We start from the raw sequence: 55730 nt of genomic DNA on the forward strand, positions 1-55730 counted from the left end.
CCACGACCTGCAAGGGCGAGGTTGTGAAATACACGCTGGCCGAACTGAAGACCTGCCGGCTGGTGATCGAGGGCACCCGCGCCGTCACCGACGAGAGGGTTTCGACGCTGCGCGAGATGCTGATGGCGACCAGGGACAGGATCCTCATCAATCTCGACAACAAGCTCGACGTCGGCGACCTGCCACGCATGGTCGCGGTGGCGCGCGATCTCGGCATGGCCGATCAGGTCATCGTCAAGGAGAACCTGTGGAACCAGACCAGGATTGCCACGGTCAAGGCCGCCATGGCCGCGATCGGCGGCGGTGTCCAGTTCATGCCGATCATCGCCGATGACGCGGTGCATGATGCCGGTTTCGCCGAAACGGTCGGCCACGCCTTCTCGCCGCGCGCGATCGAATTGATCAACTGGCGAGCCGGCGCCGAGACGCTGACTGAGACCGGTGGACCGCTGTTCAGCACGCGCATGCGCGCGGCCGCGGTGCGCGGCAACTGGCACATCTGGGCCGACACCTATGCCGTCGTCAACAAGCCGGGTGGTTTCCTGGCCGGCGGCCGTGGCGATGAACTGGCAGTGCAGGCCAGCCTGCCGCGCGAAGCCTGGGGTTTCTGGGTCGATCGCGGCGCCACCATCATCCAGACCGACGAGCCAAAGGCGGCCATCGACTGGCTTGCGGCGACCGGTTTTCGCGTGCCCTATGCCGGGACGGGCGAACGCATCGAACCCGCGGCGACCGCCAGCATCAATTGATTTCTTGTTTTCCTCGCTTCCGGGCTCGGAGTGGCGTTGACGGCGCTCGGCGCGTTCCTGCTCATCCGCGACGCGGACCATTTCGCCGGATAGGGATGAGCAATGCAAAAAGGCCGCCCGGAGGCGGCCTTCTCGATTGTCCAAACCGCGGAGCGCCCAGCGCTTCGAGAACTTGGCCCCAAGCGCTCTTTAGCGCTTGGAAAACTGGAAGGAGCGGCGGGCCTTCGCCTTGCCGTACTTCTTGCGCTCGACGACGCGGCTGTCGCGGGTCAGGAAGCCGCCCTTCTTGAGCACGGCGCGCAGCGCCGGTTCGTAGTAGGTCAGCGCCTTGGAGATGCCGTGACGCACCGCACCGGCCTGGCCCGAGAGGCCGCCGCCGACGACGGTCGCGACGATGTCGTACTGGCCCGAACGGTTGGAGGCGATGATCGGCTGGTTGAGGATCATCTGCAGGACCGGACGCGCGAAATAGGTCGCGAATTCCTTGTCGTTGACGACGATCTTGCCGGAACCCGGCTTCACCCAGACGCGCGCAATGGCGTTCTTGCGCTTGCCGGTGGCATAGGCGCGGCCCGACTTGTCGAGCTTCTGGACGTGGACGGGTGCCGCGGCCTGCGTATTCGTGTTGCCGGTGGCGGCGCCCAGTTCTGCGAGCGAGGAAAGCTCAGCCATCTTATGCGACCTTCTTGTTCTTGGAATTCAGCTTGGCCACGTCGAGGACTTCTGGCTGCTGGGCGACATGCGGATGCTCGGCGCCTGCATAGACGCGCAGGTTCTTCATCTGGCGACGGCCGAGCGGGCCACGCGGGACCATGCGCTCAACGGCCTTCTCGACGACACGCTCCGGGAAGCGACCCTCGAGCAGCTGGCGCGCGGTGCGCTCCTTGATGCCGCCGGGGTGGCCGGTGTGCCAGTAATAGACCTTGTCGGTGAACTTCTTGCCGGTGAACACCACCTTGTCGGCATTGATGACGATGACATTGTCGCCGTCGTCGACATGCGGGGTGAAGGTCGGCTTGTGCTTGCCACGAAGATGATTGGCGATGACAGTGGCGAGACGGCCGACGACGAGACCCTCGGCGTCGATCAGGATCCACTTCTTCACCACATCCGCAGGCTTCTGCGAAAAGGTTGTCATGTTTTCTGCTCTCGGTTTTGACCTTCAAAGCGAAGGCGTTTCTTGTTGCTTGGATTGGCGATAAGCGCTAGCCCGCCGCCAATAACAAAACGGCGGCCTTTGCGGGCCGCTGCTTCGTGAGGGCTTATAGGCGAGAGGGAATTGCGCGTCAAGCCGATTAAAAAGCCATTCAGCGAAGAAACAGCAGTAAAAACAATGGCATAGTCAAAAGGTATTATTTTACCACATCGCTGTTGCGCTTCGGCGGGATCGAATAGGTGCCGGTCGCGTGCGCGATCGTGTGTCCATCCGGGCCGGCGACGATGTCGATGTCGAACACCATCAGGCTCTTTCCCAGCTTCAGGATACGGCAATGGCCATCGATCGGCCCGGCCTCGGCCTTGCGCACGAAGTTGATGTCGAGGTTGACCGTCACGGACAGCGCATCCGGCCCGGCATGGGAGAGCACGCAGACATAGCCGCCAATGTCGGCCAGCGTGAACAGCGAGGGACCGGAGACGGTGCCGCCCGGACGCAAATGCCGTTCGCCGGCATTGAGCCGCACGGTGCAGCCGCCTGGGAAAACGTCGATGGCCTCGTAATATTTGAACTGCTCGTTGAGCTGCGGATAGACGGTTTCCATCAGCACATTGACTTGTGCCGCGGTCAGCACCGGCTTGAGATTGGTCTGGGCAGGCATGTCGGTCTCTCGCTTTACTCCTAGCCTGTATGGGCGCAGCCGGGCATTCCTGGCAACACCTTCAGCCTTCTGGCGCAAGCGATGGGTGTTGGACGAAACCCGATCCGATATTAGATAGTCGGTGAGCCCGACCGGAATCGCGGAGACCCTAGCCATGGCCGAAATCCTTGCCATCAAGCCTGCCGTTGTCGAGGGGCCGGTCACAACCAGGCTGGACAAGGCCGTGCTGCGGCTCACGCTCGCAAATCCCCCCGCCAACGCGCTTTCGCTGGCGGTAATGGCGGCACTGACGGCGGAACTCGACCGCGCCAAGGCCGACAAGGCGGTTCGGGTCATTGTCCTTTCGGCGGCCGGCAAAGTGTTCTGCGCCGGCCATGATCTCAAGGAAATGACGGCGCACCGCGCCGATGCTGATCGCGGCAAGGCTTTCTTCGAAGAGACGTTTGCCGCTTGCGCCCAGCTGATGCAGGCGATCGTGCGCCATCCCGTGCCGGTCATCGCCGAAGTCGACGGCCTGGCGACCGCGGCCGGCCTGCAGCTTGTCGCCAGCTGCGATCTGGCGATCGCCTCGCATGAGGCGACCTTCTGCACGCCGGGCGTCAATATCGGCCTGTTCTGCTCGACGCCGATGGTGGCGCTGTCGCGCAACGTCTCGCGCAAGCAGGCGATGGAGATGCTTCTGACCGGCGAGACGATCGACGCGGCAACCGCCAAGGAGTTCGGCCTGGTCAACCGTGTCGTGCCGCGCGAATACCTGAATCAGATCGTCACCAAATACGCGCAAACCATTGCTTCCAAATCATCTTTGGTGGTCAAGACCGGCAAGGAGGCCTTTTACGCGCAGGCCGAAATGGGGTTGGCGGACGCCTATGCCTATACAGGCCGCATCATGGTCGAGAACATGTTGGCGCGCGACGCCGAGGAAGGCATCGGCGCCTTCATCGGCAAGCGCAAACCGGAATGGACGGACGAGTAGCCGTGGAACCGCGCATCTCCATCGTCACGATTGCAACGGATGATCTCGACCGTGCGGTGCGCTTCTACGAAGCCATGGGTCTGAAACGGCACGCCGCGATCACCGACGGCGTCGCTTTCTTCCAGATGGGCGGCGTCATTCTCGGGCTCTTCCCGCGCGCAAGTGCCGAGGAGGATTCAGGCGTCACATTCGCCGAGGCGCCGTCCGCCGTCTACCTCGCCTACAACACCCGCTCCGACGCCGAGGTCGACGAGGTGCTCGCCATGGCGGAAAAGGCCGGCGGCCGCATCGTCAAGCCGGCCGGCCGCGCGTTCTGGGGCGGCTGGTACGGCTATTTCGCCGATGCGGACGGGCATGTCTGGGAAGTGGCACACAATCCGGCCTTTCCGATCGCCGAAGACGGCACGATTTCGCTGCCTGCTTGATGGCCTACCGCAAACAACTGACGGGGCTCAAGGCACCATACCTCAAGCGCGTCCTGCTCGATCCGGAGCGAGTGTCCGACTGGGAGGAATATCCCTGGAACCTGCCGCTGTTTCGCGGCCGCGAATTCGTACTCGAGTTTACCACGCCGATCACCATCATCGTCGGCGAGAACGGCACCGGCAAATCGACGCTGCTGGAAGCGATTGGTGCTTTGGCCGGCTATGACGAGGCCGGCGGCGGCAAGGGCTACCGTCCGGTCGACCATTCCAGCGCCATCGACAAGAGCGGCGCCGCATTGGCAGACACACTCCGGGGCCACTGGCTGCCAAAAGTCACCGCCGGCTGGTTCTTTCGCGCCGAATCCTTCTACTCGGTGGCCCGCTATCTCGATCAGGCGGCGCTGGAGTCTGGTGGGGCGCCGCCGGATTTCCTGTCCTGGTCGCATGGCGAGGGTTTTATCCGTTTCTTCGAGGAACGCTGCCGCAGGCAAGGCATCTACATTCTCGACGAGCCGGAAAGCGCGCTTTCGCCGTCGCGCCAGATCGAGCTGCTGAAGATGCTGCGGCGCATGGACAAGTCCGGCACCGCGCAGGTGATCATGGCGACACATTCGCCGCTGCTGATGGCCTGTCCCGGGGCGCGGCTGTTCCGCATCAGCCGGTTCGGGCTCGACCCGACCGATTTCACCGACACCGATCATTTTCGCATGATGCGCGACTTCTGTAGCAACCCTGACATATTTATGGAGGAAGCGCTGCGGGAGGACGACGCGTGACGGTGCGGATGACTGACGGTGATCTCAATTGGCGGATGGAAGAAGCGTGCCGCGAAGCCTGGCCGGCGGCCACGGAGACGGTCGTCGACGGTTGGCTGCTGAGACGATCCGGCGGCAGGATCCGGCGTGCGAATTCCGCCAATCCCTTGCGTGGCAAGCGCGGCGCGCCTGACGCGGTGATCGATGCCGCCGAGGCCTTTTATGCCGGTCACGGCCAGACGGCGCTGTTTCGCGTGCCCGACATTGCCAATGAACTCGAAGCCGCGCTCGTCGGCCGCGGCTACCAGCTGGAAGGCGGGACGATCCATCTCTATGCCGGTATCGGCGATTTGGCCGAGCTTCATGACGAGCATGTCGCGGTTTCGCCGATGCCAGGCGAGGACTGGTTCGCGGCCCGCTTTCGCATGGGCGCATATGACGACACCGACCGCCGCGTCTTTCGCCAGATGACGGGCCTGCTCGCCGGCGACAGGGCGTTCGTGTCGTGCGAGCGCGACAATGAAATTGCCGCCTTGGCCTATGGCGTCATCCGCGATGGGCTGCTTGTGGTGGAGTCGGTCGAAACCGACGCCAGGTTCAGGCAGCAAGGCTTGGGCCGCGGGACGGTTGGCGGCCTGATCGGCTGGGCACGGCGGGCAGGTGCGTCGGCGGCGTGCCTGCAGGTGGTGTCCGACAACGTGCCCGGCCGGGCGCTCTATGCCTCGCTTGGGTTCAACCGTGAGCTCTACCGATATCATTACCGCAGGAAGCCGCATGAACCACGATAGCTACGACAACGCCTACATCGGCGGCATCCTCAATTCGGTGAAGACCATCGCCATGGTCGGCGCCTCGGCCAATGACGTCAGGCCGAGCTATTTCGTCCTGAAATACCTGCTGGCCAAGGGCTTTTCGGTGTTTCCGGTCAATCCCGGCCAGGCCGGCAAGGAAATCCTCGGCCGGATGACCTATGCCAGGCTGGCCGATATTCCGGAACCGATCGACATGGTCGACATTTTTCGCGCCGCGACCGCGGTGCCGGGCATTGTCGACGAGGTGTTGCGGCTCGATCCCTTGCCGAAAGTCATCTGGATGCAGCTCGGTGTGCGCCATGACGAGGCCGCCGCTCGCGCCGAAGCCGCCGGCATCAAGGTGGTGATGAACCGCTGCCCCAAGATCGAATACGGCAAGCTCTCCGGCGAGATCGGCTGGACCGGTGTCAATTCCGGGGTGCTGTCGTCCAAAAAACCGCTGATGCGCCAGGGGTTTCAGAGTTTCGGCGTGCGCCAGAAATAGGCCGCGAGCGAGAAGCGCAAAACTATTCCGGCAGATGCCGTATTTTCCTGCGGCCTGGCTGAAAGTCCCGCGCCGAGGGGTATTTTCTTCTTTGCATTCCACGCCAGGCTTCGCCAAGAATGCGCGGCGAATTCAGACAAGTTCTTGAGGGAGGTTTTAAGTGACCCATACGCCCGGTTTCAACACGCTCGCCGTCCATGCCGGCGCCAAGCCCGATCCGGCCACCGGCGCGCGCGCCACGCCGATCTACCAGACGACCTCCTTCGTCTTCGACGATGCCGATCATGCCGCGTCGCTGTTCGGCCTGAAAGCCTTCGGCAACATCTACACCCGCATCATGAACCCGACGCAGGCCGTGCTCGAGGAGCGCGTCGCCGCACTTGAAGGCGGAACGGCTGCTCTCGCGGTCGCGTCCGGCCACGCCGCGCAGGTCATCGTGTTCCACAATCTGATGCAGCCGGGCGACAATTTCGTTGCCGCGACAAGGCTTTATGGCGGCTCGATCAACCAGTTCGGCCATGCTTTCAAGAATTATGGCTGGGAGGTGCGCTGGGCCGATACCAATGACATCTCGACCTTCGAGAGCCAGATCGACGACAGGACCAAGGCGATCTTCATCGAGAGCCTGGCCAATCCGGGCGGCACCTTCGTCGACATCGAGAAGATCGGTGAGATCGCCCGCAAGCATGGCCTGCCGCTGATCGTCGACAACACGCTGGCATCGCCCTATCTGATCCGGCCGATCGAGCACGGCGCCGATATCGTCGTGCATTCGCTGACCAAGTTTATCGGCGGCCATGGCAATTCGATCGGCGGCGTCATCGTCGACGGCGGCACCTTCGACTGGTCGAAATCGGGCAAGTATCCGATGCTGTCGGAACCGCGCCCCGAATATGGCGGCCTCGTCCTGCACGAAACCTTCGGCAATTTCGCCTTCGCTATCGCCGCGCGCGTGCTTGGCCTGCGCGATCTCGGCCCGGCGATATCGCCCTTCAACGCCTTCCTCATCCTGACCGGCCTGGAAACCTTGCCGCTGCGCATGCAGCGCCATTGCGACAACGCCGTCACCGTCGCCGGCTGGCTGTCCAACCATCCCAAGGTCGCCTGGGTGAACTATCCTGGCCTACCCAGCGACAAGAACAATGCGCTGCAGAAGAAATACTCGCCGCTCGGCGCGGGCGCCGTGTTCACCTTCGGCCTCAAGGGCGGCTACGAGGCCGGCGTCAAATTCGTCGAGGCGCTGGAACTGTTCTCGCACCTGGCCAATGTCGGCGACACCAAGTCGCTGGTCATCCATCCGGCGTCGACCACGCACCGACAGCTTTCCGACGAGCAGAAGGTCAAGGCCGGCGCCGGCCCGGACACCGTGCGGCTTTCGATCGGCATCGAGGACGTTACCGATATCGTCGCCGACCTTGAACAGGCACTCGCGAAGGTCTGATCGGAAATGGCTGCGTTTCTTTCAGTCGACACCAACAGCGTCGAACCCGAATCCGGCGCGCCCGCGCCGGACCGGCTGATCTCGGGCGATCCTAAATTCCGCACCTGGAATGTCGAGGAGCGGGATGGCGGCCTTTATGCCGGCATCTGGGAATCGACCCCCGGCAAATGGCGCATCGTCTATGACGAATGGGAATTCTGCCACATCCTGTCCGGCGTTTCGGTGATCGCGGAAGACGGTGGGCAAGCGCGCACCGTCAAGGCCGGCGACAGCTTCGTGCTGAGGCCGGGCTTCAAGGGCAGCTGGGAAGTGCTTGAAACGACCCGCAAGGAGTATGTGATCAAGCTGTGATTACTTCGCCGGAAACTGGCCGAGGCAGGCTTCCGACGCTTTGTCGTGCGCCATCAGCAAATCGGCGTCCTGTGCCTCTATATCAGCGTCCGAGATCTCGTCGCGATAATATTGCGCCAGGAGGTCGAGCCCCTGCTGGCTGACGCCATAGGTCGGGATTTCGCGGGCGACGCAGCCGCAAAGCGCGAGCGCGAGATCGGGCGAACCGGTCTTGTGGTTGGTCAGGATGAAATCCTGTGCCGGGCAGGCATCGAGAAAGCCGTTGAAGTTCAGCTTCTGCTGTGGCTGATCACCATGATCGAAATAGGCCGGCGGCCATTGGCTTTTGCCGCTCGCGACATCGCAGCCCGTGGCGACGTCCTGGGCGCTTTTCGACAGGGTGAGCCAGGCATCCTCCTTGTCGCCTACGGGGTAGTCGAAATCTTCGCCCAGAAGTGAGGCGGCATAGGCGTCAAGGTCGGCCTGCGTGAGGCCGACCGTCTGAAATCGGTTGAACTGGCATTGGCAAGCGGCGCCCACTTGCTCCGTTTCACCCTGGGATGGCTGTTCGCTCAACTTGTTTTTCTGGCAGGCCGAGACAAAGGCGGCGCCATCCAGCGACGATGCCGGAAAAGTCTTGGCGTCGACATAGCGCTTTCCGTCCCAGCCAATTGTCATCGTGTCGGACTGGATGTCGAAGAAGCCGTTCCGTTTGAACGGGCTGAGCGCGATCTTGTCCTGCGGCACCAGCCTTGCGCCGGGAACGTCGCCGAGAACCTCATGATAGCTGTCGCCTTCCAGGACGAACAGGAAATTGCCGCAAGTGACGCCGTCGCAACCCGGCGCATAGCGGTAGGCGAAGATTTCGGGCAAGCCGTCGAGATTGAGATCGACCTCGATGGCGAAGGAGGCCAGCGGCAGGCCCCTGGATCCGGTCTGTCGCTCCAGAAGCCCCATCGCCATCTTCTGGGCGATGGCCATGCTGTTCTCCCAAGGGATGTTCTCCGGCTGTTGCTGGGTGCGTGCCGTGGTTCCCAGGCAGGCGCATAGCAACGCCAACGCGAACGCCAGTCTCCAAAACAGTCTCATCGCGCAGCCCCAGGCCCGCGATCGTTCAGAAGCCGACGGCGAGCGTTTCCAGCCCATGGAAGTGGTAAGTGTCGCGGAAGCTGGGCTGTTCGGCAAGATGCAGCCGTGGGTGCCGCTCGAACAAGGTTTTCAGCGACACCTGCAATTCGAACCGGGCCAGCGGCGCGCCGATGCAGAAATGGATGCCAGCGCCGAACGACACGTTTTTCTGGTCGCTCCGGTCCGGCCGGAAGGCCTGCGGTTCGGCAAAAGCGCTCGGATCATGATTGGCCATGCCGAGCAAAAGCCCGATGGTCTGGCCCGGCCGCACGACGATGCCGGGCGCGATCTCGATCTCCTGATAGGCGTAGCGCGTGAACATATGCAGCGGCGCGTCGAAACGCAGGCATTCCTCGACCGTCGCGGCCGTTGCTTCCGCCGAGATGAAGAAGCGGCTGGGGTCGCCGCCTTGCGCCAGGATCGAGCGCACCGCGTTGCCGGTCTGGTGCACGGTCGCTTCGTGGCCGGCATTGAGTAGCAGGATGGCCGAGGACACCATCTCATCCTCGGACAGTTTTTGACCGTCCTCCTGCGCCGAGATCAGCAGCGACAGCAGGTCGTCTCCAGGGTTTCTGCGTCGCTCGGTAATGTAGCCGCGCAGGAAATCGGCGAATTCGCTCGCGGCGCGATTGGCCGTCTCCTCGGTCTCGCGGGTGCGGCCATGGATGTACATGGCGACCATTTGATGGGACCAGTCGAGCAGTTGCGGCCCCATCTCGACCGGCACGCCGAGCATTTCGGCGATGATGGTGATCGGCAGGGGAGAGGCGAAGGCAGGCAGCAGGTCGACCGGTCCGGTAGGATCAAAGCGGTCGATGAGTTCGTTGGCGAGCGCCTCGACCCGTGGCAGCAGCCGCTCGACCTGGCGCGAGACGAAGGCGCGGTTGACCAGCGTTCTCAGCCGCGTGTGCACCGGCGGTTCCAGTTCGAGCATGGAGTTGGCTTCAATGCCGTCGAAGGCCCTGAGATGGCTTCGGTCCTGGCCGACGCCGCGGCTGTCGGGAATGCCGGTGGGGTTCTGGCGGCCGAAGCGGCGATCGCGCAGCAACCGGTTGACATCGTCGAAGCCGCCAAAGCACCAGAAGCCGAATTCCTCCCAGAAGAAGGCATTCGAGACGCCATGCAGGAAGGCGTAAGCCCCATACGGGTTCAGGAAGAAAGCCGGCTCGTGCGGATCGAGCCGCAGCCGGCGAGTGGCTGGATCAAAAGCCAGGCAGGGGAGCGTCGAATTGGTCATGCCAGACCCATAGCGCGGCTTGCCAGCCTCATTCCAGACCGTATGTTGGCGCCCGCACTCCAATGAATTGAGCCAGCCAATGCGGCCGCGGAAGGTCTGAGCGAATGAACGTGATCGTTGTCGGCGCGGGGATTGCCGGTCTCTCCACGGCATGGTCGCTGGTCAGGGCCGGTCACAGCGTGTCGATCGTCGAGCAGGGGCCGATCCCCAATCCGCTAGCCGCGTCAGGCGACCACCACCGCATCATCCGCCGCGCCTACCGCGCGGGAACCGGCTACGGAAGCCTGATCACCGAAGCCTATCAGGCCTGGGACGAGATGTGGGACGATCTCGGCGAAAGCCATCTTGATGCGCGCGGATTTGTCTGCATTTCGCGCTAGCCCGGCGATGAAGCTGAGGAATACCGCGAGGGCCTGGAAGAGGGCAATTTCCCCTTCGAACTGTTCGAACCAGACGCCGCCGTCGAACGCTGGCCGTTTTTGCAGGCCGGCACGTTCCGCTATGCCTACTATTCGCCGGAAGGCGGCGCGCTCCATTGCCGCAAGATCGCTTCCGGCCTTGCCGCCTGGCTCCGCGCCAACGCCGCCAATATCTACGAACACAGCAAGGTGACTGCGATCGACTCCGAAACTGGCCGCATCGTGCTCGAAAGCGGCGAGACCATGCAGGCCGACCGCATCGTCGTTGCCGCTGGCGCCTGGGTGCTGAAGCTGTTTCCGGAACTGAACGGCGAACTGAAGACCTATCGAACAGCCCTTGCCTATGTCGAACCGCCGGCGGACCTGAAGGCGGCCTGGGAGGCGGCGCCGGTCGTCCTCGACGTCGGCGGCGCTGTCGATGGCTACGTGATCCCGCCCTCCGGCGGCGCCGGCATGAAATTCGGGTCAGGCCTGCACCGGGTGCCGACCAGCGATGCCGACTGGAACCGTCAGCCAGTGCCGGGCGAGGGCGAGGCCATCCGCAACCTGTTTTCGCCACCGATCGCCCGCATCGAGGAATATGAGGTGGCCGAAGTGGTCACCTGCGCCTACACCTTCACCGCCGACGAGAAGTTCATGGCGCATGAGAAGGGCAGGTGCCTGATCGTCTCGGCCTGCTCGGGCCATGGCTACAAGTTCGGGGCGGCAGTCGGCCGCCGCGTTGCCGCCGCAGTCGGCGATGGCGATATCGCAGGCCTGAAGCGTTGGCTGCGGGCGGAGGCGGCCTGACCTAGTCCTGGCAGTGCCTGGGAATATGCACACGCCGCCAGCCTGATGACCCTTCACGGACCAGCACGCGCCGCGCGACCGTCTGGTAGGACGCCGGAACATCGATGATGCGCCTTTGCTCCGGCTGCACCAGCACCTCCTCGGCGATGCTGTCGTACTGCGCCGGGGTGACGACCCGCCTTGTGCGCTCCGGCTCGATCACCACCGTTTCGGCGACGCGTTCATAGCGCTCCTTGTGCCAGATCTTGCACAGAACCTTGCGGCCGTGGATGACGCGCCATTCCCAGGCATAGCCGCCGCCATCGACCCTCACCGTGCGGTAGACAGTGCGGGTGACGGCGGGCACGATTTCATAGCTCACCTGTGCGGGAACGGTCATCACCACGCGTTCGCGTGTGCCATAGATGGGCGGGGTATAGTCGACCTGCTGCCCGGGCGGGCTGACCAGCACGTCTTCGTAGACCGTGTCGTAGACATCAGGCGTGCGGACCGGCTCGTAGCATTCGACGGCGCGGCCGCCGGCCGCTGTCGCGGAAATCGTGCCGAGCACGGTCAGCCCGGCAATGGTGAAGCATGCGGCTTTCCTGAACATTGACACTCCCCCTATTGAACGGCCGATGACGGTTCAACGTTGGATTGTACGGGAAGAGACGTCCGGGAAAAGCGGATTTGCCGCATTTCGTTAAGCAATGCGGTTAAGAAATTGCTACGGATGGGGCGACGTCGGCGAACGGCGATGGCGCGGGTCGATGAATCCCGTGAATAACCTTGATTCGACTTACCCAGATGGCTAGGACGGGTCGGCCTTGCACAAGGATGAGCCGACATCCTATCTACGGAACGACGATCCAGAACCGATTCTGCCCGATCTGCCAGCATTCCCGGCGCCGGAATCCCACCGCGAGATAAGAGATAACTGATGAAGAACCCCGTCGAAACCTACATGAACCTCGTTCCGATGGTGGTCGAACAGACCAATCGCGGCGAGCGGGCCTACGACATCTTCTCGCGCCTCCTCAAGGAGCGCATCATTTTCATCACCGGTCCGGTCGAGGACGGCATGGCCACGCTGGTCTGCGCGCAGCTCCTGTTCCTGGAGGCCGAGAATCCGAAGAAGGAAATCAACCTCTACATCAATTCGCCGGGCGGCGTGGTCACTTCGGGCATGGCGATCTACGACACCATGCAGTTCATCAAGCCGGCCGTATCGACGCTCTGCATCGGCCAGGCGGCCTCGATGGGCTCGCTGCTTCTGACCGCCGGCCACAAGGACATGCGTTTCGCCACGCCGAACGCCCGCATCATGGTTCACCAGCCGTCCGGCGGCTTCCAGGGCCAGGCCTCCGACATCGAGCGCCACGCCATGGACATCGTCAAGCTGAAGCGCCGTCTCAACGAGGTCTATGTCAAGCACACCGGCAAGAGCTACGAGGAGATCGAACGCACGCTCGACCGCGACCATTTCATGACCGCCGACGAAGCCAGGGATTTCGGCCTCATCGACAAGGTCATTTCGTCGCGCGAGCCGGCCGAAAGCGCCGTGGCATAAGGGCTTGGTGGCAGTTGGATGACACCATCACGCGCTTTTGGCGCGTCTTGCGGCATTTCGGCCACAATTGGCTGTTCCCTCGACGGTCAGGATTGCCTACGTTAAGGCTATGTTGATTTTCGACGGCTTAGCTTTGTGTGGGGTTGCCGCGAATCATTGCCACGTTTTCTGATTTGTGTTTCGTACGGAATACGTTGCGGGAGCCGGGACACTGGCGGCGGCGGATTCCCGCGATAAATAGAGTAAGCGCCCTTTCAGCCAGACCATCGGCGGGCGGCGATGAAAGGACAGGAAAATGAGCAAGGTCGGCAACAACAGCGGTGACTCGAAGAACACGCTTTATTGCTCGTTTTGCGGCAAAAGCCAGCATGAGGTGCGCAAGCTGATCGCCGGTCCGACGGTCTTCATCTGCGACGAATGCGTCGAGCTCTGCATGGACATCATCCGCGAGGAGAACAAGACCTCGATGGTGAAGTCGCGCGAGGGCGTGCCGACACCGCAGGAGATCCTCAAGGTTCTCGATGACTACGTCATCGGTCAGCCCTACGCCAAGCGCGTGCTGTCGGTGGCCGTCCACAACCATTACAAGCGCCTCGCGCATGCCGGTAAGAACAACGATGTCGAGCTGGCCAAGTCCAACATCCTTTTGATCGGCCCGACCGGTTGCGGCAAGACGCTGCTCGCGCAGACGCTGGCCCGCATCATCGACGTGCCCTTCACAATGGCGGACGCTACGACGCTGACCGAGGCCGGTTATGTCGGCGAGGATGTCGAGAACATCATCCTGAAGCTCCTGCAGTCGGCCGACTACAATGTCGAACGTGCCCAGCGCGGCATCGTCTATATCGACGAGATCGACAAGATTTCGCGCAAGTCCGACAATCCCTCGATCACCCGCGACGTGTCGGGCGAGGGCGTGCAGCAGGCGCTGCTGAAAATCATGGAGGGCACGGTCGCCTCCGTGCCGCCGCAGGGCGGCAGGAAGCATCCGCAGCAGGAATTCCTGCAGGTCGACACCGCCAACATCCTGTTCATCTGCGGCGGCGCCTTTGCCGGCCTGGACAAGATCATCTCGGATCGCGGCAGAAAAACCTCGATCGGTTTCGGCGCCACGGTCGCCTCGCCGGAGGACCGCCGCACCGGCGACATCTTCCGCCAGGTCGAGCCCGAGGATCTGCTGAAGTTCGGCCTCATTCCGGAGTTTGTCGGCCGTCTGCCCGTCCTGGCGACGCTGGAGGACCTCGACGAGCCGGCGCTGATCCAGATCCTGACCGAGCCGAAGAACGCGCTGGTCAAGCAGTACCAGCGGCTGTTCGAGATGGAGAATGTCGACCTGACCTTCCACGAGAACGCCCTGTCGGCGATCGCCAAGCGCGCCATCGAGCGCAAGACTGGCGCGCGCGGCCTGCGCTCGATCATGGAGGCGATCTTGCTCGACACCATGTTCGAACTGCCCGCGCTCGAAGGCGTGCGCGAAGTGGTGATTTCGGAGGAAGTGGTGACCGGCAGCGCCCGGCCGCTCTACATCTATTCCGAACAGAAGGAAAAGAAGGGCAGCGTCAGCGCCTGACATGGCACTTCACCGCATATTTTTGTGGAACGGCGCCGTTGCGGCGCCGTTTTGCTGTGTAGGGCACGCGACCTTTGCAATGGAGTGGATTGCAGGCGATGTTAACTCTTGATCTTTGCCCCGCTTGCATCCACCTAACACGAGAAGGCCGAGGTGCCCGATTTCTGTGCTGTAAAACTCCCGTCACAAACGGTGGTAGGCGGAACGATCCCCGGTCGTTAATATAAGATTCGCGGTTGGCCCGATGGCGACCGCGACATGAAAGGTTGGACAATGGCCAAAATATCCAAGGCTCCCAGCGACGGCGTCTTCGCAGTTCTCCCGCTGCGCGACATCGTGGTGTTCCCGCACATGATCGTTCCGCTCTTTGTCGGGCGCGAAAAGTCGATCAAGGCGCTGGAAGAGGTGATGGGTCAGGAAAAGCAGATCCTGCTTGCCACCCAGATGAATGCTGCCGATGACGATCCCGAGCCCGATGCCATCTTCGATATCGGCACGCTCGCCAATGTGCTGCAATTGCTGAAGCTGCCCGACGGCACCGTCAAGGTTCTGGTCGAGGGCGCTTCGCGTGCCAAGATCGTTTCGTTCACCGACCGTCCCGATTTCCACGAGGCCCGCGCCACCGCGTTGGTCGAGCCGGAAGAGGAAGAGGTCGAGGTCGAGGCGCTGGCCCGCTCGGTCGTCACCGACTTCGAGAACTACGTCAAGCTGAACAAGAAGATCTCGCCTGAAGTGGTGGGTGCCGCCAGCCAGATCGACGACTATTCCAAGCTCGCCGACACGGTTGCCTCGCATCTCGCCATCAAGATCCCTGAAAAGCAGGAAATGCTGGCCACGCTCTCGGTCAAGGAGCGGTTGGAAAAGGCGATGGGCTTCATGGAAGCCGAGATCTCCGTCCTGCAGGTGGAGAAGCGCATCCGCTCGCGCGTCAAGCGCCAGATGGAGAAGACGCAGCGCGAATACTATCTCAACGAGCAGATGAAGGCGATCCAGAAGGAGCTCGGCGAGGGCGAGGACGGCCGCGACGAGGCCGCCGAGATCGAGGCGCGCATCAAGAAGACCAAGCTTTCCAAGGAGGCCCGCGAAAAGGCGGAAGCCGAATTGAAGAAGCTGAGGACGATGTCGCCGATGTCGGCGGAATCGACCGTCGTGCGCAACTATCTCGATTGGCTGCTGTCGATCCCGTGGGGCAAGAACTCCAAGGTCAAGCAGGACTTGGCCTACGCCCAGAACGTGCTCGACACCGATCACTTCGGCCTCGACAAGGTCAAGGACCGCATCGTCGAGTACCTTGCCGTGCAGAGCCGCCAGAAGAAGCTGAAGGGGCCGATCCTGTGCCTCGTCGGCCCTCCCGGCGTCGGCAAGACCTCGCTCGGCAAGTCGATCGCCAAGGCGACCGGTCGTGAGTTCATCCGCATGGCGCTCGGCGGCGTGCGTGACGAAGCCGAGATCCGTGGCCACCGGCGCACCTATATCGGCTCGATGCCCGGCAAGGTCATCCAGTCGATGAAGAAGGCGAAGAAGTCCAATCCGCTCTTCCTGCTCGACGAGATCGACAAGATGGGCCAGGACTTCCGTGGCGATCCGTCGTCGGCGCTGCTCGAGGTGCTCGATCCCGAGCAGAACTCGACGTTCATGGACCATTACCTCGAGGTCGAATACGACCTGTCGAGCGTGATGTTCGTGACGACGGCCAATACGCTGAACATCCCTGCGCCCTTGATGGACCGCATGGAGATCATCCGTATTGCCGGCTACACCGAGGACGAGAAGATCGAAATCGCCAAGCGGCACCTGATGCCGAAGGTGATCCGCGATCACGCGCTGCAGCCGAAGGAATTCTCCGTCGGCGAGGATGCGATCCGCGCCATCATCCAGACCTACACCCGTGAAGCGGGTGTCAGAAGCCTGGAGCGCGAGCTGATGAAGCTCGGGCGCAAGGCCGTGACCGAGATCCTGAAGACGAAGAAGAAGACGGTGAGCATCACGGCGGCGAACCTCGCCGATTACCTCGGTGTCCAGCGCTATCGCTTCGGCCAGGTCGAGGCTGACGATCAGGTCGGTGTCGTCACCGGTCTTGCCTGGACGGAAGTCGGCGGCGAGCTGCTGACGGTCGAAGGAGTCATGATGCCCGGCAAGGGCCGCATGACGGTCACCGGCAATCTGCGCGACGTGATGAAGGAATCGATCTCGGCGGCGGCCTCCTATGTCCGCTCAAGAGCCCTCGATTTCGGCATCGAGCCGCCGCTGTTCGACAAGCGCGACATCCACGTGCACTTGCCGGAAGGCGCCACGCCGAAGGATGGTCCGTCCGCTGGTGCGGCCATGGCCACAGCCATTGTGTCGGTGCTGACGGGCATTCCGGTCCGGGCCGACGTGGCAATGACTGGCGAGATAACGCTTCGCGGCCGCATCTTGCCGATCGGCGGCCTCAAGGAGAAGCTGCTCGCCGCGCTGCGCGGCGGCATCAAGAAGGTGCTGATCCCGGAAGACAACGCCAAGGATCTGGCGGAGATCCCGGACAATGTGAAGAACGGCATGGAGATCATTCCGGTCTCACGTGTCGGTGAGGTGTTGCGCCACGCGCTGGTGCGTATGCCGGACCCGATCGAATGGGTCGAACCGGCCAATCCGCCGGCCACGACCGACAGTGCGGATGACGCTGGAAAGTCGCTTGCACATTAGATTCTTTCTAAGGTTGCAGTGCACAAACGGAAAGCCGGGCCTCGCGCCCGGCTTTTTCATGTGAAAAACCCCGGATTTCCGGGCTTTTTTCCATTTTTTCCAGGCTTTTCGACTTGGTTGCGGCAACGCTTCTTTCTAAAGTCCGTTTCCTGCCGGATGAGTCGTTAGTTCCGGTGTTCTCATGGAAGGGAATTTTTATGAACAAGAACGAACTGGTGTCCGCTGTCGCCGACGCCGCGAGCATTTCGAAGGGTGACGCGCAGTCGGCGGTCGATGCGGTATTTTCCGTCATCACCGGCGAACTGAAGAAGGGCGGCGATGTCCGGCTTGTCGGCTTTGGCAATTTCACCGTGTCAAAGCGTGCGGCCTCGACCGGCCGCAACCCGCAGACCGGCGCCGAAGTGAAGATCCCGGCACGCACCGTGCCGAAGTTCTCGGCCGGCAAAGGCCTGAAGGACGCAGTCAACTAAGCGTTTTTTCTTTTCAGAGACCAGAAAAGCCGGGCTTGCCCGGCTTTTCTTTTGCCCGGCCTGGATGCACGTTCTTGGGGGTCAGGCTGTCCCGGAAAATGAGGGCGCGAAGCAGCCAGACTCGCGAGCTTGGAGAAACCGGGATGGAGGGGTGCCTGACTCGAGCCCGCGTTTTGCGCTCGACCGAGAACCCTGGCCATACTATCCTGGACCTTGGCGGCGCTGCTCCACGTGGGGAAGAGGTTTCCCTAATGCCCAGGGGTATTCGGAAATGGACCTGGTGATCGGCAAGCTTGGCGGATTGGTCTTTATCGTCCTTGGCTTCCTGCTGGCGGCCTCGGGTTACCGGGCCGCATCGACGGGATACATGGCTGCCGGGATCGTTCTGCTCGCCATCGGTCTTGCATTGGTGGTGCGCAAGGTGCTCCGGCGAAATCAAGACAATCAACAGTGATGGCCGCCAAGGGGTAGGGAGTTTACACTCCCTGCGTTCGCGCGGTCGGCCGACAGCACCCGAACAGATCGGTCTGCAGCAGTGCAGGCGGTGCATAAACCTTTTAGTTCCGGCCGTCGGAATTCGCTTTGAAGCGAGTATATGCTTTCGCGATCCGGCCTTTCACCTGGTCGGGAGCCGGCAAGTGGCCGGTAAAAACGTAGACTGGATCGTTTTCTTCTCAAAAGCGGTCCTCGTTTTTATGCATGCCGTTGTCTCTGGTCCACTTTTGGGCGACATGCTCTAGCCATTCGGCGCGTCGGCGCGCATCAGGCCTTCCTGCTTGAGATCAGCCCAAAGCGCTGCCGGCAGCTTCGCGTCGAGCAGCGCGCGGTTGCTCTCGACTTCGCTCGGCCGCTGGCCGCCGGGGATCACCGAGACGACCGAGGGATGCAGCAGCGGAAACTGCAGCGCCGCCTCGATCAGCCTGACACCATGGCGCTTGCAGACAGCCTCGATGCGCGCGACCCGCTCGAGAATGTCGTTCGGCGCCTCGGAATAGTTGTAGTAGGCGCCGGGTTTCGGTCCTGTCGCCAGGATGCCGGAATTGTAGGGGCCGCCGAGCACGATTCCGATGCCGCGCGTCTGGCAGAGCGGCAGGAAGGATGTCAGCGCCTCCTGTTCCAGCAGCGTGTAGCGCCCGGCAAGCAGGAACAGGTCGAAATCGCCGCGCTCGGCCAATGTCTGTGCAACCTGCCATTCGTTGATGCCGCCGCCGAACGCCTTGATCGCACCCTGGTCGCGCAGCGACAGCAGTCCGTAATAGCCCGAGCGCATGAATTCTTCGATGCGCCGGTCGGACGCCTCCTTGCTGCCATGGGTGAAGATGTCGACATCGTGCACGAACAGTATGTCGATCCGGTCGACGCCAAGCCGCTCGAGGGAGGCCTCGAACGAACGCATGACGCCGTCATAGCTGTAATCGTAGACCTCCTGGCGTGATGGCGTGTCGAAGAACTTGCCGATGCCGGTGCGCTGCTCCGGCGGGCAGGCGCGCATGAGGCGGCCGACCTTGCTCGACAGCACATAGTCGTCGCGTTTCTTGCCGCGCAGGAAGGGGTTGAGGCGTGTTTCCGACAGGCCAAGCCCGTAGAGCGGCGCGGTGTCGTAGTAGCGGCAGCCGGTCGCCCAGGCGGCGTCGAGCGTGGCCTTGGCATCCTCGTCCGAAACGGCGCGGTAGAGATTGCCGAGCGGTGCCGTGCCGAAGCCGAGCTCCGTAAAGGTGAGGCCGCCATTGCCGATGCGGTCGAAATGCCGTGTCTTCATGTCCTGCAGTTTTCCCGGGATTGATCTGTCTGAGCTGATTTGTCTGACTTGACACTATCATGCCTGTGATCAGGCAAAAGCGCCGCGCGGCGTTGGACACGCATTTTCGCGGTTGCTAGCATGAATGAAATCAAGCTGTTCGCAAAAAAATCCGAGGATGATTTCGAGGGTGGGTTTGTCGTGAGCGACCGGAACGAAAATCCGTTCAAGACCGCGCTCGACGAACTCGGCGGCGTGCTGGCGCGCGTGGATGACAGCCAGATCGACGCCGCCTGCAAGCTGTTGGCCGAAGCCCCGCAGATCGTCGTCTATGGCTGCGGCCGCGAGGCCCTGCAGGTCAAGGGTTTCGCCATGCGGCTCTATCATCTCGGCCTGCCGGTCTCGGTGGTCGGCGACATGACCACGCCGCCCTTGCGGCCTGGTGACGTCTTCCTGGCCAGTTCCGGACCGGGAGAAACCTCGACCGTGCTGACCTTGATGCGTGTCGCGCGCGAAGCCGGCGCGACCAATCTGCTGCTGACCGCCCAGTCCGGCGGCAGTGCGGCAAAACTGGCCGATACCTCGCTGCTCATCCCGGCCCAGACCATGGCCAATGACCAGGGACCGCAAAAGACTTCGGTCCTGCCGATGGGCTCGGTGTTCGAAGGGGCGCTGTTCCTGCTGTTCGAGGTGATGGTGCTGAAGCTCAAATCCCTGATTGGTGCTTCGCCCGAAGCCATGCGCGCCCGCCACACCAACATGGAATAGATCATGCGCTATGAACTGATGCTGCCGCACCAGATCCGCCAGGCCATCGCCGAGAATTGGCCGGTCGCCCTGCCGCTCGGCGTGCTCGAATACCATGGCGAGCACATGGCCGTCGGCATGGACACGCTGGCCGTTATGAAGACGCTGGAACTGTTCGAGAAGGAGAGGCATGTCGTCATCCTGCCGCCCTTCTACTACGGCGCCGCGAGCTACGCCGTGGCGCCGCCGGAGGGCACTGGCTCGGTGCAGGTCGGCGGCAATCAGCTGGCGCCGTTCGGCGAGGAACTGTTCCACAGCCTGCTGCGCATCGGTTTCCGCAACATCCACGCCATCATCCACCACCAGACCGAGAATTTCGCTGCCGGCATGCCGACCGATCTGGCCTTCAAGGCCGCCGGCCGCCAGGCGATCTTCCGTTTCCTGGAGAAGCAGCGCGGCGAGGGCTGGTGGGGCTCGAAGGACATGGCCGACTATTATGCCGGACATGCCGCCGGCGAAAATTTCTTCAACTGGGTGCAGGTGCATCCGCTGATGCCGGCCGCCATGAGCGGCAAGTACCCGTTCGACCATGCCGGCATCGGCGAGACATCGCTGATGCTGGCACTATGCCCGGAGGCTGTCGATGCCGCTCGCTTCGCCGACAATACCGGCTGGTATACGGCGAGCGCCAAGGATGCATCGGCGGAGCTCGGGAACATGGGCGTCGCCATGATCATGGATCACCTGCGCGCTATCCTGAAGGCCTAAAGATTGTTTTTCAGCCGCTCCGCCCGGTAGTCGGCAATCGACTTGTCCGGGTCGCTCTTGGTGGCAACGGCCCAGATGAACGTGCCGGCTCCCGCTATGGCCAAGGTGACATAGAGGGCGATGCCAAGCGCGAGGTGGTTGGCGTAGAAGCCCACCAGGGCCATGAGCAGGCCGCCGCACAGCATGGCCAGCACGAAGCCGGCGATGACGGCTCGACCTTGCCAGGCGATCGGCATGACGCCCTTGCCATAGCGGTCGTAGCCGACGTAGCCGACACGGATGTTGCGTGCGAACCAGTATTGGTTCGTCACTTCACGGCTCCGGCGGTCATGCCCATGATGAGATAGCGTTCCAGCGCGATGCCGATGACCGCCAGCGGCGCGATCGCGGCGGTGGCAAGGGCTGCCATCGACCACCAGTTGATGCCTTGCGAGCCGGTCTGGCTGGCCACCATGACGGGGATGGTCTTGGCATCGGTCGAGGTCAGGAGGGCAGCGAAGAAATACTCGTTCCAGCACAGCACCATTGCCAGGATGAAGGCGGCGACCATGCCCGGCAATGCGATCGGCATGACGATGCGGAAGAACGCCCCCCAGATCGACAGGCCGTCGACGAGGGCTGCTTCTTCCAGCTCGACCGGGATGGAGTTGAACTGGTCGCGCATGATCCAGATGACGATGGGCAGCACCATCAGCGTGTAGAGCAGGACCAGTCCGATCCGCGTGTCGAGCAGGCCGACCTCGCGGTAGAGCACCAGGAAGGGCAGAGCGAGCACTACGGGCGGCAGGATGAGCTGCGACAGGAAGAAGAAGGAGATGTCCTCGTTCTTGAACCAGGCGAATTTGTAGCGGTAGCGCGTGAGGCCGTAGGCGGCGAGGCTGCCGATGACGATGGCGAGGCTCGACGCGCCGACCGAGGTGATGACCGAGTTCATGAAGCGCTTGAAGAACTCATCGCGCACCGTCGAGGTCTGGAAGATCGAATCCGGCGAGAGCCCGAGCGAGCGCCAGCCCTTCCAGTCCGGCTGGAAGTCGACGAAGGGGATCAGATGGCCCTGGGTGACATCGACCGCCGATTTGAACGAGGTCGTTATCGTCCAGTAGATCGGGAACAGGCAGATCAGGGCCCAGAACACCAGTGCGCCATAGATGAAGACGCGGCTGGTGATGAAGCTCGCCGGAGAGCGGATTTCGGAGACGGTGTATTCGGTGGTCTGAACGCTCATGATCCGGCCACTCAATTGACGTTGCGCACGAAGCGGTTGGCAAGCTTCAACAGCCAGGTCACGAACACGACGATGATGACCAGATAGGCCATCGCCAGCATGGTGCCGTAGCCGACATTGGAGCGGTCGCGGTATTCGCGGTAGATGAAGCTGGAGACGGAATCGGTGGCGCCGCCAGGCCCGCCCGAGGTCACCGTGATGATGATGTCGGCCAGCTTCAGCTTGAAGATGATGCGCAGGATCACCGCCGTCACCGAAACCGGCAGCATCAGCGGGAAGGTGACCTGCCAGAAGGTCTGCCAGGCGGTCGCGCCGTCGACGCGCGCGGCCTCCAGCACCTCGCGCGACATCGCCTGAAGGCCGGCAAGCAGCATGATCATCATGAACGGGATGAAGGTCCAGGCATCCAGTATCATGATCGAGATGCGGGCGATGATCGGATCGGAAAAGAAGGCGGGATTGTCCCAGCCCAAATGGCGCGCCAGCGTTGCCGCCGGCCCGAAGCGATATTCCATCAGCGATTTGCCGATCATCCAGGATACCGCGACCGGCGACAGCATCAGCGGCATCAGGAAGACGACGCGGAAGAATTTGCGCGCCCGGATCTGCGCGTTGAGCAGCAGCGCCAGCCCGAAGGCGATGACATATTCGACCAGCACGGCGAGCACATAGAGCACCATGTTGAACAGCGCGTTGCGATAGTAGGGATCGCTCAGCATCTGCCAGAAATTGTCGAGCCCGTTGAACCTGCGGCCGCTGAAGGAAGAGAGGTTCCAGTCGGTGAGCGCGATGTAGAAGCCGAACAGTGTCGGGAAGATCACCATGGCGATGGTGAACAGCAGCGCCGGCAGCAGGAACAGCGCGCGCTGGCCGTCCTCGCCGCGCGTCAGCACCTGGCCGATGCCGAGTGCCACGCCCCACAGCACATAGGCGTAGACCACGGGACGCCATGTTTCGAAGCCGATCGTGTCGACCTCGCTCTTGTAGAGGATCTGAACCAGGATCGTTGCCAGCAGGCCAAGCGTTGCAGCGGCCATCACCGCCCAGCCCAAGCGTTTGCGGCCTGGCGGTATCAGGTCGGATGGGACGGCGTTTGCCGGCCAATCATTGGTGGGCAAAATCTGGTCAGCCACGCGTCTCATCCGGTTGCAGAAGGCACTTCGCGACCGGCGATGCCGGTCAAGACAGGGTCCGGCGGCTTTCGTCGCCGGACCCCAGGTTCATGCTACGATCAGGCCAGGCCTAGCGAGGCCTTGTAGAGCTTGACCTGCTTTTCGCGGCCGATCTGGTCGGTGAGCTTTTCCCAGGCGGCGGCGATGGCATCGGCGCCTTCCTGTGCCTTCATCTTGCCGGCGAAAGTGTTGGCCAGAATGTCCTCGGCAGCGCTGTAATATTGGAAGATGCCGGGGATGCGTGGCTCGATCGCCGCGTTCGGATGGTTGTAGCTGTCGCCTTCCGACTTCAGATACGAGGTGATGAAGGCCTCGTCGTAGCCGGCCGCCACCCATTCCGGAATGTCGAAATGCGAATTGCGGTAAGGCTGGAAGCCGGACGGATACATCGCCGTCCAGATCGACAGGTCCTTGCCGCCGAGATGGGCCGCGGCGGACCACGCCGCCTTTTTCTTCTTCTCGTCCTTGTCGACGCGGGCCATGACGTAGACGCCCCAGCCGAGATAGGCGCAGTTCGGCGAATAGTTCGGCCCGCTGGCGAGCTTCTCCCATTTGCCGGTCTTGGAATTGTAGACATCGTCCGAACCCGGCAGGATCGAGAAGCCGGTGACGTCGCCGATGACCGAGGAATCGTTGGTCTTGACGTTGGAGCCAATGTCGCCCCACCAGGGGATCATCGAACCGGTGCCGGCCAGGAATTGCTGGAAGCCGGTGGTGTTCGGGTCGGCGTTGATCTGGTCCGCCGGTTCCGACGGCAGCGCGTCGATCACGTCCTGAATGGCGCGCACCCAGGCCGGATTGTTGATGCGCGGCTTCATCGTGTCGGCGTCGAACAGCCAGGCCTTGTCGTCGGGATGCTTGGCGTAGGCGGTGGCGCGGCTGCCGAGGAAGTAGAAGCCGAAACCGCCCCACGGCTTGGGCGCGTCAAGATAGCCATAGACGTCCTGGCCCTTGAACTTCTTGCCCTTGAGGAACTTGGTGACGGCCTGCACCTGCTGCCAGGTCTTCGGCACGCCCCATTCGCCTTGACCGCCGCCGTCCTTCCACTGCTTGGCGAGGTCGGCATCGGCGAACACGTCGGTGCGATAGTTGAAATTGTGCGTGTCGCCGTCGATGGTGACGCGATACTGCTTGCCGTCCCAGGTGCCGACCGGCGGCTTCAGGTAGTTGACCAGGTCGTCGAAATCGATCTGCTTCTTGACCCAGTCGGGCATCTCCGAGGTCAGGCCCTTGCCGCAGACATCGCCTTCGAAGGGCGCCCCCATCTCGATGATGTCGAAGTCGACGGTGCCGGTGGCGATCGATTGCTGCAGGCGGGCATTGTAGTCGGCCTGCGCCAGGTCGATCCAGCTGATCTTGGCGCCGGTATAGGCCTCCCATGGCTTCAGGAAGCCGCGGAACAACACATTGTGCAGGTTCTGGTTGTTAAGGCCCATGAAGGTCAGCTCGACGCCGGCGAATTCGCCTTCCTTGACGTTGGCCTTGGTAGCCTCGAGGCAGAGTTCGCCGACCTTCTGGAAATCGGCGTCGGTCGGCTGACCCTTGCCAACGCCGGGTATCTGCAGGATCTTCGAGCGCAGTTCGCTTGCAGCGGAAGCGGGACGCGTCAAGGCGCCGAGCCCGGCGCCGGATGCCGCCGCGATCGCGGCCATGCTGGCCGCACCCTTCAAGACGTCGCGCCGCGTGGCGCCGGCACGGACCAGCCTATCGTAAAGACCTGTTCTCATCGACTATTCCTCCCAGAATCAGTGTGAATGGCTGTGGCCACCTGTCGGACGCTGAAGCACAAAGTGCTACCGGCTCGGATACGAATTAGGCAGGACCCCACCCTGCGTCGATTGAAATTCCCTGCGGATCGGTGCCGACATTTGGACCAGCGCCCGCCACTATTCTCGCAACCAAACGCCGTGTCAACGAGAACGGTTTTTATCTATAAGAGACCGACTTGCCCTCACCCGGCGCGTTGGTTAGCTTCTGCGCCTACGGCCAGTTGGAGCCGGTGGGGGAGAGATGGCTCAAGTCGCAATCAGCAAGGTGGCCAAGGCGTTTGGAACCGTCAAGGTTCTGCACGAAGTCAGCGTCGACATCGCCGACGGACAGTTCGTGGTGCTGGTCGGCCCCTCGGGTTGCGGCAAGTCCACGCTGCTCAGGATGGTGGCCGGGCTGGAGACCGTTTCCGGCGGTACGATCGCCATCGGCGACCGCGTCGTCAACCATTTGCCGCCGGCAAAACGCGACATCGCCATGGTGTTCCAGAACTACGCGCTCTATCCGCACAAGACGGTCGAGCAGAACATGGCCTTTGCCCTCAAGCTGCGGAAAACCGATCCGGCCGTGGTCGCCGAGCGGGTCAAGCGCGCCGCCGACATCCTCGACCTCAACCCCTATCTGAAGCGCTATCCCCGGCAGCTCTCCGGCGGCCAGCGCCAGCGTGTGGCGATGGGCCGCGCCATTGTGCGCAATCCACAGGTGTTCCTGTTCGATGAGCCGCTCTCGAACCTCGACGCCAAGCTGCGCGTGCAGATGCGCACCGAGATCAAGGAACTGCACCAGCGGCTGAAGACCACCACGATCTACGTCACCCACGACCAGATCGAGGCCATGACCATGGCCGACAAGATCGTCGTCATGCGCGATGGCCGCATCGAGCAGGTCGGCGCGCCGCTGGAGCTGTTCGACCGACCGGCCAATCTCTTCGTCGCCGGTTTCATCGGCTCACCGTCGATGAACCTGCTCAAGGGCGTTGTGCGCAAGGGCGACAAGCCCGGCGTCGACATATCAGGCACATTGTTTCCGATCGCCGACAATGCCGCGCGGGACGGGCAGGCCGTCGTCTATGGCGTGCGCCCGGAGCATCTGGAAATTCATCCCGATGGCGTGCCGGCGAAGATTTCGGTGGTCGAACCGACCGGCTCGGAAACGCTGGTCTTCCTGCGCTTTGGCGACCGCGAGATGGTGGCGCTGTTTCGCGAGCGCCACGACTTCAGGCCCGGCGACACGCTGACGCTGAAGCCCAGGCTCGACCAGATTCATCTTTTCGATGCCGAGACCGGCAAGCGTCTCTGATCTCAAACTGACTTGACGAGGACTATCATGCTCAAAGGCATCAATCCGCTGCTCAATGCCGACGTGCTCCAGGCATTGCGGGCGATGGGCCATGGCGATGACCTGATTATCGCCGACACCAACTTCCCCTCCGATTCGGTGGCGCGCCAGACGGCGCTCGGCCGGCTGCTGCGCATCGATGCGCCGGCCGCCGAGGTGGTCAAGGCAGTGCTGTCGCTTTATCCGCTGGATACGTTTGTCGACGATGCGGCCGCGCGCATGGAAATCGTCGGCAAGCCGGACGAGATCCCGTCCGTGCAGAAGGAAGTACAGAAGGAGGTCGACGCAGCCGAGGGCAAGTCGTGGCCGATGATGGCGGTCGAGCGCTACGCCTTCTATGAGCGCGCCAAACAGGCCTATTGCGTCATCCAGACCGGCGAACGCCGTTTTTACGGCTGCTTCGCCTTCCGCAAGGGCGTCATACCGCCGGATGCGGAGTAGGGATATGGCAGCCGGAAAGCCTGTGGTCATATTGGGCGTCTTCGTCGCCGATACCGCCTATCGTGCCGATCGCCAGCCACGCATGGGCGAGACGATCCTCGGCAATTCGTTCAAGCTGGGCCCGGGCGGCAAGGGGTCGAACCAGGCGGTGGCCGCCGGCAAGCTCGGCGCCGACACCACTTTCCTGACCCGCCTTGGCGTCGATGCCTTCGCCGACATGGCCAAGCGGACCTGGCAGGATGCCGGCGTGAAAAGCGCCGTCATCGACACGCCGGACAGCTATACGGGCGCCGCCTACATCTTCGTCGAGGAGGGCAGCGGCAACAACGCCATCATCGTCAGTCCGGGTGCGGCCATGCTGATCTCGCCAGCCGATATCGAGGCCAATGCCGTCCTGATTCGTGGCGCCGGCGTCTTCGTAACCCAACTCGAACAGCCGATCGACGCGGCGATTCGGGCGCTGGAGATCGCGCGCGGGGCAGGGGTGACGACCATCCTCAACCCTGCCCCCGCGGCAAAGCTGCCCGACCGCATCTACACGCTCTGCGACTATCTGACGCCCAACGAGACCGAGACGGAGGAATTGACCGGACTGAAGGTCTCCTCGGTCGACGAGGCGCGGGTCGCCGCCGGCAAGCTGCTCGAAAAGGGCGTCGGAACCGTCATCGTCACGCTCGGCGACAAGGGCGCGCTGCTGCACTCGAAGGGACGCTCCGAGCATGTCCCCGCCATCAGCGCCGGGTCGGTGGTCGAAACCACTGGCGCGGGCGACGCCTTCAACGGCGGCTTCGCGGCGGCGCTATCGCGAGGCGTGGAGCCGCTGCAGGCGGTGCGCTTCGCTTGCGCCGTCGCCGGCATTTCGGTGACGCGACCCGGTACCGCGCCGTCAATGCCGACGCTGCAAGAGGTCGAGGCACTGCTGGCGAAGGGTTGAGGCGAGCGGGGCCGCCGAGCCATCTTGGGAATTGCGCCAAAACAAAGAGTTAGGGCAGTTCGCCGTTTCCGGGAAACGGCAAACTGCCCTGGATGTCCATCCAGCGATAGCCCGATCAGCTATTGCCTGACGTAGCAGCGCTTTTCGCGACCGGGAGCGGGATCGCCGAACGTGTCATTGTCGCATTGGACGCCGTTGCGGAACACGTCCTGCGTGAATTGGCCGCGTGCCCCGTACCTGACCACCTTGCGGCCATAGAAATCGCAGAAATCGCCTTCATCGGCACAGGCTGCCCATCTCTCGCGGCGGGGTTCGTCGTAATTGTCATCCGACTGGTCCTGGCCGCGCGTCACGATGAAACACGACTTTGGGATGCCCGGCGCCGGGTCGCCAAAGACGCGATTCGAACACGGCACCGCGTCTCGCTCGAAATAGCGCGAGGTCGTGCGGCCCCGGGCGCCGTAGACCACCTCGGCGGGATACGGCAGACGGCAGATTCCGCCCTCGCGCGCGCATGGCTGCAGCCGGTCGGCCGACGCGGTCGCCGGGAAGAATGCGGTGGCGACCGTCGTCGCGCCGCCCAGGTACATGAGCGTGAATAATGTGCGCATAGGAATGTTTGGTGCGATTGACACGATAGTCCTCCATGCCGTTCAGGCAGCCTACTAATGCAGCTCCGCTACCTGCGAAATGAATCCAGCGCTTTGCGGGCAAATCCGCAAGTGGGATTCGCAAGGTCAAACGCGGCTCACGCCCGAGTCGTTCCAGGAGCTGCTTTTCAGCCTATTGGAGTGGTGTCGCGTTTGCCAGATTGCCGCGCGGGCGTGGCTCAATTTTTAAAGCCGGCCGCGAAACAGTCGGCCGCGCACGATTCGCGCGGCGGCGGCGAATGATCATCGACCGCCAGGCTATAACGCCGGCGATAGGGCGCGAAAGACCGCGCCTTGGCACTTCATTTGTGAAAGTGGATTCCAACAATCCATGTCGGCATTTCCCTGTGCCAAGGATTGCGATCCTTGAGGGAAATGGCGCGAGTGACGGGGCTCGAACCCGCGACCTCCGGCGTGACAGGCCGGCACTCTAACCAACTGAGCTACACCCGCGCATTGACGAGCACGTGTCAGCCGTGTTCGTCGTTGGGGCGCTGGATAAGGGGTTCGCCACCGGGTGTCAAGCGCACCAAACCATCATAACAACAAACTGGAGAAGGTTTTTTGACAGCCGGCGTTTTGTTCGCAAATCGGGCCTGCGGACAGGGCGTCACCTATTCATTTGGCCTTGCGAAGCCGGTCCCGACCGCTTAAAGGTCCGCGCCGGAGCGGGCGATTAGCTCAGTTGGTAGAGCGCTTCGTTTACACCGAAGATGTCGGCGGTTCGAGCCCGTCATCGCCCACCATTTTTTCTCAATGAATTCAATGGCGTCTGCCGGGTCCCTTGAGTCCGGCGCGCCGCCTTGCGCCCAGCTATGCGCCCAGAAACGACCGATTTCGGGCACTTAACAGGCATCGGCGGCGGCCTGCTGGAGGTCCGGGTGATGATGGCCATATGACCAGCGTCAAGGAAGTGACGGCCGAGGTTGACACGCTGGAAGCTGATGGGGCCCGGCACGCTTGGCGTCACCGGGATGGCTGCCGGAGCTCTGGCTTCGCTCGTGACGGCCTATGGGGCTGACATCTGGCGCGTTCTGCGAGGCGGGTGACGACCCGGCGGTCGTTGACCTTGCTGGGTGAGCCGAGCACTCCGGCCCTTTGGTCCGCTCTTTCCTCCAGAACCGGGAACTCTTAGGCAGGCGCGGAACAATAGGCAGGTTGGCAGCTTGAGATTACGCCGTCCAACCTATCTGTGTGAAATGAGGATCCCGTGGCAATCAGGACGCCCGCCCCAGCCGTTCCATCCGTAGAGCTCCGCCAGTCGTTGGGCGAGTGGCGTGTTACGATTACCGAGAGGAACAGCCAAACCTATTCCAGGGCGTTTGCTCTCGAGGTGGATGCCGTGTTTTTCGCAGATAGGCAAGTCGCGCGCCTCGGATTGCGGGCAACCAACCCCGGCGCCGGTCGTTGACCCCACGCTGGTTGATCCCAGCACCACTCCAGAACTCGCCCGCTGCCGAAAGGTGGCGGGCCTTTTTTGCGGAACCGAAGTGAGGTGACGAAGTTCTTTAGGTGCTCGGGCCATCCCTCAACCGAGCAGACAAGCAAAAGGCCCGTCACTGCGTCCTCAGTGGCGGGCTTTTCACTTTTTCAGACCTTGATGCCTGGCGCCGGCGCATGCGTTACCAAGCCGAAACCTGGGCGGTGGGGACGTCAAAATGATGCCAAAATCCGGCGCGATCAAAATTGCCATCTGCTCCCTCTGGGGCTGACATTGAATGGAGGTAACAATGGTACGCAAAGTCGCAATAGCTGGTACACTTGTCGCCCTTTTCAGCATTCCTGCGTTTGCAGCCACGGAATATTGGGTGGCCATGGATGCGGCGACAAAAAAATGCGAGGTGGTGACCAAAAAACCCGACGGCACGAAGCTGACGGATGCCGGCATGAAGACGTACAGTAGCAAGGCCGACGCCGACAAGGCGCTGAAGGAACTGGCCGTTTGCAAATAAACTGATCGGCTCTCGCTGCAAGGCCGTCCTGATGGCACAGCGGCGGCCTTGCGGAGCTCTCCAATGATGGCAAAGCTGGGCTACTACGTGGCCTCGCCCACAACCTAAGCTTCGCGAGCGTAGCCAATGACCAGGTAGGTGATGGCTGAGGGCCGGTGTGTGCTGCCCGGACATCACCTACCGGAGCGTATCAGAGCAAGACTGCCCTGGATTTTATCTCAGGGGCCACACCTCGACGACGCCATGCGCGACAGCACAAGGGACCTGCGAGATTTTGTCGATGGCGTCGGTGAGGTCAGCAGCTTCGATCACGGCAAATCCGGCGATCGGCAGATCTGACGACATGAACGCACCATCGCGAGTTTCCACTCCCGACGCATCCGGATTGCGCACCTGTACCGGCGTTCCCGCCCTCCCTATCAGGGCGCCTTCGGAGCGTAACTTCGCGTCCTGTTCATGAGCGGCATCCCTGACGGGTTGGGGCGTGCGGTCATATCCGGCCCGATCGCCATATTGGATCGTAACGAACTTTGGCATTGTGAGCTCTCCTTTCAGGGGTTTTGACGTGAAGCGTGGGCGACCGCGACCACTGGAGAGCGCCCGGCCGGGTTCGGAAGCCCGATGTGCCGCTCTCGCAACTCCGCCATGAACGCCTGCTGCAAGTCAGGCCCGCCTGATACTTTGTTTCGAATGGCGAGTTCCGGCGCCGCGGGAAATAGCCCGGAATCTTCCCGCAAACAGGCCTTTCGCAGATTGCGATTTCGCCGGTGGGAACGTTAGCAGGGCTTCGAAGTTCCTTGACCGCTAGGGCGAGCTTGCGCGGAGGCGGCAAATGAAGGCGACAGTTGGACCGGATACCGTCGACGTTGCCAAGGCGGTCGAAACGATGCTCATGGAGCATGAGGACCCTGCCTTTCTATCGATGGCCAAATTTATCGAAATGCTTCGTCAAAGAACGGGGACTGACCGTTCTGACGCGGATCTGAAAGCCCTGGTCACGAAGAAGGCGGCTGTGCTTGGTATCGTTATGGAGTGAAGAAGGCCAAGCGCGGCTGCGCAGCTTGTGCCCGGATGCTGTTTGCGTATCGGCGCGCCTGCAATGAGCCATTTCACGGCTCTTGTTTGCGGGGCGTGCAACCCAGGGTCACGCTGCGCGCAAAATCGACTAAACTAGGCCGGCGCATTACATCTTGTCTTGCCGCTTTTCGATAGCATAGGATGTCCAGCGGCAGCACATGCCCGCAATCGATGTCGCGGCGCCACCAAACAGGCATGCGGCAAGCACCGGGTCTTGCGAGGCACTTTTCCAGCTGACCACCGCCAGCAATATGACGCTTACCGTCGAGACCACATAGCCGACACCTTTCAGCGCATGCGGCGAAACCTTAGCCATCACACTCTCCCTTCGCTCCAACGTTGAACATCCGTATCGGCGCCGGGTTCCGTTCGTCAGCCATGCGGGAACCTTTTGCCTGTTCGCGCGTGCTATTGCGATAGGGCACTGGATGCACGAGCCATGACAAACTTTCTGAAACTCCCGGCGAAGTCGCGGAACCTGTTTCGCGTTGTCGTCGAAACGCCGCGCGGAGCAGCCGCCAAGCTCGCCTACGACCCCAAGACGGGCGTCTTTCAATATTCAAGACCGCTGCCGGTCGGCAACACATACCCCTATGATTGGGGGTTCGTACCTTCCACAGTCGGGGAGGATGGTGATCCGCTCGACGGGATGGTGATCCACCAGGCCGCCACAGCCCCCGGCGTGGTCATCAAATGCGATCTGCTCGGAGCAGTGCGGGTGAAGCAGAAAGACCCTCATGGGGCGGTGATCCGCAACGATCGTTATATTTTCTGCCCGCGCAAGGAGGATGCGCCGGACAAGCCCGTGGCTGCCGACCATTTGCCCCAGGATTTACGCCAGGAGATCGAGCAGTTCTTTTTGTCCTCTGTCCTGGGCACGGGCAAGACGATCAAGCTGAAAGGCTGGCAGGACGCCGACGAGGCCGCCAGGTCGCTCGGCAAGGGCGCGAGGGCTTTTCGCCGCAATCGCAAGTGATGGCCTTGTCTTCCGCGATCACACCATAGGCTAAAGGGGTCACGCGGTTCACAATACAATTGCAAGCGGTCGATTCCCCCCGGGATGTAGCCACTCCAAAAGCCCGCCGCGGGTCGCTCCCGTGGCGGGTTTTTCATTGGTCAGGGGTTGCAGGCCATAAGAGGGCGAGCTTCCTGACGCCTCTTCCGAGCTGATGTCTCCTGCATCGTCCGAAAGACCTCTTAAGGCGGCAGCATCCGGAAATCCTTGCCCTCGGGCAGCAATTGCCCGCCATCGACGACGATGGTCGTCCCAGTGATATAGCCGGCATCGTCCGAGGCGAGGAACAGGAAGGCGTTGGCGACGTCGCGCGGGCTGCCGAGCCGGCCGAGCGGGATGGAATCCTCCATGTTCTTGATATAGGCGGCGCCGCGATGCTGCTGGATGGCTTCGGTCAGGATGTTGCCGGGTTCGACACCGTTGACGGTGATGCCGTAGCCGGAGAACTCCAGCGCCGCTGCCCGGATGAAGCCGTTGATGCCTGCCTTTGTCGCCGAATAATGGCCGTGGCCGGGGCTTGTGACATGCGGTCCGGTGATGGAGGAGGTATAGAGCATGCGTCCGGAGCGCTGCGCCTTCATCGGCACCAGGGCTGCGCGGGTGGCATTGAAGGTGCCGCGCAGATTGACGGCCATGACGCGATCCCAGTCGTCGGTGCTGGTGTTCTCGATCAACTGCCAGGGATAGATGCCGGCATTCTGCACGATGATGTCGAGGCGGCCGTAATGCTCCAGCGCCAGGGCCACCGCGGCCTCGGCGTCGCGCATTTGCGAAATGTCGGTGCCGATGAAAGGGACGCCGAGCTCGGTGGCGGTCGCTTGCCCGGCCTCCGTCTCGCTGTCGGCCAGCACGAGCCGCGCGCCTTCCTCGGCAAAGCGCACTGCGGTGCCCTTGCCGATGCCGCGCGCGCTGCCGATGATCAGCGCCACCTTGTCTTTCAGTCGTGCGGTCATGCGAGCCGTCCTGTCATGCCAGTCTTTGGCGAATGGTTTGCTTGAATGCGTCGAGCAGCACGGCCGCAAGCACCAGCAGTCCGTGGATGACCTGGGTGAAATTGGCCGGCAGTCCCATCAGATTGATCGCCGTGTTGATGGCCGAGAGCAGCAGCACGCCGGCATAGACGCCGGGCAGGGTGCCGACGCCGCCCTTCAGGCTGACGCCGCCGATGACGACCGCGGCAAAGGCGTTGAACAGCAGGCCGACGCCGAGATTGGCGGTGGCGCCCGAGGTGCGGATCGCCAGCAGCCAGCCGGCAAGGCCGGCAATGGCGCCGGCAAGCACGAAGGCGATGATGAGATTGCGGTTCACCCGGATGCCGGCGCGGAAGGTCGCCGTTTCGTTGCCGCCGATCATCACCAGGTGCCGGCCAAACGGCGTCTTGGCCAGGATCAGCGAGAAGACGACGAAACAGGCGATGGCGATCCAGGCGGTGAGCGGCAGGCCGATCAGCCGCTGGATGCCGAACCAGCGGATCGCCGGCGCGAGATCTTGCGCCGAGCGGCCGCCCGAAATGACCAGCACCAGGCCGCGCACCCAGATGTAGGACGCCAGCGTGATGATGAAGGCGCTCATCTTGACCTTGACGACCAGAAACCCGTTGAAGGCGCCGATCAGGCCGCCGACCATCAGCGCCAGCAGCAGCGACACCGGGACCATCAGCCATTCCGGGTGCAGTTGAACGCCAAGCCCTATGCCCGATGAGCAGAACAGGATGCCAACCGCCATGGCGCTGAGCGCCGCCACCGATTCGACCGACAGATCCATGTGGCCGGCGATGATGACCAGCGCCAGGCCGATCGACATGACGCCGAGCACGCTGGAGGCTTCGATGATGTTGGCGAAGATGCCGAGCTGGAAATAGTTCGGGATGAAGATGGAAAACACCACCAGCACGAAGACCAGCATGAACCAGACGAGGTTGTCGAGGACGAACTCCAGGGCTTGGCGGGTACGGGGGGTCATGGATTGATCCGGCTGGCGCATGACCCCGAAAATTCGATTTTCGGTGACGGTCTTGCGCGGATTGGAATTGCGCGGGAGTGGCTCCGGACCAGTGTGGCCCGGAGCGGCTTGTGCGACGGGCCTATTCGACGGACTTGATGGTATCCGTCGGCGCCTTCTGGTTGCCCCAGAAAGCCGGATTGTCGACATTTTCCTTGGTGATGGCGGCACCCGGGATCTTGATGTTCGGACCCCAGGCTTCCTTGGTCACGACCGACTTCAGGCCGAGCACATCATAGTCGCCGGGCTTGATCTCCTGCTTCTTGGCGATCTTGTCCATGAACATGGCGACGGCCGCGGCCTGCGCGTAGAGCGGCTGCTCGACTTCGACATTGAGCCACCCCTTGCGGATCAGGTCGAGGCCGACCGGAGCGCCGTTCGAGCTCATCAGCATGACGTCGCCCGGCTTCTTGCCGGCGGCCTCGAGCGAGGCGACGGCGGCGACCGAGAGGTGCGCGGCATGGCTGAAGATCAGGTCGATGTCGGGGTTTGCCAGCATCTGGTCGGCGACGATGGTGCCGGCGTTGCTGGCTTCCCACTGCATGGCCGGAAGCGAGATGATCTTGACGTCCGGGAACGCCTTCATCTTCTCCTCGAAACCCTTCTGGATGTCGAGCGTGTAGGGATCGCCGGGGTCACCCAGCACCTGCAGCACCTTGCCCTTGACCGACCCGTTCTTGGCTTTCAGCAGCGTTTCCGCCTGGTCGGCGGCGATATGGCCGATCTCGACCGTGCCCGCCACCGAGGTGAAATCGGAAGGCGTGGAGGTGATCTGGCGGTCGAACTCGACCACCGGTATGCCGGCGGCGCGCGCCGCCTCGATCGACGGCTTCAGCGCGTTGAAGTCGACCGCTGCCAGTATGATCGCCGCCGGCTTGAGCGCGATGACGTCGTTCATCTGCGACTGCTGCGCGTCGGTCTTGTTGTCGGCGTTCAGCGTCTTTATGTCGTAGCCGACCTGCTTCAGGAACAGTTCCAGCGCGGTGACCGAACCGGTCTGGAACTCATCGAGCAGTGTCGGCACCATGTAGTAGACGGTCCCCTTGGACTGGGCGAATGCCGGCGTGAGCGTGGCAAAGGCCAGTGCCAGGATACCGAAGACAGCAAGAAGTATTCGCTTCATGTCGTTCGCTCCTCTAGCGCCGGACCCCTCTTTTGCCCCTCAGCCCGCCGGTCCGGCACCGGCAAGCGTCTCGCCGGTGATCATGTTGATCACCGCATCGGGACTTGTTTTGTTGCGTGCGACATCGCCGGCCACGACGCCTTGCCGGATCACCACGATCCGGTCGGCGACCTGAAAAGCCTGCTGCATGATGTGGGTGATGATGACGACGCCGATGCCCTGGCTCGCCACCTGGCGGATCATGTCGAGACCGCGCCGCGTCTGCTCGACGCCCAGCGCCGCGAACGGCTCGTCGAGCAGTACCAACTTGCCGCCCCAATGCACGAAGCGATTGAGTTCGATGGCTTGCCGCTGGCCGCCCGAGAGATGTTCGACATTGGTGCGCAGCGAGGGAATGCGGGTACCGGCACTGGCCAGCGCCTTGCCGACGACGGCTTCCATGGCGCGCTCGTCGAGCACGGGAATGCCGAACACCTTCCTGGTGATCTCGCGGCCCATGAAGAAATTGGCCACCACGTCGACATTGGTGCAGAGCGACAGGTCCTGGTAGACGGTTTCGATGCCCGCCGCCTTGGCTTCGGCCGGCGACCTCGCCAGGAACTCCTTGCCCTCGAACAGCATGCGGCCCGAGGTCGGCTCCAACCCGCCGGCTATGATCTTGACCAGCGTCGATTTGCCGGCGCCGTTGTCGCCGAGCAACGCCACGACCTCGCCCTTGCCGATGGAGAAGCTGATTCCCTTCAGGGCTTCGATCGCGCCATAGTTCTTGGTGACGTTGTCGAGCACCAGCAGCGGTTCGCTCATGCCGCAATCTCCTTGGCGGTCAGAAGATTGCGGCCGCGTTCGCGCTCGGCGGCGAACATCTGGCCGAAGCGCGGCGACAGCACTCCCGAAACCGCAAGGGCGGCGGCGCCACGCAACACGGAATGTTGCCCGCCGCGCGCGACCATCAGCCGGGGCGCGATGCGGTCCTTGCGCGCCGCGACGGAGTTGTGCAGGCCGCCAGTCGAACCAGCCAGCCGTTCGAGCAGGTCGGTGGACGCCAGCCCGCCGAGGATGACGGTTTCCGGGTCGAACAGATTTTCGATGACAGCGACGGCATTGTGAAAGATCGGCGCGACTTCCGCGACCCAGTCGGCCTCCGTGCCGTTCCAGCGCCGGAGCGCCTCGAGCGAGAGGTATCTTTCAAGACAACCCCGGTTGCCACAGGGGCAGGCCTCGCCGCCGGGAACGACAGGGATATGCCCGACCTCGCCGGCATTGCCCCAGGCGCCGCGCTGCACGCTGCCGTCATGAACCATGACGCCGCCCAGGCCGACGCCGAAATAGAGATAGTAGTACTCGGAAAATTGGGCGCCGAGGCCGTAGAGCCGCTCGCCCATCGCGGCGGCGGCCATGTCGGTTTCGAAGAAGGCAGGCAGTCCGGTCGAAGCCGCCAGCCGCTCGCGCAGCGCCACATCCTGCCAGCCGGTCATGGTCGTCGGGCCAACGAAACTCATGGATTCGACACCGAACGGTCCGGGCAGGGCCAGGCCGACCCCAAGGACCCGACCGCCGGCTCGCAATCCGGTCAATTCAGTCACCATCGCGCCGATCATCTCGAAGGCATGGTCGGGCGTTGCGTTCGGGGCTTCCCGGTAAGTGCTCTCGATCACGTCGCCGCTCAGATTGATCAAAGCGGCATTGATGCCGAGCGGGGTGATGTGGATGCCGACGGCATAGCCGCCCTCGGGATTGATGCGCAGCGTCGCCGGCGGCAGGCCGCGCCCCTTGGGCTCCTCGCGTAGGGACAGGATGTAGCCCTGTTCTTCCAGTTCGCGAACGATGGTCGATACGGTCTGGACGGTAAGCCCAACACGGCTGGCGATCTCGCCGCGGGCGATGGGGCCATGCAGGCGGATGGACTCAAGCACGATGCGCCGGTTGTACGGCCGCCCGAACTCCTGATTGGTCCCCCGCAATGCCATGCCTTGCACCCCCGGTTGGCGCAAGGTTCGCACCAAATATTTATTCAGTCAAATGGAATTCAAAAATAAATCGGCAGCAACAGCACACCGAGGATGGCCGCAAGCCGCACCAGGCTTAGGACCTGTTCACCTGCCGCCCTTGGCCGATTGCCGCCATGGCGAAACCGCTTCAATGGTGGGCGAGGCTCGTAACCGGTGAACCAAGCATGGAGCAAAGATGATCGAATTGCCGTTTGCCCGCGACGAGTACCAGCAGCGGCCTCGCAAGATCCGCGCCGAGATGGCGAACCGCGGTCTCGAACTCCTTGTCGTCAACGACGTCGCCAACCAGCACTACATCACCGGCTATGATGGCTGGTCATTCTACACGCCCCAGGTGGTGCTGGTGCCCCTGGAGGAGGTCGAGCCGGTCTGGATCGGCCGCGCCATGGATGCTGCTGGCGGACTGCTGACGGCCTGGATCAAGCCCGAGAATGTCATTGGCTTCCCGGAGGACCACATCCAGCGTGCCGATCGCCATCCCATGGACTGGATCGCGAACTGGATCGTTACCAAGGGCTGGGGAAGCAGGCATATCGGCGTCGAGCTCGAAGCCTATTATTTCTCGCCGAAGGGGCACGCTCGTCTCGTCGCCGGCCTTCCCAACGCGAAATGGCACGAAGCCGATCTGCTGGTGAACTGGATCCGTGCGGTCAAGTCGGCACCCGAAATCGCCTATCTGCGCCAAGCGTCGACCCTGGCCGAGGCGGCCGTGGCGCGGGCCTTAGAGGTGATCGCGCCAGGCGTGCGTGAATGCGACGCCATCGCCGCCATCCAGGCGGCGCAGATCGCCGGCAGCCCTGACTTTGCCGGCGACATCACGGCACTTCCGCCGACCATCCTCGGCGGCGAGAATGCCTCGGCCCCGCATATCATGTGGAGCGACCGGCGGTTTGGAGACAACGAGACGATTGCGCTGGAACTCGCCGGTGTCTGCCGCCGCTATGCCGCCGGGCTGGCAAGAACCATGCAGCTCGGCAAGACGCCGACGCGGGTCGCGGACACGGCAAAGGCGGTGATCGAGGGCATGGACGCGGTGCTCGATGCGGTGAGGCCGGGAACGACTGCCGAGGCGGTCGAGGCTGCATGGCGCAAGGTCATCCAGCGTCACGGGCTGAAGAAGGAATCGCGCATCGGCTATTCCATCGGCGTCGCCTATCCGCCGGATTGGGGCGAACATACGATCAGCCTAAGGCCGGGCGACAAGACGGTGCTTCAACCCGGCAATGTCGTTCATTCCATACTCGGCATGTGGATGGAAGGCTGGGGGATCGAGATCAGCGAGACCATTCTGGTGACCGAAACCGGCCATGACACGCTGACGAAGTTCCCGCGAGAGATCCATGTCAAATCCTGAAGGGGCCGTTGTGGCAGCCAGTCCTGCAAGTCCCGGTGCCATCGATATCGAGGCCGAAATTCTCGAAAAGATGATCGAAATCCGCCGCCAAAGCGAGCAGATTTGGGTTGATGCCAATCAGGTCAGGACTGGCGCGCCTCAGAGATACTGGGCGACCTTCTTGCCGACGGTGAGGAAGCGCAAGGGATCGATCGCTTCGCCATTGTGGCGCACTTCATAGTGCAGATGTGGGCCCGTCGAGCGGCCGCTGCTGCCAGTCTTGCCGATGATGGCGCCGGCGTCCAGTTTTTCGCCCACGGTCACGTCGATTTCGCTGAGATGCCCGTAGCGGGTCGCAAAGCCATTGCCGTGGTCGACCTCCACCATGCGGCCATAGCCGCCGTTCCAGCCGGCCTTGGTGACGATGCCGGGCGCCGTGACCTTGGCCGCCATCCCGATGGGCGCCCTGAAATCCATACCCGAATGCAGTGCCGCGGTGCCGAGGATAGGATCGGTCCGCACGCCGAATGGGCTGGTCACGGAGTGGCCGGGGGCGGGGTTGGAAAGCGGCAGCTGGCGCGCTTCCTTCTTCAACTGGTCGAGCGTGTCGAGGGCTTCGTCCAGTTCCTTGACCTTGCTGTCGAAGATCATTGAACTGTCGAGCGGGATCAGCGGGCCGCCGACATCGCTTTCGTTCTTGCCGAAATCGCTGTCGACCGGCAGTCCGGCCGCCTGCAGCGCCTGCTGGATGGCGTCGGCACTCTTGTAGGCATTGTCCGCAAGCGTGCTGATACGGGTGAGTTGTTCGTTCTCGATGGATTTCAGCGACTGGTTGATCGAGACGAACAGCTTGTCGGCACGATCGGCGGCTGAATCGCTGGGCAGCGGATCGGTGCGGGTCGACCACAAGGAGAACGGCCTGGTATCGGCGGTACCCAGGTCGGCAGCCAGGCTCGCGACCGCATAGTTCTGTGCGGGCTGGCTGATGCTGCCGGTCACCTCGGCGTGCTTGTCCGGTTTGGCGGCCGCGGCCGGATCCTCGGCGGGCACAGTTCCGGCCTCGTTCTCGGCGCGCTCGAGCAGCGGTCCGAGCCGCCCGTGGCGCTGACTGAGCTGCGTCTGGCGTTCAATCAGTTCGCTGACCTTATTCTCCATCAATTGCTGGTCGAGCAACTGGCGGCTGGTGATGCGGTCGACCTGGGCGCGAAGCGCCGAGATGCGGTCTTCGTAGGCCTGCTGCATGCGAGCCTGGCGCGCGGTGGTGGCGCCGATCAGGTCGTCGCGCAGCACGAGATAGGAGGTGGCCAGGAGGTAGCCGATGGCGATGGCGGCGAGCGCCGAGCCGATGAATGCCGCGAGCCAGGGCCGGATGGTAAAATGCCTGATCTCGTTGCCGCGGGCGATGATGACCGTGTGAGGTTCCTTGCGCCTGCCGAAGACTGCGGACTGACCGGTTGCGTTCACGGGACCAAGCTTTCGTTTACGACACCACGACAGGCTGATTACACATTATTAGGGTTAACAAAGGCTTGCCGGACCGATCGCCCGGCGCCGAATGCACGCGACGCGCGCAGAGGATTGCATGAAAACGGCCGAGGGCGTGGCCATAACGCCGTGAAATCATTGGCGATGAGCGCCAATCTGCTGCCAGCAGAGCGGCTCGTCGGCCGCGGATCAGGGTGTAGGGTTCCTTAACTGTCTTCGATTGCGTTTGATTGACGGTTTTCAATTAAAAGCGGTACCGGGGTTTGGGAGGTACTATGGCGGCAGAAATGCTGGGCGATCTGGTTGGCAAGATCCTCGACAAGATCTCGGGCACCAGTTTGCTGGCGACCGGGCTTTTGCTGCTGACTGCCTTTGTCAGCGCGCTCGTGGCCTATTGGCGCACCGTCGAGGAGAAGAGCTGGAAGGAGTTCTTCGAGTTCGTCGTCCCGCATGAGGTCATCTCCCATCCCTCGGCGAAGGCCGACCTGATGTTCTGGGTCACGAAGAAGGCCCTGATGCCCTTCCTGATGCTGCCCGCCGGAATAGTCTTCGTCTCGGCGGTGGGCTACGCAACCAACTGGCTGTTTTCGACACTCTTTCAGTTCCAGCCGCCGCTGGTCGAGGGACCGGCAGGGCCGGTGACGGTGCTGATTTTCACCCTCACCATGCTGCTCGCCTACGACATTTCCTATTATCTCTATCACGTCGCCCAGCATCGCTATCCCCTGCTTTGGGAACTGCACAAGGTCCATCATTCGGCCGAGGTGATGGTCGGGATCACCAAGGACCGGGTCCACCCGTTCGACGAACTGATAAATCGAGCCTGGGACGGCGTCATCGTCGGCGTCTGCTTCGGCGTCTGGTCGCTGATTTCGCTGAACCTTGTCGAACTGACCGTCTTCGGCGTCAACGTCTACGTCATGCGCAACATCCTGATGATGGATTTCGTCAGGCACACGCATTTCAAGATTTCGTTCGGCCCACTCAACAATGTGATCCTGTGTCCTCATTGGCACCAACTGCATCACAGCACCGATCCGCGCCATTACGACAAGAATTTCGGGCTGCTCTTCTCGTTCTGGGATCGGCTCTTCGGAACATTGTGCGTGCCGAAACCCGACGAGGACTTCAAGTTCGGCTTGGTCGACCGCGACGTGCGCGACTATCAATCCCTCGCTGGCCTTTACGTGATGCCGCTGAAGCGGATGTGGAGGCACATTGCCAGGCGCATCCGGCCTGCAAAGCCGCGGATCTCGCGATCATCGGAAGGGACACGGCCATGAACGCCCCCTTCGTGCTCGCCATCCCGCGGACACGCACCTTCGAAGTCGTGACATCGGGGGCGCGCCTGGCCGAGATCGCACCGGCCTGGACCGCCCTCTGGCAGCGCGCCGGCGGGCTTGTCTTCCAGCACCCGGACTGGATCGCGGCCTGGTGGCGCACCACGCCATATCAGGAGCGGCGCACGCTCAGGATCGGGCTTGCCTGGAATGGCGATCGGCTCGACGGCGTGATCGCGCTTGCCACGTTCAAGCGCTCCGGCATCCGCATGCTCGAATGGGCGGCGAAGGATCACAGCGACTATGGTGACGCGCTGGTTGCGCCAGATAGCGATCCGCTGGTGATCTCCCGCCTATGGCAGCATGTTTTTGATCAGGGTGGCTTCGACCTCGTCTATCTCAACCGCCTGCTGCCTGCTGCCGGTGTCCGGGCCCTGCTGGATCCAGCCTCGCGCCATGCCAAGCCGCTTCGGCCCAACCACCGCAGTGAAATCAGCTATCGTGTCGCCGGTCCCTGGCAAAGTGGGGCGGAATGGTTCGAGACGCTGTCCAAGAAGGCCCGGCAGAACTACCGTCGCGGCCGCAAATTCATGGAGGAAGCCGGTGCGGTGCGTTTCCGCCTGCTGGGTGCGGACGACCCGCGCGAGCCGGTGCTGGCACGGGTCGCGGTGCTGAAGCGCCTCTGGCTCGCCCGGCATGGCCGCGCCTCCGACTTGTTCGATGAGGGCTCGCCCGTTCTCGCCGCGCTGGTTTCTGTGCTGGCCGAGCTCGGGCTGTTGCGCATTTTCGTGCTGGAACTCGACGACACGATCATCGCCGTCTCGATCAATTTCGAGCAGCGCGGCACGATGATGGCTTTCGTTACCACCTATGATCCCGAATATGAGCGCGCCTCGCCGGGCATGGTGTTGATGATGGACTATATCCAGTGGTCGCTCGACCGTGGCCTTGCCAAAGTCGATTTTCTCTGCGGCGGCGAGGATTTCAAGCGGCGCTTTGCCACGCAATCAGTCACGCTGTCGTCGATGATCGGCGCGCGCGGTCTGCACGGGCATCTCGCCGCGCTGGCTGATCGTGTGGCCCATGTCACGAAATCCTGGCGGGCACAGCGGCAGCCGAAGGCGCAAACGCCCGACGAGTAAGGACGGCTCGTATGGGCCTTGGCCACGCTCAAAGTGCGCGAACGGCTTCCAGCACCTCCTCGGCATGGCCCTTGACCCGGACCTTGCGCCAGATCCTGGCGATCCGCCCGTCACGGCCGATCAGGAACGTCGCGCGCTCGACGCCCATATATTTGCGGCCATACATCGATTTCTCGACCCACAGATGATAGGCCTCGATCACCTTGCGCTCCTCGTCGGCGGCGAGGTCGATGGTGAGATTGTATTTCGATTTGAACTCGTCATGCTTCTTGACGGGATCCGGTGACAGGCCGATCACGATGGCACCTGCCTTCTCGAATTCCGGTTTCAGCTGCGAAAAGCTGATCGCTTCCTGAGTGCAGCTTGTTGTGTCGTCCTGCGGATAGAAGTAGAGCACCACGGGTTTGCCGGCCGATGCGGCCAGGCCGAGCGAGCCGCCGCCGTCCCGCGGCAGGTCGAATTGCGGCGCAAGATCGCCCACGTCGAGGTCAGCCATATCGATGCCCTTGTTTGAGGTTACGCGCGACGCCACACCGATATAGTGTCGACCGGGGATTCGTCCACGAGCGAATTTGTACAACGGAAGATTGCGTGGATCAGGAGCAACCGCAGCACGAGAAGATCAGGTTCAGGCGTGACGAGATCACCGACCTGGGGGCCTTGCCGTCCGCGTGCCGCGTTCCACCGCTCGGTCAGGCGTCGATCGGCCGCGGCTTCCGCATCCTTTCGCGCGTGTTCGCCGGCTTTGTCGCGTTCATGGTGCTGGTCGCGGTCGTTGTCTATCTGGTCGGGGCATCCGGGGTGGGCTCCGAGCGGCTTCGGGCGGAGGCGGAAACCGCCATCGAGAAACTCGCTGGTGTCGATGTTGATGTGGCGGTCGGGCCGGCGCGCATCACGCTCGACAGTTCGAGCTTCGTGGCGCTTCAGGTCAGCGACGTCACCCTGAAGACATCGGACGATAAACCGATGGCCGATGCCGGCCGCGTCCGCTTCGGCATGCGCCTGATCCCGCTGCTTTGGGGAGAGGTGCGGCTGACCAGCGCCAGGATCTCGGATGCCCACATCGTTGTGGCGGCGATGCCGTCGGGCGGCGACTGGACAGCGCAATTGCGCAACGAGGACGGCCTCGTCGATCCGGAGAAACTGTCCGACGTGCTGTTTGGCGACATCCATCGCGCACTCGACGCCGTGCGGGAAGATTCGATGCGCCGGATCGATCTCAGCAATGTCGAATTCGTGCTGCCCGACGCGGGAGCGATCAAGCTGATCAAGATCGCCGATGCCACCGTCGTTCAGTCGGGACCGGGCGCGGTGGAGTTTTTCTCAGAAGCGAATGTCGACGGCAGAACGGTCACGGTTGCCGCCTCCGCCACCCGCGACATCGCCGCGCATCGCGTGACAGCGCTCGATGCAAGCGTCGATCTGGCGGCTGCCGACGACACCGCTGCCGGCGCCGGGACGCTGGGCGCGGTCGCGTTGAAGCTGACGGGATCGGAAGGATCTGGCACAGATGCATCGCGGCTGACGGCCGCCCTGTCGTCCACCGGGTCCGTGCTCGATCTTGGCACGCGCGGCTTGCTGCCCGCCGATGTCGATGTCGACGCGACGCTTGTCCATGGCAGCAACAAGATCCAGGTCGACAGGTTGCTGCTGAAAACCGGCCGGTCCTCTTTCAATTTCGGCGGCTCGATAGGGCCAAAGCCGACGACAGGGGCGGCGGGCGAGGAACCCTCCTACCGCTATGACCTGACCAGCGACGGTTCGACCCTGGCCCCGTCGGAATCGCCGGAGCCCGCACTGACCTTCCTCGCCCGCATTGCCGGCGTCTATCAGACCAGGAGCCATAAATTGGTGGCCGAGCAGATCGCGGTTCGATCCGCTGCCTCAGGCGAGGTACTCGGCACCGCGGCCGTGGCGTTCGTCGACGGCAAGGCCCCCGGGGTCAATCTCGCGCTCAACGTCCATGACATGCCGGTCTCGCACGTCAAGCAGTTGTGGCCATGGTTTTCGGCACGCAATGCCCGGCTCTGGGTGCTGGACAATCTGTTCGGCGGCCGCGTCGTCGATGCCAGCCTCCAGTTCCAGGTCGTGCCGGATCGCCTCGGCAACGGCGTGCCGCTTTCGGCCGACGAGGTGTTCGGCCGCTTCCAGATCGAAGGTTCGCGCTTTGACACGGCCGGCCGTATTCCGCCGATACGCGACGCCGTCGGCGTTGTCGCCTTCCACGGCAATGACGTCGACATTTCGCTCTCCTCGGGCACCGTCTACATGCCCAGTGGCCGCACCGTGGCCGCCAGCAACGGTACGCTGGCGGTCAAGGCGGCGAACCGCCCGCCGGTCATCGGCGCCCTCGACATCGATGTGGAGGGCGAGGCGCCGGCTGTGGCCGAACTCGCTTCCTACGAGCCGATCAACGCCATGCGCCATGTCGGCTTCCTGCCGGAGGACCTGTCCGGCAACGTCACCGGCCATGTCCGGGCGGACATTCCGCTGCAGTCCGGTGTCGATACGTCGAAGCTCGACTGGCTGGTGTCGCTCGACTATGCCGGCCTGTCGCTGGCCAAGCCGTTCGAGGGACAGACCGTCACGGATGCCGACGGTTCGATCACCGTCGATCCCGAAAAGGCGGTGATCGCCGCCAAGGCATCGCTCAACGGCATTCCGGCCGAACTCGACCTTATCGAGCCGCTGGCGGATGACGGGCCGGCGCGCAGCCGCAAGGTGGCCCTGGTGCTCGACGACAAGGTCCGTGCCGCGGCCATGCCCGGCCTGACGCCGCTGCTTGGCGGAACGGTGAAGGTCGCCATCGACAAGAGCGGCAGCGGCAACCAGAATGTATCTGCCGACCTGACCAATGCCAGGCTGGACATACCCTGGGCTGGCTGGAGCAAGGGGGCAGGGGTTCCCGCCAGTGTCACCTTCGTCATGACCAAGGCCGGCGACACCACGACACTGTCCGATTTCAACCTCGACGGCAAAACATTCTCCATCGACGGCAGCATCGTGCTGGTCAACGGCGCCCTGTCGTCGGCGAAGTTCAGCAAGGTCACCTTGAACCGGGGCGACGATGTCGCGATTTCGGTGAAGCGGTCGGGCAAGGGCTACGCCGTCGATATCAACGGCAACGCGCTAGATGCCCGTTCGCTCATCAAGCAGTTTACGTCCGATGTGGACACCGCGACCAAGACGACCGGAACAGACAACATTTCCGTCAGCGCCGACGTCGAGCAGCTCACCGGCTTTCATGACGAACAACTGTCCAATTTGAAGCTCGATTACAGCGCGGCCGGCTCGAGGGTGAACGGGCTGAAGGTCAGCGCCACGGCAAGTTCGGGCGCGGCCATCACCATCAGCAACACCACCGGCGACGGCCGGCGCTCGCTCAACGTGAAGTCAGCGGATGCCGGCGCGATATTGAGGTTCCTGAACGTCTACGAGCACATGGAAGGCGGCTCGATCATGCTGGCGCTGACCGGAGCCGGCGACGGGCCGATGAAGGGCAAGGTCGACACCAGCAACTTCTTCGTCGTCAACGAACCGAAGCTTGCCTCCATCGTCTCGACCACGCCGGCTGGCGACAACCGCAGCCTCAACCAGGCGGTCAAGGGCAATCTCGACACGTCGCGGGTCAAGTTCGAGCGCGGCTATGCCGAGATCGAGAAAGGCAGCGGCTATCTGAAGCTGGCCAATGGCGTGCTGCGCGGTCCGCGCATCGGCACGACATTCCAGGGCATCCTCTATGACCAGAACAACAATATGGACATGACCGGCACCTTCATGCCGGTCTACGGCCTCAACCGCATCTTCGGCGAATTGCCCATCGTCGGCGCGCTGCTGGGCAACGGGCGCGACCGCGGCCTGATCGGCGTCACCTACCGGTTGCGAGGCAATGCCAACAAGCCCGTGCTCGACGTCAACCCGCTGTCGGTGATCGCACCGGGCATATTCCGGTCGATCTTCGAGTATCGTTAGAGCAATTCGAGGAAAAGTGTGAAACGGTTTTTCCGGGAAAAGCGCGCAGCGCTTTCCCTTGGGAATTGCGTCAAAACAAAGAGTTAGAGCCTCAGGCCGGCCGCACCAGAACGTGTTTTTTCTTGCCCAGTGAAAGCTTTACGACGTTTTCCGGACTCAGATCCTGAAGCGTGACCATGCGGCGGTCGTCACTGACCGACTGGTCGTTGATGCGAACCGCGCCGCCCTGTATGTGCCGCCGCGCCTCGCCATTGGACGATGCCAGCCCGGCCGTGACCAGCAACGACAGGATGCCGACGCCGGTTTCGAGTGCTGCCTTGTCGGCCCCGACGGTCGGCAATGTGTCGGCGAGCGCCCCTTCCTCGAAGGTCTTGCGCGCGGTTTCCTCGGCCTGGTTCGCCGCTTCGCGGCCATGGACGATCGCTGTCGTCTCCGTCGCCAGGACCTTCTTGGCCTCGTTGATCTCGGAGCCGCCAAGTGCCGCCAGGCGCGCGATTTCGGGCAGCGGCAGGCGGGTGAATATCTTCAGGAAGCGCTCGACATCGGCGTCCTCGGTGTTGCGCCAGTACTGCCAGAAATCATAAGGCGAGAAGAGGTCGCCGTTGAGCCACACCGCACCCTTTGCCGACTTGCCCATCTTGGCGCCCGACGATGTCGTGAGCAGCGGCGTGGTCAGCGCGTAAAGCTGCGGCGTACCCATGCGATGGCCGAGATCGACGCCGTTGATGATATTGCCCCACTGGTCCGAACCGCCCATCTGCAGGCGGCAGTTCTGACGTCGGGCGAGCTCGACGAAATCGTAGCCCTGCAGGATCATGTAGTTGAATTCGAGGAACGACAGCGATTGCTCGCGGTCGAGCCTGAGCTTGACACTGTCGAAGGTCAGCATGCGGTTGACGGAAAAATGGCGGCCGACATCGCGCAGGAACTCGACATAGTTGAGCTTCATCAGCCAGTCGGCATTGTTGACCATGATGGCGTCGTTCGGGCCGTCGCCGAACCGCAGGATGCGGCCGAAGATGCGCTTGATGCCTTCGATGTTGTTGGCGATCGCTTCCGGCGTCAAAAGGCTGCGCTGGTCGTCGCGGAAGGACGGGTCGCCGATCATCGACGTGCCGCCGCCCATCAAGGCGATCGGCCGGTGCCCGGTTTCCTGCAGCCAGTAAAGCATGGTCGCCGAGATCAGATTGCCGATATGCAGGCTGGTGGCGGTGGCGTCGTAGCCGACATAGGCGGTGACCGTTTCCTTGGCGAAAAGCTGGTCGAGGCCGGTCTCATCCGAAATCTGGTGGATGAAGCCGCGCTCGCTCATCGTGCGCAGGAAATCGGATTTGAAGGCAGGCATGGTTTCTTTCCCGAAAGGATCCGCCCGGTTCGGCGCGGGCATATGTGAACGGGCGCGTTTAGCATCCAAGCGCGATCAGCAAAAGTGGAATCCGGTTTTGCGTCTGATCGCGTGCCAACCAGCAGTTCGCGATCAGCAAAAGTGGAATCCGGTTTTGCGCCAGATTGCCTATGTGCCAGGGATCACAGGTTGTCCTGACGATCACCCGTTGTTGAAACGGTGCATCGCGCCTTCCGGCACGAATGCTTGCTTCATCGGTTCGGCTGGCGTAATGAGGCGCCGCGCCAAAGGTTCTTGCAGCCCACGAACTCGAGCGGCACCGCACGGCATCCATCAATGCCACATTCGACGACAGAGCCCCGACGCGACATGCCGGACGCATTGATATCCATCGTCATTCCTTGCAGGAACGAGGCGGCAAACCTGCCGCTGCTGATCGACGAGATCGAGGCGGCGATGGCCGGTCGCGACTTCGAACTGATCATCGTCAATGACGGCTCGACCGACGAGACGGCTGCCGTGCTTACCGAACAGGCGGCCCTTCGTTCTTTTCCGGTGCGGGAACTGCGGCACCAGAAATCCGCCGGCCAGAGCCTTTCGGTGCGCTCGGGCGCCTGGGCGGCGCGCGGTGGCATCGTCGCCACGATCGACGGCGACGGCCAGAACGATCCGCAATACATTCCGGTGCTGGTCGACGCCTTGCGGCTGGCCGGCCCCGATTTCGGCGCCGCCCAGGGGCAGCGCCTCAAGCGTCGCGACAGCAAGGTCAAGCAGCTGGCGTCGCGCTTCGCCAACTGGCTGAGAAACGCCATCCTGCACGACGAGACCCGCGATACCGGCTGCGGCCTGAAGGCTATCCACACCGATATCCTGCGCAAACTGCCCTTCTTCGACGGCACGCATCGCTTCGTCCCGGCCCTGGTCATCCAGGAAGGCTATCGCGTCGTGCATTGCGATGTCGTCGACCGTTCGCGCCGCCACGGCAAGTCAAACTACGGCATTTTCGACCGCGGCCTGCAGGGCGCGCTCGATCTCGGCGGTGTCTGGTGGCTGCGCCGCCGGCGCCGCAGAATGCCAAAAGTAGAGGAAATCAAGCGTGTTTAACGTGCTTCAGGAACTGGCGACCTGGCTTCACCAGGTTTTCATCAAGCAATTCGATGCGTGGATCCTGCTCGGCTTCGTTGCGCAGTTCTTCTTCACCATGCGCTTCGTCGTGCAATGGCTGGCTTCGGAAAAGGCCAAGCGCAGCGTCGTGCCGGTGGCCTTCTGGTTCTTCTCGCTGTTCGGCGGCGGCCTGCTTCTGATCTATGCCATCCAGCGCCAGGATCCGGTGTTCATCGCCGGCCAGGCCATGGGCATGTTCATCTACATCAGAAATCTCTGGCTGATCGCCAATGAGCGCAAGGCGGCGATGACGAAGGTCGATTGAGTGGCCCGTCATTGCGAGAAAATGGTTAGAGAGGCGGATGCATGGCGTTGAACAGGAACTACATTCTTCTTTTCCTGTTCAGCCTGGTGATGACGCTCTCGGGGCTGGCATCGCTGCCGCCGATCGACCGTGACGAGTCGCGCTTCGTCCAGGCGACCAAGCAGATGGCCGAGAGCGGCGACTATGTCGACATCCGCTTCCAGGAGGCCTCGCGCTATCAGAAGCCGGTAGGTATCTACTGGCTGCAATCGGCGGCCGTGACGCTGAGCGGCAAAGGCGCCGAGGCGCCGATCTGGGTCTATCGCACGATCTCGGCGCTCGGCATTGCCATCGCGGTGCTGGCGATCGCCTGGACGGGAACCAATCTTTTCGGCGCCAATGCAGGTATCGCCGCCGGCCTGGTGTTGGCGGCGATCTTCGCCACGGCTTTCGAGGGCCGCGACGCCAAGACCGATGCGATGCTGCTGGCCTGTTGCGTGGCGGCGCAAGGTGCGCTGGCGCAGATCTATCTCGCATCGCGCCGCAACGAACCGGTCGCTGGCCATCTCTGGTGGATTTTCTGGGTCGCGCAAGGGGCGGGGATCCTCATCAAGGGGCCGATCGCGCCGCTGCTGTCGGCGCTGACCATCGCGGCGCTGTTCGCCTTCGAACGTGACGGGCGCTGGCTGTCGAAGCTCAGGATTGGGCGCGGCCTGTTGCTGGTCGTCGTGATCGCGCTGCCCTGGCTTGCCGCGATCACCTGGAAAAGCCACGGCGCTTTCCTGCAGCAAGCCGTCGGCAAGGACATGCTCGGCAAGGTCGCGTCGGGCGAGGAATCGCACGGCCTGCCGCCCGGCTTTTACATGCTGACCTATTCACTGTTCATGTGGCCGTTCGGTCTGATCGCGGTCGGCGCCGGCCTTCAGGCCCTCAACCGTATGCGCGACGATGTCAGGTTGCGCTTCTGCCTTGCCTGGTACATCCCTTTCTGGCTGGTTTTCGAGCTGATCCCGACCAAGCTGCCGCATTATGTGCTGCCGGCCTATCCCGGCATGGCGCTGCTGATCGGCTGGCTGCTGACATTGCAGCCCGAGGACGCCAACGCATCGCTCAAGCGCTGGCAGCAATGGCTGTGGTGGTCGACCGCCTTCGGTCTGTTCGTGGTCAGCCTCGGCCTTGCGGCGGTCTCCATTGGAGCGCCGATCTACCTCACCCACAGCTTCTCCTGGTGGAGCATTCCGGCCGCTGCCGCCGCATTGGGCACTGGCTATTTCGCCTTTTCGCGGCAGTTGCAGGTGCCGTTGCCCCGGATCGGAGCCACCGCCGCCTGTGCCGGCATCACCTATGCCTTGCTGTTCGGCGTCATCGCGCCGTCGCTGAAACCGATCTGGCTGAGCCCGGCGATCAAGCAGGCGGTGCTTGCCAACAAGCCTTGCGACACGACGGTGCTGGCCTCGGCACGGTTTCAGGAGCCGAGCCTGGTCTTCCTGGTCGGCACGAAGACGGTGCTGACCGATGTCGGCGGCGTGGCGCAGCATCTGCTTGCCGATCCGGCCTGCGCCTTGGGGCTGGCGCCGATCGAGGACGAGCAGAAACTGAATGGCATACTGTCGGTGCAAGGCAAATCGGTGAAACGGGTCGCGGAGATCGATGGCCTCAACTATTCGTCGGGAGACAAATTGTCGCTTGGCCTCTATCGTGTGGCCCCATGACGGCTCGTCGATGCCCATGACGGCAACAATGGGGTCGAATTCTCAATGCTCGTAAAATCGCGCCCTTCCGTTTCCGCCACGCTGCTTGCGGTGGGCCGCCGATCCCTGGACAATTTTCGCGACACCATGCGGATCGTGAGAGGACGCTTTGCCGCTCGCCCCGCGCGTTACCCCAACATCGCATGGCCGGTTTGGCTCGCCGTTTGGGTGTTGCTGACGGCAGCGGCATTTGTTCGTCTCGATACACCGGCAGGGATGGTCCATGGTCAATGGTCGGGAGCCGGGCTGGCGGAATTCCTGACCCAGTTCGCTCTCGGTGGCTGGTACCTGATCCCGTCGGCGCTTTTGCTCGTCGGCGCCAATCTGACCGATTGGCGCAGCCTTTCACGGCGATCGCTGATGCTCGTCTACAACTGGACTTGCCTGGCTTTTCTGGTGCTGAGCGCCGTCGGCCTGTCGGGCCTGCTGGTCAATGTGCTGAAATATGCGATCGGCCGGGCCCGCCCGCTCTACTTCCAGGATTTTGGTGTGCTCGCCCTGCATCCGTTTGCCTTTGACGCGCGCTTCGCCGGTTTTCCATCCGGCCATGCCACGACGATGGGGGCAGTGTTCGGCGTTCTCCTGCTTTTGTTTCCGCGGCGTTGGTACATCACCCTTGTGATCACCGCCTGTCTCGCCTCGACCAGGGTTTTCGTCGGCGCGCACTATCCGAGCGATACGGTGGCCGGATTCGGCCTTGGCTGCGCCTTCGCGCTGGCTTGCGGGCTGGTCTTTGCCCGGCTCGGCTTCATCTTCCGTCCGATGCCGTCAGGGTTGCCGGTCCGCAAGGCATCGTTCCGGCTGATTGCTCCGGAAAAATAAGTCGTTGCCGGATCAATTGCTGTCCAGGCCGCCGTACGACCTTACCAGGCGAGCCATGTCGGATGCATTGGCGACTTCGCTTTCAAGTCCCTGCGCCACGCCGGCGCGATCGGCGACGGGGCGGTTCTGGCTGACCTTCCACTTGCCGTGGATCTCGCTGATCTCGATCTCCAGCCCGATAATGCCCTTGATCTGCGACTGGATGAAGGGCGGGGGCGCATCGGTCACTGCCCAGGGCGCCTCGCGGGCACCTTCCTGGGAAGCGGTCAGATCACCGATCTGCCGCGCCAGCCACTCCTGGTCGTCGATCACCTTTGCGGTGCCGCGCACCTGCACGATGGCGTAGTTCCAGGTCGGCACCACCTTGCCTGTCTCGCGCTTGGTCTCGTACCAGGAAGGCGTCACATAGGCGTCGGCGCCCTGGAAGACGATCAGCACCGGCGATGCCGGATTGTCGGCAATGAGACGCCAATGCGGGTTGGCCTTTGCCATGTGAGCCCGCAGTCTGCCGTTCGGCGCCACTGCGGCGTCGAGCAAGAAGGGAATGGCGTTGGCGACCGGGCCGTCAGGCCCGTTCGAGATCAGCATGCCGAGCGGATGCGCCCTGATCAGTCCATGCAGCACGTCGGGCCGCGTTTCCTGGAAATGGGGAGGCTCGTACATCGGCGCTGGTGCCTTTCCTGCTTATCTCAGCCGCTTCGGCCGCGGATCGGACAATTCGCCCGCCAGCCGGCGGTCGAGATAGTCCGCGCATTCCTCGATCAAGAGATCTGCGTGGTTGGCGAAGAAGTGGTTGGCGCCGGGCAGGGTCTTCTGCGTGATGGTGATGCCCTTTTGCGTATGCAGCTTGTCGACCAGCCCTTGCACATCCTTCGGCGGAGCCACCTTGTCGGCATCACCGTGGATAATCAGGCCCGATGACGGGCAGGGCGCCAGGAACGAGAAGTCATAGGTGTTGGGCTGCGGCGCAATCGAGATGAAGCCCTCGATCTCCGGCCGGCGCATCAAAAGCTGCATGCCGATCCACGAGCCAAAGGAATAGCCGGCGACCCAGCAGCTCTTGGAATCCGGGTGCAGCGACTGGACCCAGTCGAGTGCGGCGGCCGCGTCCGACAATTCGCCGGTGCCGTGGTCGAATTCGCCCTGGCTGCGGCCGATGCCGCGGAAATTGAAGCGCAGCGTGGTGAAATCGCGCTTCTGGAACATATAGAAGAGGTCGTAGACGATCTTGTTGTTCATCGTGCCGCCGAACTGCGGATGCGGATGCAACACGATGGCGATCGGCGCGCTCTTTTCCTTGGAGGGCTGGTAGCGTCCCTCCAGGCGGCCGGCCGGACCGGTGAAAATGACCTCAGGCATGAAATACTCCACTTGGGTATACGAATGCGCGGCGCCCGGAACGAGTCTTCCTCTGGCCTTGACGCAGGGCGAGCGTCTTCTTAGAAGCTAGTTTAGAACTATTCAAAACTGGGTGGCCAGACGTCGAGCCCGGCCACCCGCGCCGCAAGCCGCGTAAATAGGACGGCTCGCCTTGGAATTTCAAGGAAATAACGCCATACGACGACCGAATGGCTTCTGACGGGATCAACTGGACGAAAATGGCCGCAAAACGCGCCTATCTCGACTATAATGCCAGTGCGCCGCTGCTCCCAGCGGCACGCGAGGCTATGGTCGCGGCGCTCGACGTGGCGGCCAACCCGTCATCGGTCCATGCCGAGGGCCGCGCCGCGCGGCGCCTGATCGAGACGGCAAGGCGCGAGGTTGCGGCTCTGGTCAATGCCAGGCCCGAACATGTCGTTTTCACCTCCGGCGCGACGGAAGCCGCGTCGACATTGCTGGCCCCCGATTGGCAGATGGGGCGCGGCAGCGTGCGCATGAGCCGGCTCTACGTCTGCGAGGCCGACCATCCCTGCCTGTTGAATGGCGGACGCTTCCCGGCGGTGCAGGTGACGCGCATCGGCGTCGATGCCAACGGCATTGCCGACCTTGCCGCCTTGGCCGCGGCGCTTGGCGATCACGACAAGGCCGATGGCCTGCCGCTGGTCGCAATCCACGCCGCCAACAACGAGACCGGCGTGATCCAGCCAATCGATCGCATCGCCGAAATCGTCAAGGCCGCTGGCGGCATTCTTGTCGTAGACGCCGTTCAGGCCGCCGGCCGCGTTTCGATCGACATGTCAGCGGGTTACGCCGATTATTTGATTCTGTCTTCGCACAAGATCGGCGGTCCCAAGGGCGTCGGCGCGATCGTCGCCGCCGCCGATCTGATGATGCCGAAGCCGCTGATCAATGGCGGCGGCCAGGAGAAGGGCCATCGCGGCGGCACCGAAAATCTCGCCGCCATATCAGGCTTTGGCGCCGCCGCGCGCGAAGCGCTGGCCGGCCTGCCGGCGATCGATGCGGTGCGCCAGCGCCGCGACGAGATCGAGACAATCGTGAAAATGCTCGTGCCGGACGCGGAAATCTTTGGAACCGGCGCGCCAAGGCTTGCCAACACGACATTCTTCGCTATTGCGGGCATCAAGGCCGAAACCGCGCAGATCGCCTTCGATCTCGCCGGTGTCGCGCTGTCGGCCGGCTCCGCTTGTTCGTCGGGCAAGGTCGGGCCGAGCCACGTGCTGAAAGCCATGGGCTATGGCGACAGTCTTGGCGCCTTGCGCGTCTCGATCGGCTCAGCGACGGGCGCGGAGGACATTGAATTGTTCCGCACTGCGCTGGCGGGGATTGCCCAGCGCCGGACGGGCAGGGAACAGGCCGCCTGACGCGGTGAAAAGGAATTCAGGCTTCGCAGCCTGGTAGAGCCGTGCGTTTGCAAGTGGCCGGGTGAATTTCCGGTCGAAACGCACTATATGGAACTTACGCCACTTCCGGCGCCTCCAGGGGCTGCCGTTTGCGGTGCCATAGTTTGAAAACTGTCGGGCCTTGACCCCGGCGTGGATGGAGAACGGATATGCCTGCTGTGCAGGACACGATCGATCGGGTCCGAAAGATCGACGTCGACCAATACAAATATGGATTCCAGACCGAGATCGCTGTCGACAAGGCCCCCAAGGGCCTGAGCGAAGACATCATCCGTTTCATATCGGCCAAGAAGGACGAGCCGTCCTGGATGCTGGAATGGCGCCTGGAAGCTTATCGGCGCTGGCTGACGCTGGAGGAGCCGACCTGGGCGCGCGTCAATTACCCGAAGATCGATTTCCAGGACATCTACTATTATGCGGCGCCCAAGAGCACGCCTGGCCCGTCGTCGCTCAGCGATGTCGATCCGGAACTCTTGAAGGTCTACGAGAAACTGGGCATTCCGCTGCGCGAACAGGAGATCCTGGCCGGCGTGCAGAAGACCGATGCCTCCGATCTCGAGGAGCCCAGCGACAACGTCTACAAATCCGGCCGTGTCGCCGTCGACGCGGTGTTCGATTCCGTATCCGTCGTCACCACCTTCAAGAAGGAGCTGGCGCAGGCCGGCGTCATCTTCTGCTCGATCTCGGAAGCCATCCGCGAGCATCCGGAACTGGTGCAGAAATATCTCGGCTCGGTCGTCCCGACCTCCGACAATTTCTACGCCACGCTGAATTCGGCCGTCTTCACCGACGGCTCCT

The 55730-nt window shown here is 62.7% G+C and carries 55 protein-coding genes, 2 tRNA genes and 1 pseudogene (2 of these 58 only partly in view); 33 read left to right on the forward strand and 25 right to left on the reverse strand.

Going from position 1 to position 55730, the window contains the following annotated elements; genetic code table 11:
• On the forward strand, positions 1-749 hold the 3' portion of the coding sequence (locus ACWGS8_RS28845) for a glycerophosphodiester phosphodiesterase family protein (RefSeq protein ID WP_454584112.1). Its footprint begins 310 nt before the window's first position; only the last 749 of its 1059 coding nucleotides appear in the window; its start codon lies beyond the left edge, outside the window; the stop codon is at positions 747-749.
• Positions 750-938: 189 nt separating this feature from the next.
• Here the strand turns inward: ACWGS8_RS28845 and rpsI are convergent, their stop codons facing one another.
• From rpsI to ACWGS8_RS28860, 3 genes are all read right to left on the reverse strand, one after another.
• Positions 939-1421, reverse strand: coding sequence for a 30S ribosomal protein S9 (gene rpsI, locus ACWGS8_RS28850; protein WP_010915637.1), 483 nt, complete (start codon positions 1419-1421; stop codon positions 939-941).
• Position 1422: 1 nt separating this feature from the next.
• Complete coding sequence (gene rplM, locus ACWGS8_RS28855) at positions 1423-1887, reverse strand: 50S ribosomal protein L13 (RefSeq protein WP_010915638.1); 465 nt, start codon at positions 1885-1887, stop codon at positions 1423-1425.
• Positions 1888-2101: 214 nt separating this feature from the next.
• Positions 2102-2566 carry a PaaI family thioesterase gene (locus ACWGS8_RS28860; RefSeq protein WP_454584175.1) on the reverse strand — a complete coding sequence of 155 codons (465 nt, stop codon included), beginning with the start codon at positions 2564-2566 and terminating at the stop codon, positions 2102-2104.
• A 154-nt stretch (positions 2567-2720) separates the two neighbouring features.
• Here ACWGS8_RS28860 and ACWGS8_RS28865 point away from each other — a divergent pair, with 154 nt between their 5' ends.
• The 7 genes from ACWGS8_RS28865 to ACWGS8_RS28895 all read left to right on the forward strand — a co-directional run bounded on the left by ACWGS8_RS28865 (position 2721) and on the right by ACWGS8_RS28895 (position 7810).
• The gene (locus ACWGS8_RS28865; RefSeq protein ID WP_454584113.1) at positions 2721-3542 is read left to right on the forward strand and encodes an enoyl-CoA hydratase; all 822 of its coding nucleotides are present in this window, start codon (positions 2721-2723) and stop codon (positions 3540-3542) included.
• Between the two features lie 2 nt (positions 3543-3544).
• On the forward strand, positions 3545-3967 hold the full coding sequence (locus ACWGS8_RS28870) for a VOC family protein (protein ID WP_454584114.1): 423 nt from the start codon (positions 3545-3547) through the stop codon (positions 3965-3967).
• Entirely contained in the window at positions 3967-4743 is a 777-nt protein-coding gene (locus ACWGS8_RS28875; RefSeq protein WP_454584115.1) for an AAA family ATPase, read from the forward strand. Before ACWGS8_RS28870 ends, ACWGS8_RS28875 begins: the two co-directional genes overlap by 1 nt.
• Positions 4744-4751: 8 nt before the next feature.
• Positions 4752-5510: a GNAT family N-acetyltransferase gene (locus tag ACWGS8_RS28880; protein ID WP_454584116.1), complete on the forward strand. Its 759-nt coding sequence runs from the start codon at positions 4752-4754 to the stop codon at positions 5508-5510.
• Entirely contained in the window at positions 5497-6018 is a 522-nt protein-coding gene (locus ACWGS8_RS28885; protein WP_454584117.1) for a CoA-binding protein, read from the forward strand. The genes ACWGS8_RS28880 and ACWGS8_RS28885 overlap by 14 nt, the downstream gene beginning before the upstream one ends.
• A 160-nt stretch (positions 6019-6178) precedes the next feature.
• On the forward strand, positions 6179-7459 hold the full coding sequence (locus ACWGS8_RS28890) for an O-acetylhomoserine aminocarboxypropyltransferase (RefSeq protein WP_454584118.1): 1281 nt from the start codon (positions 6179-6181) through the stop codon (positions 7457-7459).
• 6 nt (positions 7460-7465) lie between these two features.
• The gene (locus ACWGS8_RS28895; protein WP_454584119.1) at positions 7466-7810 is read left to right on the forward strand and encodes a cupin domain-containing protein; all 345 of its coding nucleotides are present in this window, start codon (positions 7466-7468) and stop codon (positions 7808-7810) included.
• Here the strand turns inward: ACWGS8_RS28895 and ACWGS8_RS28900 are convergent, their stop codons facing one another.
• Positions 7811-8770, reverse strand: a complete 960-nt coding sequence (locus tag ACWGS8_RS28900) for a hypothetical protein (protein WP_454584120.1) — start codon at positions 8768-8770, stop codon at positions 7811-7813.
• Between the two features lie 133 nt (positions 8771-8903).
• Positions 8904-10154: a cytochrome P450 gene (locus tag ACWGS8_RS28905; protein WP_454584121.1), complete on the reverse strand. Its 1251-nt coding sequence runs from the start codon at positions 10152-10154 to the stop codon at positions 8904-8906.
• Between the two features lie 104 nt (positions 10155-10258).
• Here ACWGS8_RS28905 and ACWGS8_RS28910 point away from each other — a divergent pair.
• Positions 10259-11362 (forward strand): annotated as a pseudogene (locus ACWGS8_RS28910) (NAD(P)/FAD-dependent oxidoreductase).
• 1 nt (position 11363) lies between these two features.
• On the opposite strand, the gene ACWGS8_RS28915 reads toward ACWGS8_RS28910, so the two are convergent.
• The gene (locus tag ACWGS8_RS28915; RefSeq protein WP_454584122.1) at positions 11364-11954 is read right to left on the reverse strand and encodes a hypothetical protein; all 591 of its coding nucleotides are present in this window, start codon (positions 11952-11954) and stop codon (positions 11364-11366) included.
• 327 nt (positions 11955-12281) lie between these two features.
• Here ACWGS8_RS28915 and ACWGS8_RS28920 point away from each other — a divergent pair, with 327 nt between their 5' ends.
• From ACWGS8_RS28920 to ACWGS8_RS28940, 5 genes are all read left to right on the forward strand, one after another.
• A complete protein-coding gene (locus tag ACWGS8_RS28920) occupies positions 12282-12911 on the forward strand; it encodes an ATP-dependent Clp protease proteolytic subunit (RefSeq protein WP_454584123.1) in 630 nt (209 codons plus the stop codon).
• Between the two features lie 295 nt (positions 12912-13206).
• Positions 13207-14481 carry an ATP-dependent Clp protease ATP-binding subunit ClpX gene (gene clpX / locus ACWGS8_RS28925; protein WP_454584124.1) on the forward strand — a complete coding sequence of 425 codons (1275 nt, stop codon included), beginning with the start codon at positions 13207-13209 and terminating at the stop codon, positions 14479-14481.
• 273 nt (positions 14482-14754) lie between these two features.
• A complete protein-coding gene (gene lon / locus ACWGS8_RS28930; RefSeq protein WP_454584125.1) occupies positions 14755-17166 on the forward strand; it encodes an endopeptidase La in 2412 nt (803 codons plus the stop codon).
• Between the two features lie 197 nt (positions 17167-17363).
• Complete coding sequence (locus ACWGS8_RS28935) at positions 17364-17636, forward strand: HU family DNA-binding protein (RefSeq protein ID WP_006201846.1); 273 nt, start codon at positions 17364-17366, stop codon at positions 17634-17636.
• A 271-nt stretch (positions 17637-17907) separates the two neighbouring features.
• A complete protein-coding gene (locus ACWGS8_RS28940; RefSeq protein WP_454584126.1) occupies positions 17908-18090 on the forward strand; it encodes a hypothetical protein in 183 nt (60 codons plus the stop codon).
• Between the two features lie 282 nt (positions 18091-18372).
• Here ACWGS8_RS28940 and ACWGS8_RS28945 read toward each other — a convergent pair whose 3' ends face one another.
• Entirely contained in the window at positions 18373-19395 is a 1023-nt protein-coding gene (locus ACWGS8_RS28945) for an aldo/keto reductase (RefSeq protein WP_454584127.1), read from the reverse strand.
• A gap of 120 nt (positions 19396-19515) precedes the next feature.
• Here ACWGS8_RS28945 and ACWGS8_RS28950 point away from each other — a divergent pair, with 120 nt between their 5' ends.
• Both ACWGS8_RS28950 and ACWGS8_RS28955 read left to right on the forward strand, forming a co-directional pair.
• Complete coding sequence (locus tag ACWGS8_RS28950; RefSeq protein ID WP_454584128.1) at positions 19516-20142, forward strand: SIS domain-containing protein; 627 nt, start codon at positions 19516-19518, stop codon at positions 20140-20142.
• A 3-nt stretch (positions 20143-20145) separates the two neighbouring features.
• The gene (locus tag ACWGS8_RS28955) at positions 20146-20889 is read left to right on the forward strand and encodes a creatininase family protein (RefSeq protein ID WP_454584129.1); all 744 of its coding nucleotides are present in this window, start codon (positions 20146-20148) and stop codon (positions 20887-20889) included.
• Here ACWGS8_RS28955 and ACWGS8_RS28960 read toward each other — a convergent pair.
• From ACWGS8_RS28960 to ACWGS8_RS28975, 4 genes are all read right to left on the reverse strand, one after another.
• A complete protein-coding gene (locus ACWGS8_RS28960) occupies positions 20886-21200 on the reverse strand; it encodes a hypothetical protein (protein WP_454584130.1) in 315 nt (104 codons plus the stop codon). The genes ACWGS8_RS28955 and ACWGS8_RS28960 overlap by 4 nt on opposite strands.
• Positions 21197-22114, reverse strand: a complete 918-nt coding sequence (locus tag ACWGS8_RS28965; protein ID WP_010915657.1) for a carbohydrate ABC transporter permease — start codon at positions 22112-22114, stop codon at positions 21197-21199. The genes ACWGS8_RS28960 and ACWGS8_RS28965 overlap by 4 nt, the downstream gene beginning before the upstream one ends.
• Before the next feature lie 11 nt (positions 22115-22125).
• Entirely contained in the window at positions 22126-23247 is a 1122-nt protein-coding gene (locus tag ACWGS8_RS28970; RefSeq protein WP_454584131.1) for a carbohydrate ABC transporter permease, read from the reverse strand.
• 98 nt (positions 23248-23345) lie between these two features.
• Positions 23346-25013, reverse strand: a complete 1668-nt coding sequence (locus tag ACWGS8_RS28975) for an ABC transporter substrate-binding protein (protein WP_454584132.1) — start codon at positions 25011-25013, stop codon at positions 23346-23348.
• A gap of 283 nt (positions 25014-25296) precedes the next feature.
• On the opposite strand from ACWGS8_RS28975, the gene ACWGS8_RS28980 reads away from it, so the two are divergent.
• From ACWGS8_RS28980 to rbsK, 3 genes are read left to right on the forward strand one after another with little or no spacing between them, the layout of a single operon-like run.
• Positions 25297-26352, forward strand: coding sequence for an ABC transporter ATP-binding protein (locus ACWGS8_RS28980; RefSeq protein ID WP_454584133.1), 1056 nt, complete (start codon positions 25297-25299; stop codon positions 26350-26352).
• Between the two features lie 27 nt (positions 26353-26379).
• Positions 26380-26832: an RbsD/FucU family protein gene (locus ACWGS8_RS28985; protein WP_454584134.1), complete on the forward strand. Its 453-nt coding sequence runs from the start codon at positions 26380-26382 to the stop codon at positions 26830-26832.
• Between the two features lie 4 nt (positions 26833-26836).
• Positions 26837-27766: a ribokinase gene (gene rbsK / locus ACWGS8_RS28990; protein WP_454584135.1), complete on the forward strand. Its 930-nt coding sequence runs from the start codon at positions 26837-26839 to the stop codon at positions 27764-27766.
• 119 nt (positions 27767-27885) lie between these two features.
• Here rbsK and ACWGS8_RS28995 read toward each other — a convergent pair whose 3' ends face one another.
• Positions 27886-28401, reverse strand: a complete 516-nt coding sequence (locus tag ACWGS8_RS28995) for a hypothetical protein (RefSeq protein WP_454584136.1) — start codon at positions 28399-28401, stop codon at positions 27886-27888.
• Between the two features lie 391 nt (positions 28402-28792).
• Positions 28793-28869, reverse strand: a tRNA-Asp gene (locus ACWGS8_RS29000).
• 217 nt (positions 28870-29086) lie between these two features.
• On the opposite strand from ACWGS8_RS29000, the gene ACWGS8_RS29005 reads away from it, so the two are divergent.
• Together ACWGS8_RS29005 and ACWGS8_RS29010 are read left to right on the forward strand one after the other, a co-directional pair.
• Positions 29087-29162: transfer RNA gene (locus ACWGS8_RS29005), tRNA-Val, on the forward strand.
• A gap of 984 nt (positions 29163-30146) precedes the next feature.
• Positions 30147-30368, forward strand: a complete 222-nt coding sequence (locus tag ACWGS8_RS29010) for a hypothetical protein (protein WP_454584137.1) — start codon at positions 30147-30149, stop codon at positions 30366-30368.
• Between the two features lie 213 nt (positions 30369-30581).
• On the opposite strand, the gene ACWGS8_RS29015 is transcribed toward ACWGS8_RS29010, so the two are convergent.
• Positions 30582-30905, reverse strand: coding sequence for a transcription initiation protein (locus ACWGS8_RS29015; RefSeq protein WP_454584138.1), 324 nt, complete (start codon positions 30903-30905; stop codon positions 30582-30584).
• 295 nt (positions 30906-31200) lie between these two features.
• On the opposite strand from ACWGS8_RS29015, the gene ACWGS8_RS29020 reads away from it, so the two are divergent.
• The gene (locus ACWGS8_RS29020) at positions 31201-31404 is read left to right on the forward strand and encodes a hypothetical protein (protein ID WP_454584139.1); all 204 of its coding nucleotides are present in this window, start codon (positions 31201-31203) and stop codon (positions 31402-31404) included.
• A gap of 147 nt (positions 31405-31551) precedes the next feature.
• On the opposite strand, the gene ACWGS8_RS29025 is transcribed toward ACWGS8_RS29020, so the two are convergent.
• On the reverse strand, positions 31552-31761 hold the full coding sequence (locus ACWGS8_RS29025; RefSeq protein WP_454584140.1) for a hypothetical protein: 210 nt from the start codon (positions 31759-31761) through the stop codon (positions 31552-31554).
• Between the two features lie 75 nt (positions 31762-31836).
• On the opposite strand from ACWGS8_RS29025, the gene ACWGS8_RS29030 reads away from it, so the two are divergent.
• Positions 31837-32421, forward strand: coding sequence for an inorganic diphosphatase (locus tag ACWGS8_RS29030; protein WP_454584141.1), 585 nt, complete (start codon positions 31837-31839; stop codon positions 32419-32421).
• A 221-nt stretch (positions 32422-32642) separates the two neighbouring features.
• Here ACWGS8_RS29030 and ACWGS8_RS29035 read toward each other — a convergent pair whose 3' ends face one another.
• The 5 genes from ACWGS8_RS29035 to ACWGS8_RS29055 all read right to left on the reverse strand — a co-directional run bounded on the left by ACWGS8_RS29035 (position 32643) and on the right by ACWGS8_RS29055 (position 37551).
• On the reverse strand, positions 32643-33413 hold the full coding sequence (locus ACWGS8_RS29035; RefSeq protein WP_454584142.1) for an SDR family NAD(P)-dependent oxidoreductase: 771 nt from the start codon (positions 33411-33413) through the stop codon (positions 32643-32645).
• Between the two features lie 13 nt (positions 33414-33426).
• Positions 33427-34422, reverse strand: a complete 996-nt coding sequence (locus ACWGS8_RS29040; RefSeq protein ID WP_454584143.1) for an ABC transporter permease — start codon at positions 34420-34422, stop codon at positions 33427-33429.
• Positions 34423-34543: 121 nt separating this feature from the next.
• Entirely contained in the window at positions 34544-35584 is a 1041-nt protein-coding gene (locus ACWGS8_RS29045) for a sugar ABC transporter substrate-binding protein (RefSeq protein WP_454584144.1), read from the reverse strand.
• 39 nt (positions 35585-35623) lie between these two features.
• Positions 35624-36388 carry an ATP-binding cassette domain-containing protein gene (locus ACWGS8_RS29050; RefSeq protein WP_454584145.1) on the reverse strand — a complete coding sequence of 255 codons (765 nt, stop codon included), beginning with the start codon at positions 36386-36388 and terminating at the stop codon, positions 35624-35626.
• Positions 36385-37551 (reverse strand): ROK family transcriptional regulator, encoded by a 1167-nt coding sequence (locus ACWGS8_RS29055; RefSeq protein ID WP_454584146.1) that lies wholly within the window; start codon positions 37549-37551, stop codon positions 36385-36387. Before ACWGS8_RS29055 ends, ACWGS8_RS29050 begins: the two co-directional genes overlap by 4 nt.
• A 217-nt stretch (positions 37552-37768) precedes the next feature.
• On the opposite strand from ACWGS8_RS29055, the gene ACWGS8_RS29060 reads away from it, so the two are divergent.
• A complete protein-coding gene (locus tag ACWGS8_RS29060) occupies positions 37769-38947 on the forward strand; it encodes a M24 family metallopeptidase (protein WP_454584147.1) in 1179 nt (392 codons plus the stop codon).
• Between the two features lie 138 nt (positions 38948-39085).
• On the opposite strand, the gene ACWGS8_RS29065 is transcribed toward ACWGS8_RS29060, so the two are convergent.
• On the reverse strand, positions 39086-40390 hold the full coding sequence (locus ACWGS8_RS29065; protein ID WP_454584148.1) for a M23 family metallopeptidase: 1305 nt from the start codon (positions 40388-40390) through the stop codon (positions 39086-39088).
• 308 nt (positions 40391-40698) lie between these two features.
• Between ACWGS8_RS29065 and ACWGS8_RS29070 the strand changes: the two genes are divergently transcribed.
• Positions 40699-41694, forward strand: coding sequence for a sterol desaturase family protein (locus ACWGS8_RS29070; protein ID WP_454584176.1), 996 nt, complete (start codon positions 40699-40701; stop codon positions 41692-41694).
• A complete protein-coding gene (locus ACWGS8_RS29075; RefSeq protein WP_454584149.1) occupies positions 41691-42833 on the forward strand; it encodes a GNAT family N-acetyltransferase in 1143 nt (380 codons plus the stop codon). Before ACWGS8_RS29070 ends, ACWGS8_RS29075 begins: the two co-directional genes overlap by 4 nt.
• Before the next feature lie 28 nt (positions 42834-42861).
• On the opposite strand, the gene ACWGS8_RS29080 is transcribed toward ACWGS8_RS29075, so the two are convergent.
• On the reverse strand, positions 42862-43329 hold the full coding sequence (locus tag ACWGS8_RS29080; RefSeq protein WP_454584150.1) for a peroxiredoxin: 468 nt from the start codon (positions 43327-43329) through the stop codon (positions 42862-42864).
• Between the two features lie 95 nt (positions 43330-43424).
• Here ACWGS8_RS29080 and ACWGS8_RS29085 point away from each other — a divergent pair, with 95 nt between their 5' ends.
• On the forward strand, positions 43425-46805 hold the full coding sequence (locus ACWGS8_RS29085; RefSeq protein WP_454584151.1) for a hypothetical protein: 3381 nt from the start codon (positions 43425-43427) through the stop codon (positions 46803-46805).
• Positions 46806-46896: 91 nt separating this feature from the next.
• On the opposite strand, the gene tyrS is transcribed toward ACWGS8_RS29085, so the two are convergent.
• Positions 46897-48150, reverse strand: a complete 1254-nt coding sequence (tyrS, locus tag ACWGS8_RS29090; RefSeq protein WP_454584152.1) for a tyrosine--tRNA ligase — start codon at positions 48148-48150, stop codon at positions 46897-46899.
• A gap of 369 nt (positions 48151-48519) precedes the next feature.
• Between tyrS and ACWGS8_RS29095 the strand changes: the two genes are divergently transcribed.
• From ACWGS8_RS29095 to ACWGS8_RS29110, 4 genes are read left to right on the forward strand one after another with little or no spacing between them, the layout of a single operon-like run.
• Positions 48520-49254 carry a glycosyltransferase family 2 protein gene (locus ACWGS8_RS29095; RefSeq protein ID WP_454584153.1) on the forward strand — a complete coding sequence of 245 codons (735 nt, stop codon included), beginning with the start codon at positions 48520-48522 and terminating at the stop codon, positions 49252-49254.
• A complete protein-coding gene (locus ACWGS8_RS29100; protein WP_454584154.1) occupies positions 49247-49579 on the forward strand; it encodes a lipid-A-disaccharide synthase N-terminal domain-containing protein in 333 nt (110 codons plus the stop codon). The genes ACWGS8_RS29095 and ACWGS8_RS29100 overlap by 8 nt, the downstream gene beginning before the upstream one ends.
• A gap of 41 nt (positions 49580-49620) precedes the next feature.
• The gene (locus ACWGS8_RS29105; RefSeq protein ID WP_454584155.1) at positions 49621-51270 is read left to right on the forward strand and encodes a glycosyltransferase family 39 protein; all 1650 of its coding nucleotides are present in this window, start codon (positions 49621-49623) and stop codon (positions 51268-51270) included.
• Positions 51271-51315: 45 nt separating this feature from the next.
• Positions 51316-52131: a phosphatase PAP2 family protein gene (locus ACWGS8_RS29110; protein ID WP_454584156.1), complete on the forward strand. Its 816-nt coding sequence runs from the start codon at positions 51316-51318 to the stop codon at positions 52129-52131.
• A gap of 12 nt (positions 52132-52143) precedes the next feature.
• On the opposite strand, the gene ACWGS8_RS29115 is transcribed toward ACWGS8_RS29110, so the two are convergent.
• Both ACWGS8_RS29115 and ACWGS8_RS29120 read right to left on the reverse strand, forming a co-directional pair.
• Positions 52144-52794, reverse strand: coding sequence for an FMN-binding negative transcriptional regulator (locus ACWGS8_RS29115; protein ID WP_454584157.1), 651 nt, complete (start codon positions 52792-52794; stop codon positions 52144-52146).
• Positions 52795-52815: 21 nt separating this feature from the next.
• Positions 52816-53490: an alpha/beta hydrolase gene (locus ACWGS8_RS29120; protein WP_027046762.1), complete on the reverse strand. Its 675-nt coding sequence runs from the start codon at positions 53488-53490 to the stop codon at positions 52816-52818.
• 239 nt (positions 53491-53729) lie between these two features.
• On the opposite strand from ACWGS8_RS29120, the gene ACWGS8_RS29125 reads away from it, so the two are divergent.
• Together ACWGS8_RS29125 and sufB are read left to right on the forward strand one after the other, a co-directional pair.
• Positions 53730-54893, forward strand: a complete 1164-nt coding sequence (locus ACWGS8_RS29125; protein WP_454584177.1) for a cysteine desulfurase family protein — start codon at positions 53730-53732, stop codon at positions 54891-54893.
• Between the two features lie 188 nt (positions 54894-55081).
• Positions 55082-55730: the 5' end (the start) of a Fe-S cluster assembly protein SufB gene (sufB, locus tag ACWGS8_RS29130; protein ID WP_454584158.1), read on the forward strand. Its footprint extends 869 nt past the window's final position; only the first 649 of its 1518 coding nucleotides appear in the window; it begins with the start codon at positions 55082-55084; the stop codon falls past the right edge of the window.

The sequence above is a fragment of the Mesorhizobium sp. 43Arga genome (assembly GCF_053714255.1).

Coding starts and splice junctions, on each gene's coding strand:
- ACWGS8_RS29025 (WP_454584140.1), bottom strand. CDS start 31,761: ATGGCTAAGGTTTCGCCGCATGCGCTGAAAGGTGTCGGCTATGTGGTC.
- ACWGS8_RS29050 (WP_454584145.1), bottom strand. CDS start 36,388: ATGAGCGAACCGCTGCTGGTGCTCGACAACGTCACCAAGAACTATGGC.
- ACWGS8_RS29120 (WP_027046762.1), bottom strand. CDS start 53,490: ATGCCTGAGGTCATTTTCACCGGTCCGGCCGGCCGCCTGGAGGGACGC.
- ACWGS8_RS28885 (WP_454584117.1), top strand. CDS start 5,497: ATGAACCACGATAGCTACGACAACGCCTACATCGGCGGCATCCTCAAT.
- ACWGS8_RS28945 (WP_454584127.1), bottom strand. CDS start 19,395: ATGAAGACACGGCATTTCGACCGCATCGGCAATGGCGGCCTCACCTTT.
- rbsK (WP_454584135.1), top strand. CDS start 26,837: ATGGCAGCCGGAAAGCCTGTGGTCATATTGGGCGTCTTCGTCGCCGAT.
- ACWGS8_RS29040 (WP_454584143.1), bottom strand. CDS start 34,422: ATGACCCCCCGTACCCGCCAAGCCCTGGAGTTCGTCCTCGACAACCTC.
- ACWGS8_RS28875 (WP_454584115.1), top strand. CDS start 3,967: ATGGCCTACCGCAAACAACTGACGGGGCTCAAGGCACCATACCTCAAG.
- ACWGS8_RS29125 (WP_454584177.1), top strand. CDS start 53,730: ATGGCCGCAAAACGCGCCTATCTCGACTATAATGCCAGTGCGCCGCTG.
- ACWGS8_RS28950 (WP_454584128.1), top strand. CDS start 19,516: ATGAATGAAATCAAGCTGTTCGCAAAAAAATCCGAGGATGATTTCGAG.
- ACWGS8_RS29035 (WP_454584142.1), bottom strand. CDS start 33,413: ATGACCGCACGACTGAAAGACAAGGTGGCGCTGATCATCGGCAGCGCG.
- ACWGS8_RS29075 (WP_454584149.1), top strand. CDS start 41,691: ATGAACGCCCCCTTCGTGCTCGCCATCCCGCGGACACGCACCTTCGAA.
- ACWGS8_RS29055 (WP_454584146.1), bottom strand. CDS start 37,551: ATGGCATTGCGGGGGACCAATCAGGAGTTCGGGCGGCCGTACAACCGG.
- ACWGS8_RS29010 (WP_454584137.1), top strand. CDS start 30,147: ATGGTACGCAAAGTCGCAATAGCTGGTACACTTGTCGCCCTTTTCAGC.
- ACWGS8_RS28935 (WP_006201846.1), top strand. CDS start 17,364: ATGAACAAGAACGAACTGGTGTCCGCTGTCGCCGACGCCGCGAGCATT.
- ACWGS8_RS29015 (WP_454584138.1), bottom strand. CDS start 30,905: ATGCCAAAGTTCGTTACGATCCAATATGGCGATCGGGCCGGATATGAC.
- ACWGS8_RS28900 (WP_454584120.1), bottom strand. CDS start 8,770: ATGGCCATCGCCCAGAAGATGGCGATGGGGCTTCTGGAGCGACAGACC.
- ACWGS8_RS28940 (WP_454584126.1), top strand. CDS start 17,908: ATGGACCTGGTGATCGGCAAGCTTGGCGGATTGGTCTTTATCGTCCTT.
- ACWGS8_RS28980 (WP_454584133.1), top strand. CDS start 25,297: ATGGCTCAAGTCGCAATCAGCAAGGTGGCCAAGGCGTTTGGAACCGTC.
- ACWGS8_RS28920 (WP_454584123.1), top strand. CDS start 12,282: ATGAAGAACCCCGTCGAAACCTACATGAACCTCGTTCCGATGGTGGTC.
- ACWGS8_RS28865 (WP_454584113.1), top strand. CDS start 2,721: ATGGCCGAAATCCTTGCCATCAAGCCTGCCGTTGTCGAGGGGCCGGTC.
- clpX (WP_454584124.1), top strand. CDS start 13,207: ATGAGCAAGGTCGGCAACAACAGCGGTGACTCGAAGAACACGCTTTAT.
- rpsI (WP_010915637.1), bottom strand. CDS start 1,421: ATGGCTGAGCTTTCCTCGCTCGCAGAACTGGGCGCCGCCACCGGCAAC.
- ACWGS8_RS29080 (WP_454584150.1), bottom strand. CDS start 43,329: ATGGCTGACCTCGACGTGGGCGATCTTGCGCCGCAATTCGACCTGCCG.
- ACWGS8_RS28985 (WP_454584134.1), top strand. CDS start 26,380: ATGCTCAAAGGCATCAATCCGCTGCTCAATGCCGACGTGCTCCAGGCA.
- ACWGS8_RS28905 (WP_454584121.1), bottom strand. CDS start 10,154: ATGACCAATTCGACGCTCCCCTGCCTGGCTTTTGATCCAGCCACTCGC.
- ACWGS8_RS29110 (WP_454584156.1), top strand. CDS start 51,316: ATGCTCGTAAAATCGCGCCCTTCCGTTTCCGCCACGCTGCTTGCGGTG.
- ACWGS8_RS29045 (WP_454584144.1), bottom strand. CDS start 35,584: ATGAAGCGAATACTTCTTGCTGTCTTCGGTATCCTGGCACTGGCCTTT.
- ACWGS8_RS29070 (WP_454584176.1), top strand. CDS start 40,699: ATGCTGGGCGATCTGGTTGGCAAGATCCTCGACAAGATCTCGGGCACC.
- ACWGS8_RS29060 (WP_454584147.1), top strand. CDS start 37,769: ATGATCGAATTGCCGTTTGCCCGCGACGAGTACCAGCAGCGGCCTCGC.
- ACWGS8_RS29020 (WP_454584139.1), top strand. CDS start 31,201: ATGAAGGCGACAGTTGGACCGGATACCGTCGACGTTGCCAAGGCGGTC.
- lon (WP_454584125.1), top strand. CDS start 14,755: ATGGCCAAAATATCCAAGGCTCCCAGCGACGGCGTCTTCGCAGTTCTC.
- rplM (WP_010915638.1), bottom strand. CDS start 1,887: ATGACAACCTTTTCGCAGAAGCCTGCGGATGTGGTGAAGAAGTGGATC.
- tyrS (WP_454584152.1), bottom strand. CDS start 48,150: ATGCCTGCCTTCAAATCCGATTTCCTGCGCACGATGAGCGAGCGCGGC.
- ACWGS8_RS28895 (WP_454584119.1), top strand. CDS start 7,466: ATGGCTGCGTTTCTTTCAGTCGACACCAACAGCGTCGAACCCGAATCC.
- ACWGS8_RS29105 (WP_454584155.1), top strand. CDS start 49,621: ATGGCGTTGAACAGGAACTACATTCTTCTTTTCCTGTTCAGCCTGGTG.
- ACWGS8_RS28965 (WP_010915657.1), bottom strand. CDS start 22,114: ATGAGCGTTCAGACCACCGAATACACCGTCTCCGAAATCCGCTCTCCG.
- ACWGS8_RS28860 (WP_454584175.1), bottom strand. CDS start 2,566: ATGCCTGCCCAGACCAATCTCAAGCCGGTGCTGACCGCGGCACAAGTC.
- ACWGS8_RS29115 (WP_454584157.1), bottom strand. CDS start 52,794: ATGTACGAGCCTCCCCATTTCCAGGAAACGCGGCCCGACGTGCTGCAT.
- ACWGS8_RS28915 (WP_454584122.1), bottom strand. CDS start 11,954: ATGTTCAGGAAAGCCGCATGCTTCACCATTGCCGGGCTGACCGTGCTC.
- ACWGS8_RS28955 (WP_454584129.1), top strand. CDS start 20,146: ATGCGCTATGAACTGATGCTGCCGCACCAGATCCGCCAGGCCATCGCC.
- ACWGS8_RS28975 (WP_454584132.1), bottom strand. CDS start 25,013: ATGAGAACAGGTCTTTACGATAGGCTGGTCCGTGCCGGCGCCACGCGG.
- ACWGS8_RS28880 (WP_454584116.1), top strand. CDS start 4,752: ATGACTGACGGTGATCTCAATTGGCGGATGGAAGAAGCGTGCCGCGAA.
- ACWGS8_RS29095 (WP_454584153.1), top strand. CDS start 48,520: ATGCCGGACGCATTGATATCCATCGTCATTCCTTGCAGGAACGAGGCG.